The sequence below is a fragment of the Microbacterium sp. CIAB417 genome (genome assembly GCF_022788845.1).
Genome location: NZ_JAHZUT010000003.1, coordinates 680,326 through 737,336, shown reverse-complemented (window position 1 = coordinate 737,336; position 57,011 = coordinate 680,326). Strand labels below are relative to the sequence as shown.

Sequence of the window (57,011 nt, the reverse complement as noted above, 5' to 3'; positions counted from 1 at the left end):
TGACGACGGCGGCGGCGTCTACCGCTGTGACCATGCGGAAACCTTTGAACGGTCGGAGTCCTCCGTCCGCGTCCGGACGACGCCGCCGCGAGGCGGCCGCGTCGTCCGGAGCGATGGGGGACCGGTGGGTCGGGTCTTACTTGTGGAGCGGGGCGTAGCGGAACTTGAACGAGCCGTCGAGCACGGCGCCGTCCACGTCCTTGCCGACGACCGCGACCTGCGTGCCCTGCAGCAGCGGCAGCGTCGAAAGGTCCTTCGCCACGAGCTCCTGGATCTGCTCGATGTCCGACTGGCGCGCGGTCGCATCCGTCTCGGACGCCTGAGCCGTGATGAGCTCCTGCACCGCGCTGTTGTCGTAGTGGTTCACGAGGAAGTTGTCTGCGGTGAAGAACGGCGTCAGGTAGTTGTCCGCGTCGGAGTAGTCGGGGAACCAACCGAGCTGATACATCGGGTAGACGTCGGCGGTGCGGTCCTTGGAGTACTGCACCCACTCGGTCTGCGCGAGGTTGACGGTGAACAGGCCTCCCTCTTCCAGCTGCGACTTGACCGCGGCGTACTCGTCACCCGAAGAGGGGCCGTAGTGGTCGCCGTTGTACTGGAGGTTCAGCGTGACCGGAGTGGAGACGCCGGCGGCCTCGAGGGTGGCCTTCGCCTTGTCGAGGTCGGGCGCACCCGCGCCGTCGCCATAGAGCTCCTTGAGGGGCTCGGTTGCTCCGGTCAGGCCCTGCGGCACATAGGAGTACAGCGGGGTGTAGGTGCCCTTGTAGACGTCCTCGCTCAGCGCCTGGCGGTCGACGAGGTCGGCCATCGCCTGCCGCACCGCGAGCGACTTGGTCGGGTCGGCCTCGGGCGTCGCGGCACCGAACGGCATCGTGTCGAAGTTGAACACGATGTAGCGGATCTCGCCGCCCGGACCATCCACGACCTTGACCGCGTCGTTCTTCGACAGATCGTCCACGTCGGTGGCGGAGAGGCTGCGGAAGGCGACGTCGATGTTCCCGCCGGCCACGTCGAGCTTCAGGTTCGACGAATCGGCGTAGTACTTGACCGTGACGCTGCTGTTCTCTGCAGCACCGAGCGCGCCCTTGTAGTCGGGGTTCGGCTTGTAGGAGATCAGCTCGTTGATCTTGTACGAGTCGATGACGTACTGACCGCCGAAGGCGTTCCCGGCGACGATGTCGTCGTCGCTCGTGAGGGCGTCGGGCGAGAACACCTCTTCGTCGACGATGGGACCCGCGGGGCTGGAAAGGATCTGCTCCCACGTCTGGTCGTTGCCGTTCTTCAGGGTGAAGACGACGGTGGTGTCGTCGGGAGCTTCGACGGATGCGAGGTTGCCCAGGAGCGAGGAGGGGCCGTTCGGATCGGCGATCTTCAGCTGCCGGTCGAAGCTGAACTTCACATCCGACGAGGTGAGCTCGTGACCGTTCGCGAAGGTGAGGCCGTCCTTGAGCTTGACGGTGAACTCCGTCGGCGAGGTGAACTCGCCCGACTCGGCGATGTCCGGGGTCACATCCGCGGTGCCGTACTGGCTGTTGAAGAGGAAGGGGTAGACCTGGTTCATCACCGCGAACGAACCGTTGTCGTATGAGCCGGCCGGGTCGATGAAGGTGATCTTGTCGGTGGTGCCGACGATGAGGTCGCCGCCTTCACCGCCGCCGCTCGATTCGCCGCTGTCGCCGCTGGAGCAAGCGGCGAGCATCACGGCCGTGCCGGCAAGAGCGGCGAGTGCGAGCGCTGTGCGGCCGCGCCTGATGTGAACAAGAGACATAGTGGTATCCCTGCTGTGAATGGTCGCCGGGCGCACTTCGCCCAGCGCATGCAGGTCATTCTCACCTGATCGTGAGCGAACACCCAGCAACATGGCGATCTTTTAACGCACCCGAAACGCCTTCCGTGAGGCGTTGTCGGTCAACAGATCGCTCAGGTCGCAGCCTCGAGATCGTCGGTTCTGCCCGCGCCTAGACCACCGCAGAGGTCGTCGCAACCGCCCCGGCACGCGATGGGCCGGAGCGCATGGTGGATGCATGAGACGCATCACCTACGCGGGCGAGAACGTTCTGACCACCGACGACGTGGCGCGCGTGCTCGTGGAACTGACGGCGGAACTCGCCAAGCGTGGCGAAGCGGCTGCCGTGCGGGTCCCCATCGATCCTGAGGGCACCGCCGAACTCGTGGTCGGCCTCGGCAACGACGTGCTCTCGGTGCCCGTCGCGTGGGAGGGCGACGATCCGGACTTCGACGGCTCCGAGCTCGAGGCCCACCTCGCGCGGGTGCGCCCGACGCCCGAGCGGCATCTGCGAGCGGTCGAGGGCTACAGCGAGCCGGACGACGGATACGACCCCGACTACGACATCACCGAGGCCTGAGCTCACCGCATCCAGAGCAGCGGAAGCGTGGCGAGGCCCACCACAAGGGGAGCGGCCAGCGCACCCCACAGGATGAATCGTCCCCACGACACCTCGATGCCCTCGGATCGCAGCCGCTCGTGCCACAACAGCGTCGCCAGCGATGCCCATGGCGTGACGAGCGGACCGGCGTTGACGCCGATGAGCAGGGCCGCGAGATGGATGGGGGATGTGGCGACCGCCGGTTCGAGAGCCAGATAGGCGGGCAGGTTGTTGATGACGTTCGCACCGACGGTGCCCGCACCGGCGACCGCGAACACGGTCCACGGCTGGTCCGAGGCATTGAGGACGGCCGACACGGGATCGAGCAGGCCGGCTGCATCCGCCGCCGAGGCGACCAGGAGCAGACCGCTCGCGAAGACGAGGAGCTGCCACGGGATGAGCCGCAGCGAGAGCAGGCGTGGTGAGCGCCACGCGACGAATCCGACGAGCAGGACCGCCGCGAATGTGGCCGGGATCCAGGGCTCGAGGCCCGAGACCAACAGCGGCAGCATGACTGCGACGATCACTCCGGCCGCGATCAGCAGGGCCCTGTCGGCGACGTGTGGTGATCGGGCGGGGGAGAAACGCCCGCGCAGTTGACGACGGTCGCGCAGCCACAGCAGGGTGACGGTGACGAACACGGCGATCAGTGCGGAAGGTCCGAGCAGCCCGATGAACGCTCCCGTACCCCCCTCGAGATTGTGGGCGGCAAGCAGGTTCGTGAGATTCGACACCGGCAGAAACAGCGATGCCGTGTTGGCGAGCCACACCGTGGCGAACGCGAACGGCAGCGGCGGAAGCCCATTCGCCCTCGCGACGGCGACGACGACGGGGGTCAGGAGCACCGCCGTGGTGTCGAGCGAGAGGAAGGCGGTGGACACGAGCGCGAGCGCCACCACGAGAAGCCAGAGCAGAATGGTGCGCCCGCGCGAGAGGCGGGCCAGGAATGCACCCAGCACATCGAACAGACCGACACGGGTCGCGAGCTCCGCGACGACCGTGATCGCGGTGACGAAGCCGAGGACGGGGAGGATGCGTTCGGCCACCGCGACAGCCGCATCCACGGGGAGGATGCCGAAAAGGACCGCGGCGATGCCGACCAGCAGCAGCGCGCCGCCGATGAGAGCCAGCTTCACGACACCATCTTGCCGCCGCGCAAGCTCGATAGGATCGATTGAGACCCACTTCAGGAGCGTCCTTTGACTGATCTGACCCCGGCAGCCGTCGCCTACCCCGTAGACGGATTCGCCCTCTTCCCCGACCGCTCTGTCATCGCGTTGCGCGTGAACGGCGAACTGAAGGACCTCGCGACGACGGTCGCTGAGACCGACGTCGTCGAGCCGGTCACGATCTCCTCCGAGGACGGCCTGGCCATCCTCCGGCACTCCACCGCGCACGTGCTCGCCCAGGCGGTGCAGCGCATCAAGCCGCAGACCAACCTCGGTATCGGTCCGCCCGTGACCGACGGCTTCTACTACGACTTCGGCACCGACACTCCCTTCACCCCGGAGGACGTCAAGGCCATCAAGAAGGAGATGGAGCGGATCGTCCGCGAGAACCAGCGTTTCGTGCGCCGCGTCGTCACGGACGACGAGGCGCGGGCGGAACTCGCCGACGAACCTTTCAAGCTCGAGCTGATCGGGTTGAAGGGCGGCAAGAAGGAAGCGGCCGAGGGGGCATCGGTCGAGGTCGGTGCGGGCGAGCTGACGATCTACGACAACGTGAACCGCGATGGTGAGACGGTCTGGAAGGACCTCTGCCGCGGGCCCCACGTGCCGAGCACCCGCGTCATCGGCAATGGCTGGGATCTGCAGCGCATCGCCGGCGCTTACTGGCGCGGCAGCGAGAAGAACCCCCAGCTGCAGCGCATCTACGGCACCGCGTGGGCGACCAAGGACGACCTGCGTGCCTACCAGCACCGACTGGAGGAGGCGGCGAAGCGCGACCACCGCAAACTCGGCAAAGAACTCGACCTGTTCTCGTTCCCCGACGAGATCGGGTCCGGCCTCAGTGTCTGGCATCCCAAGGGCGGCATCGTCCGCGGCGAGATGGAGCAGCACGCGAGGCGTCGGCATGTGGAAGGCGGCTACACCTACGTCTACACGCCGCACATCTCCAAGGAAGACCTGTTCATCACCTCCAACCATCTGGTGACCTACCGGGAGGGCATGTTCCCGCCCATCACCATGGACGAGGAGCGTGACGCGGAGGGCAACGTCACCAAGGTCGGCCAGGAGTACTACCTCAAGCCGATGAACTGTCCGATGCACATCCTCATCTACAAGGAGCGCGGCCGCAGTTACCGCGACCTGCCGATGCGACTCGCGGAGAACGGCACCGTCTACCGCAACGAGCTCTCGGGTGCCCTGCACGGCCTCACGCGCGTGCGCGGGTTCACCCAGGACGACTCGCACCTGTTCGTCACCCCGGAGCAGCTCGAATCCGAGGCGACCCGAGTGCTGGAGTTCGTCATCTCGATGCTCCGCGACTTCGGCCTCGAGGACTTCGAGCTGGAGCTGTCGATGCGTGACGACGAGAAGTCGAAATGGATCGGCTCGGACGAGTTCTGGGAGTACTCGACGAATGCGCTGCGCAACGTCGCCATGGCGAGCGGTCTGAAGCTCACCGAAGTGCCGGGCGAGGCCGCGTTCTACGGGCCGAAGATCGACCTCAAGACCCGCGACGCGATCGGCCGCACGTGGCAGCTGTCGACCGTGCAGGTCGACCCGAACCTGCCCGAGCGCTTCGGTCTCGAGTACACGGGGCCCGACGGCGAGAAGCACCGCCCGATCATGATCCACCGGGCCCTGTTCGGTTCGATCGAGCGCTTCTTCGCCATCCTGCTGGAGCACTACGCAGGGGCTTTCCCTGTGTGGCTCTCGCCCGTGCAGGTCGTCGGCATCCCGGTCGCGGAGCAGTTCGCGGATTACCTGGACGGCATCGTCGACCGCCTCAAGGGATCGGGCGTCCGGGCCGAGGTCGACCACTCCGACGACCGGATGCAGAAGAAGATCCGCACGCACACGACGCAGAAGGTCCCGATCCAGCTGATCGCGGGGGAGCAGGACCGCAGTGCCGGCACCGTCTCGTTCCGCTTCCGTGACGGGACGCAGACCAACGGGATTCCCGTCGACGACGCGATCGCGATGATCCAGCGGGCGATCGCCGACAAGGTCCTCGTCAACACCGCGGAGGACCTCGCGTGACGACAGAGCCGGAGCAGACGGATGCGGCGCTGGTCGCCGCATCCGATCTGCCCGGCGTCCCGGATGAATTCCAGCGGTTGTGGACTCCGCACCGCATGGCGTACATCCAGGCCGGCCCCGAGCCGCACTCCGAGCAGTGCCCGTTCTGCGCGGCGCCGCACAAGAGCGACGAGGACGGACTCATCGTTCATCGCGGGGTCCGCGCCTACGTCCTGCTGAACCTGTTCCCGTACAACTCCGGCCATCTGCTGGTCTGCCCCTACCGCCACATCCCGACCTATGACCAGGCGGATGCCGAGGAAGTCGCCGAGATCGGTGCGCTCACCCAGACGGCGATGCGCGTGCTGCGCGAGACCTCCCGGTGCGACGGGTTCAACATCGGGATGAATCAGGGCGCCGTCGCCGGCGCCGGGGTGGCGGGGCATCTTCATCAGCACGTCGTTCCGCGATGGGCGACCGACGCGAACTTCTTCCCCATCATCGCGCGCACCAAAGCGCTGCCGCAGCTGCTCGGGGACGTGCGCCGCTCCCTCGCGGACGCCTGGCCGCTCTGAGCGTTCTCCACAAGCCCCCGGCACGGACCGGCCGCTGTCGATAGCGTGGCGGGCATCGTTCCACGAGCCCGGGGGTCTCTCATGCGCACACGTTCGGTCCGCCTCATCGCACCCATGCTGTTGCTGGCTCTGGTGCCGCTGGCGGGGTGCCAGTTCACTCCGCTGCCGGCATCCAGCGAACCGGGCGAGGCACTCTCTCCCTCGGGCGAGCCCACCCAGAACACCGACGAATCCGGCTCCGACGAGCTGATCGACGGTGATGTCTTCGCCGAGCGCGATGCCTTCTTCGAGGCTCAGCAACAGATCCCCGGCGACCCGATGCTGACGCCGAAGACGCCGGAGCAGCAGGAGTTCATCTCGCAGCAGCGGGCCTACACCGAGTCGCAGGGCGGCACGTGGTCACCGGAGATCGAGAGCATCACCCTGGCCCTCGCGCTGGACGCTTGCGAGACCTCGATCCTCAACGGGCATGACGTGGACGCGGATCTTTACGCCACGCACATCGCGACCTCGCCGCTGATCTCGGCCCTGGCGAACGGCGACCCGACCACCGAGCGCAATGTCGTCAGCATCATGGTGTTCGGAACCGGGTTCTTGTGCCCGGCCGACGCTCCGCAGTGGGAGAGCGCCTTCCGCGCATCCACGGGCGGCTGAGCAGGCTCAGCGCACCTGACGCACGGGGAACTGAAGGCGCGGGTGCGCGTAGGCGTCTTGCGACTCCACGAGCTGGAGCTCGCGCTCACCCGAGCGGTGCGTCGCCTCCAGCAGGTCGAACACGCTGGATGCGGTGCGCGCGAGGGCATCCGCGGCATCGCCGGTGCGCGTGTAGTGCGCGGTGAACAATGCCGCGGTCACATCGCCGGAACCGTTCGCCTTCATCGGCAGCAGCGGGGTCGTCACGATCCAGGCGCCCCGGGGCGTCACAGCCATCATCTCGATCGTTCCCTCCTCGCGGTCGGGGCGCTCGACGCTCGTGACCAGTACCGTCCCCGGTCCCATCGCGCGGGCGGCATCCGCCGAAGCGAGGGTCTCCTCGATCGTGTGCGGATCCGTGCCGGTGAGAAAGCCCAGTTCGAACTGATTGGGCGTGATGATGTCCGCCACCGGCACGACCTTCTCGCGCAGGAGCTCCGGGATGGCGGGGGCGACGAAACAGCCGGACTTGGCGTTGCCCATGACGGGGTCGCACGCGTACACGGCGTTCGGGTTGGCAGCCTTCACGCGCGCCACGGTCTCCACGATCACGTCGGCGATGCCCTCGGAGCCCTGGTATCCGGACAGGATGACGTCGATCTTGTCGAAGACCCCGCGCTCCTCGATACCCGTGATGACCTCGCGCACGTCGTCCGGCGCGATGAGCGGTCCTCGCCAAGCGCCGTATCCGGTGTGGTTCGAGAAGTTCACCGTGTACACCGGCAGCACCTCGACGCCGATGCGCTGGAGGGGGAACACCGCGGCGGAGTTGCCAACGTGACCGTAGGCGACGGCGGACTGGATCGAAAGTACCTTCACGGCGGAGTCATCCCATCTTCGAGGTGGCGGCGACCGCATCCACGGCCGCGGCGAGGTCGGCGATGAGCCGGTCGGCGTCATCGTCGGAGAGATCATGCACCGTCAGGCGCACATGGTGCGTCGCTCGTGCGTCGGCGAGGACGAACTCGTCGCCGGTGCGCGCGAGCCAGCCGCGTCGCATGAGCTGCTCGGCGACCGCGCGGGCCGACACGCCGAGCGGGACCCACAGGTTGAGACCGTCGCCGGGCTCGACGGCGAAGCCGTGCTCCCGCGCCCGTTCGGCGAACGCGCGGTTGCGGTCCGCGTAGTGCCGTCCCGTCGATCGGATGGCGCCGTGGACCGCGTCGTCGGCGAGGAGAGCGACGGCGAGTCGCTGCAGGAGGTGGCTGACCCAGGTGGTGCCGGGGCTGAGTCGGAGTGAGAGTCGGTCCGCCGTCTCGGGATCCGAGGCGGCGACGGCCAGACACATATCGGGTCCGAGGAACTTGGACACCGATCGCACGAGCGCCCAGCGCCGGTGGTCACCGCCGATGATCGAGTGGTACGGCTGCGCGGAGAGCAGCGAGAAGTGGTCGTCCTCGATGATCAGCACGTAGGGATGATTCTCCAGGACCGCGCGCAGCTCGGCGGCTCGGCGGGCGCTCAGACTCGCGCCGGTCGGATTCTGGGCGCGCGGCGTGCAGACGATCGCGCGAACGCCGGCAGCGAGCGCCGCGCGAAGCCCGTCCACGGTCATCCCCTCGGCGTCCACGGGAACCGGAACCGCGCGATAGCCGCCGAGACGCACGGTGTGGATGCTGGCGAGGAAGCAGGGGTCCTCGAGGGCGACGGCGTCGTCCCGGGTCAGCGCCTGCGCGAGCAGGCGCTCCACGGCATCGACCGCCCCGCTCGTGATCGTCAAGCGCACCGTCGACGGCGCGACGTCGGCGCTGACCCACTCTCGGGCCCACCCCTCGAGATCGGGGTCGATGACAGGCTCGCCGTAGAGGACGGGCCGGCGTGCGATCCGTGTGAGCGCGGGAACAGCATCCGGGATGCGGTCGGGATCGGGATTGCCGGTGCCCACGTCGCGGAGCACGGTGCCGGCGGCGAAGCCCTCTTGCGCGACAGGGGCGGGCTCGGCGACGAGCGTGCCGCCGCGCCCGCGGGTGACGACGGTGCCCGCCTGAGTGAGCAGCCGATACGCCGCCGCGACCGTGTTGCGGTTGACATCCAGCGACTCGGCGAGTGCGCGGACCGGCGGAAGCGACTGCCCTGGGGCGAGCTCGCCGCGCTCGACGAGCGCGCGGACGCTGTCGGCGATCTCCGCGGCGGAGGAGCCGCGGATCTCGGGACGCGTGTCAGACAGAGACATCGAGATCAGCCTACGCCGTAGGACATGCTATTTTCTGGCCTAGGACAAAACGTCGCGCGATGCGACGTCGACGAAGGAGCACCCGATGACCTATTCCCTCACCGGTTCCACGCGCGTCAAGCGCGGACTCGCCGAGATGCTGAAGGGTGGCGTGATCATGGACGTGGTCACCGCCGAGCAGGCCCGAATCGCGGAAGACGCGGGAGCCGTCGCCGTCATGGCCCTCGAGCGCGTCCCCGCCGACATCCGTGCGCAGGGCGGCGTTGCGCGGATGAGCGATCCCGATCTGATCGACGAGATCATCGCGGCGGTGTCGATCCCGGTCATGGCGAAGGCGCGGATCGGTCACGTCGTAGAGGCTCAGGTGCTGCAGGCGCTCGGTGTCGACTACGTCGACGAGTCCGAGGTGCTCTCGCCCGCGGACTACGTCAACCACATCGACAAGTGGGGCTTCACCGTTCCCTTCGTGTGCGGTGCGACGAACCTTGGTGAGGCTCTGCGGCGAATCACGGAGGGCGCGGCGATGATCCGGTCCAAGGGGGAGGCCGGCACGGGGGACGTGTCGGAGGCCACGAAGCACATCCGCACGATCCGCGGCGAGATCGCGGCTCTCGGCGCGAAGAGCGCCGACGAGCTGTACGTCGCGGCGAAGGAGCTGCAGGCTCCGTATGAACTCGTCGCCGAGGTCGCGCGCACCGGTACGCTGCCGGTCGTCCTGTTCACCGCGGGCGGCGTCGCGACGCCGGCGGATGCCGCCTTCATGATGCAGTTGGGAGCCGACGGCGTGTTCGTAGGCTCCGGGATCTTCAAGTCCGGCAATCCCGCCCAGCGGGCGGCGGCGATCGTGAAGGCGACCACCTTCTTCGACGACCCCGCCGTCATCGCCGAAGCCTCACGAGGACTCGGCGAGGCGATGGTCGGCATCAACGTCGCCGACCTGCCCGCTCCGCACCGCCTCGCCGACCGTGGCTGGTGACACCCCGCGTATCGGGGTCCTGGCACTCCAGGGCGACGTGCGCGAGCACGTGCGCATCCTCCGCCTCCTCGGCGCGGCGGTGCGCACGGTTCGCCGGCCCGCCGAGCTCGCCGAGGTGGACGGCCTGGTGATTCCGGGCGGCGAGTCGAGTGTGATCGACAAGCTGAGCCGGGCGTTCGGGATGCGCGACCCGCTGCGCCGGGCGATCGCCGAGGGGCTGCCGGTCTACGGGACGTGTGCGGGGCTCATCCTGCTCGCCGACGACGTGCTCGACGGTCTGCCGGGTCAGCAGAGCTTCGGCGGACTGGATGTGGCCGTGCGACGCAATGCGTTCGGCTCGCAGCTCGATTCGTTCGAGAGCGACCTGCACGTGGAGGCCTTCGGCGGACCTCCGGTGAAGGCCGTCTTCATCCGCGCCCCCGTGGTCGAACGCGTCGGCGCGGGTGTCGAGATCCTGGCGACGCTGGACGACGGACGTGTGGTGGCCGTGGAGCGGGGCAACCTGCTGGGGACGTCGTTCCACCCCGAGGTCTCGGACGAGACGCGGTTCCACCAACGTCTCCTCGAGCGGGTCCGCGCGCGGCTGAACTAAGATCGACGCTGGACTTTCCAGCCGCTGAACACGGGAGACTCATGTCCGGTCACTCCAAATGGGCCACCACCAAGCACAAGAAGGCCGTCGTCGACGCCCGCCGCGCGAAGTCGTGGGCGAAGCTCATCAAGAACATCGAGGTCGCCGCGAAGCTGGGCGGCGCCGATCTCGCGGGCAACCCGACGCTCTTCGATGCGGTGCTCAAGGCGAAGAAGACCTCGGTGCCCAAGGACAACATCGATCGCGCCATCAAGCGCGGAGCGGGCATCGGCGGCGAGTCGGTCGAGTACTCGTCGATCATGTACGAGGGCTACGGTCCCAACGGCGTGGCCCTCATGATCGAGTGTCTGACCGACAACAAGAACCGTGCCGCTGCAGAGGTCCGCACGGCCCTGTCGCGCAACGGCGGCACGCTCGCCGACCCCGGCTCGGTCGCCTACAACTTCACCCGTAAGGGCGTCATCGTCGTCGCCGAGGAGGGCACGAGCGAGGACGACGTCATGATGGCTGCCCTCGAGGCGGGCGCGGAGGAGATCGAGCCGCACGCGCAGGGCTTCGAGGTCATCACCGAGGCGTCCGACCTCGTGTCGGTGCGCACCGCGCTGACCGACGCGGGCATCGAGTACGAATCGGCCGATGTCGAGTTCGTCCCGAACCTCAAGGTCGAGGTCGACGCCGAGACGGCGCGGAAGGTGTTCCGCCTGATCGACGCCCTCGAGGACAGCGACGACGTGCAGAACGTGTTCAGCAACTTCGATCTGACGCCCGAGGTGCAGGCGGAGCTGGAGGCCGACGAGTAAGCGGGCATTGCGGGCGCGTCGGGGCCCCGGCTCGCCGCGAGGCACGTAGCGTGACGGGGTGGGTTCTTCTCTGCGTGTGCTCGGTGTCGACCCGGGCCTGACGCGCTGCGGCGTGGGCGTCGTGGACGTCGGGGCCGACCGTCGTGCGAGCCTGGTGCACGTCGGCGTCATCCGCTCGTCACCCGACCTGCCGGTCGCCGAACGCCTTCACCTCATCGCGCAGGGGCTCCGTGACGCCGTGCGGGAGCATCGCCCCGATGTGGTCGCCGTCGAGCGCGTGTTCGCGCAGCAGAACCGCAGCACCGTGATGGGGACGGCGCAAGCCAGCGGCATCGCGCTCCTCATCGCCGCCGAGCACGGTCTGCGTACGGCGACCCATACGCCCAGCGAGGTCAAAGCGGCGATCACCGGATACGGTTCGGCGGAGAAGCTGCAGGTCCAGACGATGGTGGCCCGGGTTCTCAGACTCGACGCGCTCCCGCAGCCCGCCGATGCCGCGGATGCGCTGGCGCTCGCGCTGTGTCACGCATGGCGCGGTGGCAGTGCCGGTTCAGCGGCGGTCACGGACGCGGCGCTCACACCGGCGCAGCGCGCGTGGCGGGCGGCAGAGAAGGCGCGCCGCTGAGCGTGTCGAATCGAACAAAGGTGCGAAGCGGGATAGGCTCGCACCCATGATCGCCTCGCTCCGCGGCACCGTCGCGCACGCATCCTCCGACGGCCTCGTCCTGGACGTCGCGGGGGTCGGCTACAGCGTCGCCGTCACGCCGGACGTCTCGCGTGCGGTACACCTGGGCGACGAGATCCTGCTGCACACGCACATGATCGTCCGCGAGGACGCCCTGTCGCTCGTCGGCTTTCGCACCCGAGAAGAGCTCGCGGTGTTCGCGGCGTTGATCGCGGTGTCCGGAGTGGGACCGAAGTCCGCGCTCGGTGTGCTGGCGGAGCTCAGCATCGACCAGATCGCCCAGGCGGTGGCCGACGAGGCCGACGGCCCCTTCCGCAAGGTCTCGGGGATCGGGCCCAAGACGGCGAAGCTCATCGTGGTGCAGCTCGCCGGCAAACTGGCGCCTCCGACCGCATCCACCACGGGCTCGACGGCTGCGTCCACCGATCTGGTGGCTCAGCTCGCGCAGGCGCTCGTGGGTCTGGGATGGTCCGAGCGTGTCGCCGCGGAGACGGCGGCGGTCGTGATCGCCGACGCACCCGACGAACGCACGGTCGCCGCCCTGCTGCGCCGTGCGCTGGCGGCACTGGGCCCGGCCCGTGGGGAGGTGCTGCGTGGATGAACTGAGGGATGCGGGTACCCCCGCAGACGAGAGCGAACTCGCGATCGAGGGCGCGCTGCGTCCGGAGTCGCTGGCCGACTTCGTCGGTCAGCAGAAGGTGCGCGGACAGCTGCAGCTCCTGCTCGACGCGGCGCGCATCCAACAGCGCCCGCCCGACCACATCCTGCTCTCCGGCCCTCCCGGGCTCGGCAAGACGACGCTCGCGATGATCGTCGCGCACGAGAGCGGCCGTGCGCTGCGGATGTCCAGCGGGCCCGCCATCCAGCACGCCGGCGATCTCGCGGCGCTCCTGTCGTCGTTGACGCCCGGCGAGGTGCTGTTCATCGACGAGATCCACCGGATGGCGCGCTCCGCGGAGGAGATGCTCTACCTCGCGATGGAGGACTTCCGCATCGACATCATGGTCGGCAAGGGCGCCGGCGCGACCAGCATCCCCCTCGATCTGGCGCCCTTCACCCTCGTGGGTGCCACCACGCGGTCCGGGTTGCTCCCCAATCCGCTGCGCGACCGCTTCGGTTTCACCGCGCACCTCGAGTACTACGAGCCCGAGGAGCTCGAACGGGTCATCGCCCGCTCGGCCACGATGCTCGGCGTCGATCTGCCGGCCACGGCGCGCTCCGAGATCGCCCGCCGCTCGCGCGGAACGCCGCGTATCGCGAACCGACTGCTGCGACGAGTGCGCGACTACCTCATCGTCTACGGCGATGGGGGATCGGGCGATCTCGCCAGCGTGGATGCGGCTCTCGAACTGTACGACGTCGATCCGATCGGTCTCGACCGGCTCGACCGGGCCGTGCTGGACGCGCTCATCCGTCGCTTCCGCGGCGGCCCCGTGGGCCTGAGCACCCTCGCCGTCGCGGTGGGTGAGGAGGCGGACACGATCGAGTCGGTCGTCGAGCCCTACCTGGTGCGGATCGGCTTCATGGGTCGCACGCCACGGGGGCGCGTGGCCACTCCCGAGGCCTACGGCCACCTGGGCGTGCCGCATCCGACCGGAGCCCTGCGGCTCGATGACCTATAATCGCTGAAGGCTTTCGCCGCAACTGACTCGACCAGCGCTGGACCCGGTTCGCGCTGCCCCGGAAAGGGCCCCTCCTCTTCATGGACTTCGCGACCTTCTTCGCCAACTACGGTCTGATCATCCTGCTGGTGATCCTCCTGATCTTCATGTTCTGGAGCTCGCGTCGCCGCATGCAGAAGGCGAAGGCCGAGCAGGAGCAGAAGGCCCGCCAGACCGTTCCCGGCGCCGAGGTGCTGCTGCAGGGCGGTCTGTACGGAACCATCGTCGCGTTCGACCCCGAGAACCTCGACCAGCCAGCACTCATCGAGATCGCCCCCGGCGTCGAGATCAAGGTGCACAGCCAGGCCATCCTCCGCGTCGTCGACCCCGCCGAGGGCGTCGTGACCGAGGACGAGTTCATCGAGGCCGAGGCGAGCGAGGCCGAGTACATCGCCGGCGTCGCCGACGGCGACATCACCTCGATCAGTGACGACCACAAGTACTCGTCGTCGAGCGACGAGGTCGACAACGACAAGAAGGACAAGCCCGAGGCCTGACACCTCCGTCCCTTCCTGCACGAGAAAGCTGATCGTCCGTGGCGACATCCACTCCCGTCCGTCACGCCTGGCGCGCCCTCATCGGGCTCCTTGCGGTGACCGCTGTGCTCTTCGGCGTCAACGCCCTGGGCGTCTACGTGTTCAAGACCTCCGCCGGGGCTCCCGCGAGCTCCTGGTCTCCGGAGCTCGCCCTGGACCTGCAGGGCGGCACGCAGATCATCCTGGCGGCGCAGACCGCCGACGGCGCCGCTCCGAGCGGTGAGCAGATGACCCAGGCCGTCACCATCATCCGCCAGCGCGTCGACGCCTCCGGCGTCGGCGAAGCGGATGTGACGACCGAGGGCGGACGCAACGTCGTCGTCCAGATCCCGGGTGAGGCCGACGAGGAGACGCGTCAGCGCATCCAGGACTCGGCCCAGTTGCAGCTGCGGCCCGTGCTCGTCGAATCGGGCGAGGTCAGCGGCAGCTTCATCGGTCAGGACGGCACGGCCACGCCGTATCCGACGCCCGATCCCTCGCTCGAGGCCACGCCCACTGCGTCGCCCACGAACGGCAGCGACATCGCGTGGATCACCCCCAAGCTGCAGGCGGAGTTCCAGGCATACGACTGCGCCAATCCCACGAACGATCCCGCGAACGCTCCCGACGGCGACCCCCTGATCACCTGTTCGACGGACGGCACGGCGAAGTACATCCTCGGCCCCGTCGAGATCAAGGGCGACGACGTCGCCGACGCCAGCTCGGGGGTCGTGCAGAACAACGGCCAGTGGGCGGTCAACCTCGTCTTCAACGCCGAGGGCACCGCGAAGTTCACCGAGATCAGCCAGCGGCTGTACCCCCTCCAGCGGCCGCTGAACCAGTTCGCGTTCGTGCTCGACGGCACCGTGCTGTCGGCCCCGTCGATGAACGGCATCATCACCGACGGCAAGCCGCAGATCACCGGTTCCTTCACGCAGGAGAGTGCGAAGACGCTGGCGGACCAGCTCAAGTACGGCGCTCTGCCGTTGAGCTTCACGGTGCAGAGCTCCGACACGATCTCGGCCACCCTCGGCTCTCAGCAGCTGATGATCGGCCTGATCGCCGGCCTCATCGGTCTGGCTCTCGTCGCGGTCTACTCGCTGACGGTCTACCGAGCGCTCGGCATGGTGATCATGGCGTCGCTCGTGGTCATGGGCGTGCTGACGTACATCACGCTCTGCATCCTGGCTTGGCGCATGGGGTACCGCCTGTCGCTGGCCGGTGTCGCGGGTGTGATCGTGTCCATCGGATTCACCGCGGACTCGTTCATCATCTACTTCGAGCGCATCAGGGATGAGCTGCGCGACGGCAAGTCGATCACCGCGGCGGTCGAGGACGGGTGGAGCCGCGCCAAGCGCACGATCTACATCTCGAAGTCGATCAACGTGCTGGCCGCCGTCGTGCTCTACATCCTCGCGGATGCGACGGTGAAGGGCTTCGCGTTCACGCTGGGCCTCACGACCGTCATTGACGTGCTCATCTTCATCCTGTTCACGCACCCCGTGATGCAGTTGCTGGCTCGCACCCGGTTCTTCGGCTCCGGCCACCCGCTCTCGGGACTGGATCCGACGGCGCTCGGCGCGGTCTATCGCGGTCGCGCGCAGTTCCGCGCCCCGGTGGCCCAGACGGGTCGCGTCGCGCGCTCCCGCGGCGAGGCAGAGCGCCGCCAGACCATCGCCGAGCGCAAGCGCGCCGCCCAGCAGGGGGATGCCGGTTCCACATCCGCGGACGAAACCGCGTCCCAGACGAAGGGCGGTCGCAGCTGATGCGCTCGATGTCCCAGGTCGGTAACGACCTCTACACCGGCAAGACCTCGTTCCCGTTCGTCGGCCGTCGCCGACTCTGGTTCCTCATCGGCGCCGTGCTCGTCATCGCCTCCGCGCTGGTACCGCTGTTTCGCCCGATCGAGTTCTCGATCGAGTTCACCGGCGGGTCCCAGTTCACGATCAACGAACTGACCAACCCCGACCAGGCCATCGCCACGAGTGCCGTACAGTCCGTCGTACCGAACGCCGAGACGCGCGTCACCACGGTGGGGGCGGACTCCGTCCGGGTGCAGACCGACCAGATGTCCAACGACGAGACGCAGCGCGTGTCCGAGGCGCTCGCGGAGGCCTACAACGTGCCCGCCGCAGACGTCACGTCGTCGTTCATCGGCCCGAGCTGGGGTGAGGGAGTGACGCGGCAGTCCCTGTGGGGCCTGGTGATCTTCCTCACGCTGACCTTCGTCATCCTGGCCCTGTACTTCCGCACCTGGAAGATGTCCGCGGCCGCCATCATCGGCGTCGTCGACGTGCTCGTCGTCACGGTCGGCATCTATGCGGTGTTCGGATTCCCGATCTCGCCGGCTGCCGTCATCGGATTCCTCACGATCCTCGCGTACTCGCTCTACGACATCACCGTCGTCTTCGACAAGATCAGAGAGAACACGCGGGATGACGGGGAGATCTCTGCCCGCACGTTCGGAGAGTCCGTGAACCTCGCGGTCAACCAGACCCTCATCCGCTCGATCAACACGACCGTGGTCGCCATTCTGCCGACCGGCGCGATCCTGTTCATCGGTGCCTTCTGGCTCGGTGCGCAGACCCTCACGGACATCTCGCTGTCGATCTTCGTGGGAACCATCGTCGCCGCGTACTCGACGCTGTTCCTCGCCGCGCCGCTGTACAGCCTTTTCCGCGAGGGAGAGGCGAAGGTCAAGGCGAGCGATGCGCGGGTGCGGTCGGCACGCGAGCGTGCCGTCGTCGAAGCCTGATCGGGTCGCACGCGCGTAAAATGATCCGACCGGGCGAAGGGTGGTGATCGAGGCATGGCCGAGACGCTTCCCGCGGGCGCCCAGAGTTCGTCGCTGCGCCGCCTGATCCCGCGGATCTTCTCGCGCGCCGCTCGTCGCGACGATGTCGACAAGCTCGTCCGCACGGTTCGGACGCACCATCCCAAGGGCGATCTCGCGATCGTCGAGCGTGCGTACGTGGTGGCGGCGCGGGCGCACGAGGGACAGAAGCGGCAGAGCGGCGAGCCCTACATCACGCATCCGCTCGCGGTGGCCCAGATCCTGGCCGATCTCGGACTGGGGCCGAAGGCTGTCGCCGCGGCTCTCCTGCACGACACGGTGGAGGACACCGGATACCGGCTCGACGAGCTGAGTGCCGAGTTCGGCGACGAGGTCGCGATGCTCGTCGACGGAGTCACGAAGCTCGACAAGGTCAAGTACGGCGAGAGCGCGCAGGCAGAGACCGTCCGCAAGATGATCGTGGCGATGTCTCGCGACATCCGCGTGCTCGTCATCAAGCTCGCGGACCGCCTGCACAACGCCCGCACGTGGGGTTTCGTGCCCCCCGAGAAGGCCTCGAAGAAGGCGACCGAGACCCTCGAGATCTACGCGCCCCTCGCGCATCGGCTCGGCATCCAGGCCATCAAGTCCGAACTCGAGGACCTCTCGTTCGCCGTGCTCCACCCGAAGCTCTACGTCGAGATCGACAGCCTCGTCAAGCAGCGCACGCCCCAGCGCGAGCAGTACCTGCAGAACGTCATCAACGCGGTCGAAGAGGATCTGCGCGAGCTGCGCATCCGCGGACGCGTGGCGGGCCGACCGAAGCAGCTGTACTCCGTCTACCAGAAGATGGTCGTTCGGGGGCGTGAGTTCGACGACATCTACGACCTGATCGGCATCCGGGTGATCGTCGCGACCGTCCGCGACTGCTACGCCGTGCTCGGCGCGCTCCACGCGCGGTGGACCCCGCTCCCGGGACGCTTCAAGGACTACATCGCCACGCCCAAGTTCAACCTGTACCAATCGCTGCACACGACGGTGATCGGCCCGAACGGGCGCACGGTCGAGATCCAGATCCGCACGAACGAGATGCACCAGCAGGCCGAGTTCGGTGTCGCGGCGCACTGGAAGTACAAGGAGCGCATGTCGGGCGCCAAGACCGACACAAAGGCCGTCGACGCCGACATGGCCTGGCTCGCCCACATCTCCGACTGGCAGGCCGAGACCGCCGATCCGGGCGAGTTCCTCGATTCGCTGCGGTTCGAGATCGGTGCGAAAGAGGTCTACGTCTTCACCCCCAAGGGGCGGGTGATCGGTCTGCCGGCGGGCGCGACGCCGGTGGACTTCGCGTACGCGGTGCACACCGAGATCGGGCACCGCACGATGGGCTCGAAGGTCAACGGCCGGCTCGTGCCTCTCGAGTCCGAGCTGCATTCGGGCGACGTCGTCGAGGTCTTCACCTCGAAGAATCCGGATGCAGGACCCAGCCAGGACTGGCTCGGGTTCGTCAAGAGCACCCGCGCGCGCAACAAGATCCGCGGCTGGTTCACCAAGGAACGCCGTGAAGAGGCCATCGAGCAGGGTCGCGAATCGATCGCGCGAGCCATGCGGCGCCAGAACCTGCCGCTGCAGCGCCTGATGAGCCAGGACTCGTTCACGCAGGTCGCGCAGCAGCTGCGCTACGAGGACGTGTCTGCGCTGTACGCAGCTGTCGGTGAGGGGCACGTCTCGACCCAGTCGGTGATCGAGAAGGTGACGGCGCTCGTTGCGGCGGACAACGACACCTCCACCGGCCCGATCGACATCCCCCACATCGGCCGCGGTCGTGCGCCGCGCGACGGCGATTCCGGAGTGCTCGTGCGCGGTGCGCCCGACATCCTCGTCAAACTCGCCAAGTGCTGCACCCCCGTGCCGGGCGACGAGATCGTCGGCTTCGTGACGCGGGGGAGCGGCGTCTCGGTGCACCGTGCGGACTGCACCAACGTCAAGTCGCTGGAGTCGGACCCCGAACGCATGATCGACGTTGAGTGGGCGCCGACGACGAAGAGCGTGTTCCTCGTTCAGATCCAGGTGGAGGCGCTCGATCGCTCGGGGCTGCTCAGCGACGTGACGCGGGTATTGAGCGAACACCACGTCAACATCCTCTCCGCGACGGTGTCCACGTCGAACGATCGTCTCGCTCTCAGCCGTTTCGTGTTCGAGATGGGCGACACGGTCCACCTCGACCGGGTGCTGAACGCGGTGCGCCGCATCGACGCCGTCTACGACGTCTACCGCGTCACCTCTTCCTGACGAGCCCCTCCAGCAGAGCGAGCGCGGCCAGGCGACGGGGCACGCGTCGTCTTGCCGCCAGCCACGCGATGGCCCCCTGGGCGGCGTGTGGTGCCCGCTCCGCGCACTGCCCGAGGAGGGCATGCCCCGTCTCGTCGGTGCCTCGCGCGAGATCGGCGATGGTGCGAGCGGGCGTGGTGACGGGAACGCCGCCGAGGCGGACCAGGTCTTCGCCGGGGATGCGCGGATCGCGGTAGATGAAGCGTCGGTCCACCGGCTCGTGCAGGCGGTGCGCACTGATGCGCTGCAGGTCGTGCCGGACGGGCACCTCGTCTATCAAGCCGTGGACCCAGGCCGCGCTGCGGTGGGTCGCCGCCATCCGCTCGCCGACGAGCGGGCGCAGGGATGCGGCCCGCATCGCCGCGGTCTCGATCGTGTCCGCGGGGACGAAGCCCTCGCCGAGTCCGACGAGATCCCCGTCGAGGCAGGCGGCCGTGAGCTCGGCTCGACTGAGCAGCTCGCTCGGGAAGTAGAGGAAACGGGAGCCCATCGCCTCAGTGTGCCGCGATCGCACGCGAAGCCGCGCGGGGCCCGTCCGATCTGTGGACAGGCCCCGCGCGTCGAGGTCGGGAGGAGGCGCGGTTAGCCGCCGATGGCGCGCAGCCACGCCTTGCGGGCCTCGAGGGACTCGCGTGCCGTCTTCGCAGCCTTCGTATCCTTGCGGGCTTCCGCGTCGGCCAGTTCGCTCTCGAGCTTCTCGATGGCATCGGTCAGCTGGCGGGTCATGTCGTTGGCGCGGGCAGTGGTCTCCGGCTCGTTGCGCTTCCACTCGGCGTCCTCGCGGCCGCGCACGTGCTGCTCGATCTTGCGGAGCTCGTCGTCGAGGGCGCGCTCGCGATCCCGCGGGAAGATGCGTCCGATCTCATCCCACTGACGCTGGATCTCGGTGAGGCGCTGACGTGCGGTGGTCAGGTTCTTCTCGTCGACGATCGGCTTCGCGGTCTCGAGCAGCGCCTGCTTGGCGACGATCCGCTCCTTGGACTCCTCGGCCTCGGCGGCCTCACGGCCCTGTCGCGCACCGTAGAGCGCATCACCGGCGGCCTTGAAGCGTGCCCAGAGCGCATCGTCGACGCGCTTGCCGGCGCGCCCCGCGGCCTTCCACTCGTCGAGGAGGTCGCGGTAGGGGGGGATGCCGTCCTCGCCACGCGGGGCAAGAGCCTCGGCGCGCTCCACGAGGCGCGTCTTGCGGTCCTTGGCGGCCTTGTGCACCTCGTCGAGCTCGGCGTAGAAGGCGCGACGATGACGCTCGAGCGTGCTGCGTGCGTCGCGGAAGCGCGTCCACAGCTGCTGCGACGCGGACTTCGGCAGGCGCGGGCCGTTCTGCTGCTGGCTCTGCCACTGATCGAACAGCTCCGAGAGCTCTGCGGTGACCTGCTTCCACTGCAGCGACTTCGGGTCGCGCGCCGCGAGTGCTTCGGCCCGCTCGACCAGCACAGTGCGCTGGGCGAGTGCCTCGTCGACAGCGGCCTTCGCCGCCTCCGCCTCGTGCGCGGTGGCTTCGGCGAGGGACGCGACCAGGGCGTCGAGCCGAGCGCGCAACGCCTCGAGGTCGCCGACGGCCGCAGCGTCCGTGACCTTCTCCCGCAGCGTGTTCGCCGTGTGCCGAAGGTCCGAAGCCGACGCGCCGCCGCGACGGTGACGCACCTCGAGGAGCGTCACCTCGCTGGCGAGGTCGGTGTATTTGCGGACGAAGTACGCCAACGCCTCATCCGGGGTCCCGTCGGGGTACTGCCCGACGACGCGCCAGTTCGCACCCTCGCGCACCGCAACGGTGCCGTCGGCATCCACCCGGCCCCAGGGCTCGTCAGCGGTCCCGGTGGTGTCGGGCTGGTCAGGGGTGTGGTCTGTCGCGGCAGTCACGGGGCACCTCGAGCGTCTCGCGTCGGCGGGGGAAATCGGATTCAGCCTAGTACGCCAGCTGGTCGGGCGCCGTGCAGGTCAGGACGTGGGCTCCGGTGTCGGCAGCGGGGTCGAGGGTGACGTGCTTCCCGAAGGCGTCGGTGCCGGCGTCTCCACGGTCGGGGAGATCGCGCCGGGTCCCAGCGTGTAGTAGGCGATCTGACCGCCGAGCACAGCGAGCACGAGTACTCCGCCGCCGATGCCCGCGATCAGGTTGTCGCGGCGGCGCCGTCGGATCTGGGCGTCGTGGAGGGCGCGGCGCGCCTGGTAGAGACGGGCGCGTTCGCGCTCGGCGCGCTGCTGTTTGCTTCCCGTTGCCACGGTTCCTCCTCGTCGGCCGGATCAGCCGATCTTATGCGGCGCCGACGGCGGTCATCAAAGCCGGCGTCGGCGGGCGCCGTTAGCCTGGGGGAGTGACCTCCTCCGGTGCCCTCTTCCAGGGCCAGACGCCTCTCGCCGTGCGGATGCGGCCGGTGTCGCTGGCCGAGGTCGCGGGCCAGGGACACCTCTTGAAGCCGGGCTCGCCGCTCGTCGCGCTGGCCGATCCCGAGCGCCAGACATCCGGAGCGGTCTCCGTCATCCTCTGGGGCCCGCCCGGCACCGGCAAGACCACCCTCGCGCAGGCGATCGCCCGCTCGTCGGGGCGTCGTTTCGTCGAGCTTTCCGCCATCACCGCGGGAGTGAAAGACGTGCGGGAGGTGATGCAGGAGGCACTGAACCAGCGCGATCTGTACGGTCAGTCCACCATCCTGTTCCTGGACGAGATCCATCGCTTCACCAAGGCGCAGCAGGATGCGCTGCTGCCCGGCGTCGAGAACGGGTGGGTCGTGCTCATCGCGGCGACGACGGAGAACCCGTCGTTCTCGGTGATCTCTCCGCTGTTGTCGCGTTCTCTTCTGCTGACGTTGAAGCCGCTGGGCGACGATGACCTGGGTGCCCTGGTGGACCGCGCGGTGAGCGATTCACGGGGATTGGGCGGGCGGATCGCGCTCGACGACGAGGCGAGGGATGCGCTCGTGCGCCTCGCATCCGGCGACGCCCGGCGCGCATTGACGGCGCTCGAGGCCGCGGCCGCCATGACCGACGGCGAGCAGTCGCCACGGATCACGGCAGCGCTCATCGCGCAGGCGGTCGATCGCGCTCTGCTGCGCTACGACCGCCAGGGCGACGAGCACTACGACGTGATCAGCGCATTCATCAAGTCGATCCGCGGGTCGGATGCGGATGCCGCGATCCACTACCTCGCGCGCATGATCGAGGCGGGGGAGGATCCCCGGTTCATCGCGCGGCGTCTGGTCATCTCCGCCGCGGAGGACATCGGCCTGGCCGACCCCCAGGCTCTGCAGATCGCGGTCGCCGCGGCGGATGCGGTGGCCTTCATCGGAATGCCCGAGGGGCGCATCCCCCTCGCGGAAGCGACGGTGTACCTGGCGACGACCGCCAAGTCGAACGCCGCCTACAACGCCATCAACGCCGCGATCGCCGATGTCAAAGCCGGCGGCTTCGGGCGGGTCCCGACGCACCTCCGCGACGCGCACTATCCGGGTGCCAAGCGTCTGGGGCACGGCAAGGGTTACATCTACCCCCACGACCTCGACGTCGGGGTGGCAACGCAGCAGTATCTGCCCGACGAGCTCCGCGGGCGGCGGTACTACCAGCCGACTCAGCGGGGCATCGAACGCGACATCGCCGCGCGCGTCGAGAAGATCCGCCGGATCCTCGAGGGGTGACTCGTTCGCGCGTCCAATAGCGCCGCACGGCCGTCTGATAACATGAATCGGCTCGAAACCGAGTTTTCGGGCATCCCCCTCCTTCTGCACCACCGTCCGACGCGCCCCGGCGTGCGCGTCATCGGGAGAAGTCGGGTGATACGCCCGTGAGCCGCGAAAGGCGCGGCCACGTCATCGGAAGGACATCTTCGTGACCACGAAGTCCCAGGACCGCCGCAAGGTCCGCCTGTCGCGCGCGCTCGGCGTCGCGCTGACCCCCAAGGCCGCCCGCTACCTCGAGAAGCGTCCCTACGCTCCCGGCGAGCACGGCCGAACGAAGCGCAAGGCCGACAGCGACTACGCCGTCCGTCTGCGTGAGAAGCAGCGTCTGCGCGAGCAGTACGGCATCCGCGAGAAGCAGCTGCGCATCGCGTTCAACGAGGCCCGTCGCACCGACGGCCTGACGGGTGAGAACCTCGTCGAGCTGCTCGAGATGCGTCTCGACGCCCTCGTGCTGCGCTCCGGCTTCGCCCGCACCACGGCGCAGGCGCGTCAGTTCGTCGTGCACCGCCACATCATGGTCGACGGCCAGATCGTGGACCGCCCGTCGTTCCGCGTGAAGCCCGGCCAGCTCATCCACGTCAAGGCCCGCTCCGAGGGCACCGAGCCGTTCCAGGTCGCGGCCGCCGGCGGTCACGCCGAGGTCCTGCCGAACGTCCCCGGATACCTCGAGGTCGAGCTCGACAAGCTCCAGGCGCGCCTGGTGCGTCGCCCCAAGCGCGCCGAGGTCCCCGTGACCTGTGACGTGCAGCTGGTCGTCGAGTACTACGCCGCGCGCTGAGTCGTTCGCGCACGAAGGGCGCCGGGGTCATCCCGGCGCCCTTCGTCGTCCACCCGTCGCCGGCATCCGTTCTCGCCTACGATGGAGGATGCTCGCGGCAGACGCGGACACGATGAGGAAGAGGTCACGGTGAGAAGTCTTCTGTGGTTCGCGGTCGGAACGACGGCCGGGTTCGTGCTCGCGCACCTCGTCAACAAGGATCCGCGCGGACACGAGGTGCTCGCCGAGATCGACGCCCGCATCACCGAGTTCACCGACCGCATCCAGGACGCCTACCGCGAGCAGCAGGCTCGGTTCGACACCGAGCCCGACGCCGCGGGCCCCGCCGCTGACGATCGCTGACCACCCGCGAACTCCGAACGGCCGCTCCGGCGGCCTTCCTGTCCTGCCCGAGGAAGACACCGCATGAAGACCGCCGAGATCGCCCAGCGTTACCTCGACTTTTTCGAGAAGAACGATCACACCATCGTTCCCTCCGCCTCTCTGGTCAGCGATGACCCGACGCTCTTGTTCACGGTCGCCGGCATGGTGCCGTTCGTCCCGTTCCTGAACGGCACCGTCCCGCCGCCGTTCCCGCGCGCCGCCGATGTGCAGAAGTGCATCCGGACCAACGACATCGAGGAAGTCGGTCACACGGCACGGCACGGCACGTTCTTCCAGATGCTGGGCAATTGGTCGTTCGGCGACTACTTCAAGGAAGGCGCCATCACCTACGCGTGGGATCTGCTCACGCGCTCCGAGGCCGACGGCGGGCTCGGTTTCCAGGAGAAGGACCTCTGGGTCACGGTCTACGAGACGGATGACGAGGCCGCCGACCTCTGGCGTCGCATCGCCGGCCTTCCCGAGCACCGCATCCAGCGACTCGGTCGCGAGGACAACTACTGGTCGACCGGGCAGCCGGGACCGGCGGGGCCCTGCTCCGAGATCTACTTCGACCGTGGCCCTGCCTACGGTCGCGACGGCGGCCCCGCCGTCGACGATTCGCGGTTCACGGAGATCTGGAACCTCGTGTTCATGCAGTACGCGATCACCAATGTGCGCTCGAAGATCGACTTCGACATCGTCGGTGAACTACCGAACAAGAACATCGACACGGGCATGGGACTCGAGCGCGTCGCCTTCATCAAGCAGGGCGTCGACAACATGTACGAGACCGACCAGGTGCGTCCCGTCCTCGACCGTGCCGTGGAGCTCTCGGGTCGCCCGTACGGCAAGGAGCACGAGGACGACGTGCGCTACCGCGTCATCGCGGACCACGTGCGCTCCTCTCTCATGCTGCTCTCCGACGGTGTGACGCCGTCGAACGAGGGACGCGGCTACATCCTCCGTCGCCTCATGCGCCGCTCGATCCGCGCGATGCGACTGCTGGGCGTCGACGGCGCGACCTTCCCGGAGCTCTTCGCCGCGTCCCGCGACGCGATGGCGGCGTCGTACCCCGTCGTGGCCGAGGACTGGGGTCGCATCTCGCAGTACGCCTTCGCGGAGGAGGAGACGTTCCTGCGTACCCTCGCGTCGGGGTCGTCCATCCTCGACCTCTCGATCGCCGAGACGAAGAAGACCGGCGGTTCGTCGATCTCCGGCGACCAGGCGTTCCTCCTGCACGACACCTACGGCTTCCCGATCGATCTCACGCTCGAGGTCGCCGAAGAGGCCGGGCTCAGCGTCGACCGCGACGCGTTCGACAGCCTGATGCAGGAGCAGCGCACCCGCGCGAAGGCCGACGCCAAGAGCCGTCGTCGCCAGCTCGCCGACCACAGCGTCTACCGCGACTTCCGGGCGCAGGGCGAGACCGTCTTCACCGGATACACCGATCTCGCGACCGAGTCGCGCGTCCTCGGCATCCTGCACGACGGCGTCTCGGTGGATCGAGCCCGTCAGGGGCAGGTCGTCGAGGTGATCCTGCCGGCCACGGCGCTGTACGCCGAGTCCGGCGGCCAGGTCGCCGACAAGGGCACCATCGTCGGATCGGGTTTCGAACTCGATGTGCTGGATGTGCAGAAGCCGGTGCCGGGACTCATCAGCCACACCGTCGAGGTGCTCACGGGTGAGGTCGGCGTGGGCGACGCCGCGACGACGGTCGTGGATGCGGCGAACCGCCGCGCCGCGCGACAGGCGCACTCCGCGACGCACCTCGTGCACGCGGCACTGCGCGACACTCTGGGAAGTTCCGCCACCCAGGCCGGTTCGCTGAACCGTGCGGGGTACATGCGCTTCGACTTCAACTGGAGCCAGGCCCTCTCGCCCGCCACGCGCAGCGAAATCGAGGAGATCGCCAACAACGCCGTGCGCGACAACCTCGAGGTGACGACCCGCGTGCTGCCCCTCGATGAAGCCAAGGAACTGGGCGCGATGGCGCTGTTCGGTGAGAAGTACGGGACCACCGTACGCATGGTCGACATCGGCGGACCGTGGTCGCGCGAGCTGTGCGGCGGTACGCACGTCTCCACCAGCGCGGAGGTAGGACTCATCAACCTCGTGGGGGAGTCCTCGGTGGGCGCGACTGCTCGACGCGTGGAGGCGCTCGTCGGACTCGACGCGTTCCGTGATCTCGCGGCCGAGCGAGCCATCGTCTCCCAGCTGACCTCGGACTTGAAGGTCCCGCGCGAGCAGATCCCCGCGAGGATCGCCGATCTCGCCGCGAGCCTGAAGGCGGCGGAGAAGAAGATCGCGGCATTCGAGGCGCAGGCTCTCGCGCAGCGCGCCCCTGAGCTCGCGACCCAGGCGCGTCGCGTGGGACAGGTCGGTGCCGTCGTCGCCTCGATCGGCGCCGTCGGATCTGCCGACGACCTGCGTACCGTGGCCCTGGCGGTGCGTGATCGTCTCGGTGAGGACGCGAGCGTCGTCGCGCTCGGTGCGACCGTAGGCGGCCGCCCGATCGTCATCGTCGCCACGAACGAGGCGGCGCGGCGCGCGGGCGTGAAGGCCGGAATGCTCGCCAAGGGGGCAGCGGGCGTGCTCGGCGGCGGCGGCGGCGGCCGCGACGACGTGGCTCAGGGCGGCGGTTCGGATGCGGCTGCACTGCCCGACGCTCTCGACGGGATCCTCCGATCGCTGGAGACCACGTCGGCGTGAGCGATTTCCGCAGGGGCATCAGGCTCGGCATCGACGTCGGGAAGGCCCGGGTCGGCGTCGCGCGCTGCGATCCCGACGGGCTGCTCGCGACACCGGTGGAGACCGTCGCGAGAGCGGAGGACTCGCCGCAGCGTGTGCTCGCCATCGCTCAGGAGGAGAACGCCACCGCGCTCTACGTCGGACTGCCCATCAGCCTGAACGGCAACGAGACGGCGTCGACGCAGGACGCCCGTGAGTTCGCGCGGGCCCTCGCGACCTCGGGGTCGCTCCCCGTGCGACTGGTCGACGAACGGCTGAGCACGGTGTCGGCGCATGCGGCGCTCCGGCGTTCAGGGCGTTCCCAGCGCTCATCGCGTGGGATAGTGGACCAGGTCGCCGCCGTGATCCTGTTGCAGAACGCGCTCGACGTCGAGAAGCAGACAGGGCGGGCGCCCGGCACTCCCGTCGACCCGGACCAGGAGACCGACTGATGTCCGACACTCCCTCTTCCCGCCGCGAGGCGCGCGAGGCCGCCGAACGCGAGCGTGCGAGCACGCCGCAGCCGGCGCGGTCCGCTCAGCCGACTCCCGCGGCATCCGAGCCGATCTTGCGGACGCCGGCCGAGCCCGCAGCGGCTCCGGCGGTGCGTCCCTCGTTGGACGATCTGTTCACCGGTGAAGCGACGACGGACGTCCTGGGTGCACCGCCGCCCCCGCCGGACAAGCGCCGCCGCCGCAAGGGCGGGTGGATCGCCCTCGCGATCGTGGTCGTGCTCGTGGGCGGTGTCGCCGCGGGCGGACTCTGGGTGTGGAACACCTACGAGGACAAAATCCGCGCCGTGCTCGGCTGGGAAGAGCCCACCGAGTTCGAAGCCGGACAAGCACACGGCGAGGCGACCATTACCGTCGTCAGCGGTGACGCCGGTCCCCAGGTCTCCCAGAAGATGTTCGACGCCGGGGTGACCCGCACGGCGAACTCGCTGTACAGCTACATGATCGACAACAACATCGCCTTCACCTTCCAGCCGGGAACGTACAAGCTGCAGCAGGAGATGACCTCGGCGGCGGCGCTGGAGGCGCTCGAAGATCCGGCCAACCGGATGGAGGGGCGTGTCGTGCTGCCCGAAGGGCTGACGGTCGATGTGTCCCTGCAGCGGATCGCCGACGGAGCCGGCGTGTCGCTCGACGATCTGACGGCGGCTGTCGCCGATCCCTCGGCCTACGGCGTCTCGGCGTCGAGTCTGGAAGGCTGGCTCTTCCCCGCGACCTACACGATCGAGCCCGGCACCAGTGCGACGGCGATCATCCAGATGATGGTCGATCGCACCATCCAGTCGCTCGACGCGGCCGGCGTCCCCGCCGACCAGCGGGAGCGCATCCTGACGATCGCGTCGATCATCCAGCGCGAGGCGCGCTACGAGGCTGATATGCAGAAGGTGTCGCGTGTCATCCTCAACCGTCTCGATCCCTCCAACCAGGAGACGTTCGGTCTGCTGCAGATGGACTCGACCGCGCAGTACGGCTACGGCGAGCTCCATGCGGGCTCGGTGAGCACCTCCGAACAGGCGCAGCACGATGACAATCCGTGGAACACGTACGTGCATCCCGGTCTGCCCGTCGGACCGATCTCGAACCCGGGGGATGTGGCGATCGATGCGGCCATGCACCCCGCTGACGGCCCGTGGCTCTATTTCGTCACGGTGAATCTGGACACCGGGGAGACGGTGTTCACGACGACGTACGCCGAGCACCAGAAGTACGTGAAGCAGTTCCAGCAGTGGTGCAGCGAGCACCCGGACTCGGGATGTTGAGCGGCACGCGTCTCGCCGTATGGGGCGATCCCATCGCCCACAGTCGTTCGCCGCTGCTGCACGCGGCCGCGTACGACGTGCTGGATGCGCGGTGGACATACGACAGGCGACGCGTCGACGAGACGGGGTTTCCTTCGGCGCTCTCGTCGCTCGACGCGTCGTGGCGGGGCCTTTCGCTCACGATGCCTCTCAAATCGGCGGCCTTCCGTGCGGCGGTCGCGCATGACGCGAGGGCGCGCTCGACCGGTGCCGTGAACACGCTGCTGCTCGGCCCGCGCGGTCCGCGCGGGTACAACACGGACGTCGGCGGCATCGTGGCCGCGCTCGGTGAGGCCGGAGTGGGTCAGGTGTCGTCGGCGCGGATCCTCGGAGCGGGAGCCACCGCCACATCCGCGCTGGTCGCACTGTCGGAGATGGGCGTCGCTTCCGTCGAGATCCTGGCCCGCCGTCCGGATGCGGCCGATGAACTCGTGGCCCGAGGTGCCGAGCTGGGGATGCGCACCACTGCTCGTTCTCTGGAAGGTCCGCATCGCGCCGTCGAGGTGACTGTGGCAACCCTTCCCGGGGACGCCGTCCTCCCTTCCGCGACGGTGTCCTCGTTGGCGGATGCGGGCGGCACCCTCATGGACGTCGTCTACGGCACCTGGCCGACGCCTCTGTCGGCGGCATGGTCCGACCGTGGTCTGACCGCGGTGTCCGGGCTTCCCATGCTGCTTCATCAGGCGCTCCGACAGGTGCGCGTGTTCGTGGGTGGGGAGCAGGACCAGCCGCTCGATGACGAAGCCCGGGTGCTGGCCGCAATGCGCCGGGCGCTCGTGGGAGAATAGACGAATGCTCCGCGTGCTCACGGCCGGCGAATCGCACGGCCCCGAACTCGTCGCCATCATGGAGGGTCTGCCTGCCGGCGTCCCCGTCTCCCGTGAGGCGATCCAAGCCGACCTCGCCCGCCGCAAGCTGGGCTACGGCCGCGGCTCGCGGATGAAGTTCGAGGAGGACGAGCTTTCGATCTCCTCGGGTGTGGTGCACGGATACTCCATCGGTAGCCCCCTCGCGCTGCGCGTGGGCAACACCGAGTGGCCGAAGTGGGTCGAGGTCATGAGCCCCGACCCCGTGGCCCTCACCGAGCGTTCGCGCGGTCGGGGGGCGGCTCTCACGCGGCCTCGCCCCGGTCACGCCGATCTCGTCGGAATGCAGAAGTACGGGTTCGACGAGGCGCGTCCGATCCTCGAGCGCGCCAGCGCCCGAGAGACCGCCGCACGCGTCGCCTTGGGCGCCATCGCGCGATCGTTCCTCAGCGAGCTCGGCATCCGCCTGGTGAGCCACACGCTCTCGATCGGGCCGGTGCGCGTGCCCGAGGGCGCGGCGCTTCCGACGCCGGACGACGTCGACACGTTGGATGCGGATCCGCTGCGCTGCTTCGATGCGACGACGTCCGAGGCCATGGTCGCCGAGGTCGACGCCGCGAAGAAGGACGGCGACACTCTGGGCGGCATCGTCGAGGTTCTCGCCTACGGCGTCCCGCCGGGGCTGGGCTCGCACGTGCAGTGGGATCGCCGTCTCGACGCCAAGCTGGCCCAAGCGCTCATGAGCATTCAGGCCATTAAGGGCGTGGAGGTCGGCGACGGCTTCGAGACCACCCGTCGACGCGGCTCAGCGGCGCACGACGAGTTGTTCGCGACGGACGGCGGCATCACGCGCGGCACCGACCGCGCCGGCGGAACCGAGGGCGGGATGTCCACCGGGACCGTACTGCGGGTGCGGGCGGGGATGAAGCCGATCGCGACCGTCCCTCATGCTCTGCGCACGATCGACGTCGCCACGGGCGAGACCGCTTCGGCGCACCACCAGCGTTCGGACGTGTGCGCCGTCCCCGCGGCCGGCGTCGTCGCCGAAGCCATGGTCGCCATCGTGCTCGCCGATGTCGTGCTGGAGAAGTTCGGCGGCGACAACATCGTCGAGACCCGTCGCAATCTGCAGTCCTACCTGGCGGCGATCCCGGACACCTTGCGCACGGCAGACGCCAGCGATCCCGATCTGGATCGATGACGGCGCCCGCCGACTCGGCGATCGTGCTCGTCGGCCCCATGGGTGCCGGCAAGACCAGCATCGGCAAGCGCGTCGCGAAAGCGCTGGAGGTCGGCTTCGTCGACACCGACGCCACGGTGGTGCGGTCACACGGTGCGATCTCGGACATCTTCGCCACGCACGGTGAAGCACGCTTCCGAGAGCTCGAGCGTGATGCCGTCGCGCAGGCGCTGGCACGCGGTGGCGTGGTGTCGCTCGGCGGTGGTTCCGTCCTCGACCCTGCGACACGTGTCGATCTGCGGGCACACCGCGTCGCGCTGCTGACGGTGTCGCCCTCGGTCGTCGCCGGTCGGATCGGCGGTGGGCACCGTCCGTTGCTCGCGGACGAGGGCGAGGATGCGGTGGCGCGCTGGCGCCGCATCCTCGAGGAACGAATGCCGCTGTACACCGAAGTCGCCGACGCGACCTTCGACACCTCACACGGGCCGCTCTCCGACGTCGTCGAGAAGATCGCGGCATGGGCGCGCACAGCCGTACCGAAGGGACAATCATGACCGAGACGACCGAGATCACCGTCGCCGGTGACAACGGGTACACGATCCACCTCGGGCGCGGCATCCTGGATCGGGTGGGCGAGGCGCTGGCGGCTTCGGTGCGCAAGGTGCTCGTGGTCCACCCGCCGACGCTGGCCGCGGCTGCGACCACGCTCCGCGAACGACTCATGTCCGACGGTGGACGCGAGGTGCTGCTGGCGGAGATTCCCGACGCCGAGCAGGGAAAGCGCGTCGAGGTGGCGGCCTTCTGCTGGCAGGTCATGGGGCAGGCGGATTTCACTCGGACGGATGCGGTCGTCGGATTCGGTGGCGGCGCGGTGACCGATCTGGCGGGCTTCGTGGCCGCGACCTGGCTGCGCGGCATCCAGGTCGTGCAGGTTCCGACGACCGTTCTCGGGATGGTCGACGCGGCCGTCGGGGGCAAGACGGGCATCAACACCGCCGAAGGCAAGAATCTCGTCGGCGCGTTCTGGGCTCCGCAGGCCGTCGTGTGCGATCTCTCGATGCTGGACGGTCTGTCCCAGAATGAGGCGACCGCCGGCTTCGCCGAGGTGGTCAAGGCGGGGTTCATCTGGGCTCCGGAGATCCTCGACCGCATCGAAGCGGAGCCGCAGTCGATCGTGGACCCCTCATCCGCGTCCTTCCGACGCTGTCTCGAGCTCGCGATCGACATGAAGGCCCGCGTCGTGGGCGAGGACTTCCGCGAGGCGGGGCTGCGGGAGATCCTCAACTACGGCCACACACTCGGGCACGCGATCGAACACGCGGAGCGCTACCGCTGGCGTCACGGCGCCGCGATCTCCATCGGCATGGTCTACGCCGCCGAGCTGTCGCGCTTGGCGGGACGACTGTCGGATGCGGCTGCGGCGCGCCATCGCGACATCCTGGAGTCCCTCGGGCTCCCCACGAGCTATCGCGCCGGCGCGTGGCCGCAGCTGTTGGCGACGATGCAGCGCGACAAGAAGTCGCGCGGCGGGATGCTGAGGTTCATCGTGCTGGACGACATCGCTCGCCCCACGGTCTTGCAGGCCCCCGACGAGTCGCTCTTGTTCGCGGCGTACCAGGAGGTCGCCGACTGATGGCGTCTCGTTCGATTCGTCCTGCTGGTAGCGTGCGAACGTGACCACCGCACGTCGTCTGCTGCTCGTCAACGGCCCGAACCTGAACCTGCTCGGTGCGCGTGAACCCGGGATCTACGGCACGGCGACGCTGGCCGACGTCGAGCGCATCGCGTCGGAGGCGGCGGCCGCGCACGGCTTCGAACTGCGAGCGGTACAGAGCAATCACGAGGGCGTGCTGCTCGATGAGATCCATGCCGCGCGCCGGGACTGCGCGGGGATCGTGATCAACCCGGGCGGGCTCACCCACACCTCGGTGGTCCTGCGCGATGCGCTGAGCGCCGTCTCCCTACCGGTCGCGGAGGTGCACATCTCGGATGTCATGGCTCGCGAGGAGTTCCGACACCACTCCTACGTCCGCGACGTCGCGATCGTTCACGTGATCGGCGAGGGCGTGCAGGGCTATGCCACGGCGGTGGACCGCCTCATCCGGGTGATCGCCGGCCAGGCCGACGGCTGAGAACTCGTTCCGGCGCGTCGGGAATGAGTCTGCTCATTTGTGAGTTGACTCATTCGTGTCGAGCGATGAGGGGCGCCGTGAGCGCGGGAAGCAGCTGAAACGGGAGCGGATCTCCGCGGCCGCGCGTGAGCTGTTCGATGAGTTCGGCTACGCCCGGGTCACGACGCAACAGGTCGCGGATCGCGCGGATGTCGCGGTGGGAACGGTCTTCCGTTACGCGGCGACGAAGGCGGAGCTTCTCCTCATGGTGCGCAACGAGGAAGTGCGCCAAGCGGTCCGCCGCGGATTGGAAGCGGCCCGAGCCGTTCCGGATGCGGCCGAGGCGGTCCGCGCTGCCCTGAGCCCGCTGTTCGACACCGCGGCGCAGCGCGCGGCGGATGCAGCCGTGTACCAGCGGGAGCTCATGTTCGGCGATCCGGACGACCCCCACCGCGCCGACGGGCTGTCGGTGGTCGCTGAGCTGGAGGACGGCATCGCGCGGATCCTCACCGGCGGTCAGGCGAGCGCCGCAGCCCGCAGCGCGGCCCGCGCGATCTTCGCCTGCGCGCATATCGTGCTCGTCCGACCTCGGGGCGAAGAGGGCTTCGACACCACCGACCTGCCCACGCAGATCGCGCAGATCGTCGCCGGCTACCGTGCCGGCGCGGGTGAGACCGCGGTCGACCCGACCGCGAAGTGAGCGACGGGGGACCCCCGTCAGAAAGAAGAGATCATGACCGACATCACGACTGTCGCCGTTCTCGGAACGGGTGTTCTGGGTTCGCAGATCGCGTTCCAGAGCGCCTACAGCGGATTCCCCGTCGTCGCGTACGACATCAGCGAAGAGGCGCTGGCCTCTGCGCGCGAGCGCTTCGAGCGCCTCGCGGCCACCTATCGCGCCGAGGTGCCCGGAGCTGCCGAGGGTACGCGCGTCGACGACGCGCTGGCGCGCCTGAGACTGACCACCAGTCTCGCCGACGCGGCGAAGGCCGACCTCGTCATCGAGGCCGTTCCGGAGGTGCTCGATCTGAAGCGCGAGGTGTACTCGCGCCTGTCCGAGCTCGCGGGCGAGAACACGATCTTCGCGACCAATTCGTCCACACTCCTGCCGTCTGACATCGTCGACTTCACAGGTCGCCCCGATCGGTTCCTCGCGCTGCACTTCGCGAACCGGGTGTGGAAGTTCAACACCGGCGAGGTGATGGGAACCGCGCACACGGCTCCGGAGGTGTTCGACGCGGTGATGCGGTTCGCTGAGGCCATCGGCATGGTGCCCATCGCCATCCGCAAGGAGAAGGCAGGCTATGTGCTCAACTCGCTCCTGGTCCCGCTGCTGAACGCCGGTATGGGACTGGCCGCAGGCGGGTACGCCTCGGTCGCCGACATCGACAAGACGTGGCGCATCGCCACCGGCGCCCCGATGGGGCCGCTGCAGATGCTGGACGTCATCGGTCTGAACACGCCGTACAACATCCTCACGCACTCGAGCACGGGGGATCAGGCGCTGGCCGCCTGGCTGAAGGAGAACTACATCGACCAGGGCAAGCTGGGTGTCGCGACCGGCGAAGGCTTCTACCGCTACGCGTGACGCACACGCCGGCCCCGCCGTTGCTCCACCGCGTGCCCGGCGGGACCGGCGACCATCCCGTAAGATAGGACGCTGGGCCATCGGTTGTCACGACGCGCCCGCAGATCTCACGACGAACGGAACCTCCACCCTCATGGCATCTACCGCAGACATCAAGAACGGCGTCGTCCTCAGCATCGACGGACAGCTGTGGAACGTCGTGGAGTTCCAGCACGTCAAGCCCGGCAAGGGCGGCGCGTTCGTCCGCACGAAACTGAAGAGCGTCATGACCGGCAAGGTCGTCGACAAGACGTTCAACGCCGGCGCCAAGGTCGACATCCAGAACGTCGATCGTCGCGACTTCACCTACCTCTACAACGATGGTGAGGGCTTCGTCTTCATGGACGTCGCCGACTACGACCAGATCACGGTGGGTGCGGCGACGGTCGGCGACGCGGCGAACTACCTGCTCGAGAACCAGCAGGTGCAGATCGCGCTCCACGACGGCAACCCGCTCTACATCGAGCTGCCCGCCTCCGTCGTTCTCGAGATCACCTACACCGAGCCGGGTCTCCAGGGCGACCGCTCGTCCGCCGGAACGAAGCCGGCAACGGTGGAGACCGGTCACGAGATCCAGGTGCCGCTCTTTGTCGAGACGGGCACCAAGGTCAAGGTCGACACGCGCACGGGCGACTACCTCGGCCGCGTCAGCTGACGGGTGAGCGCTCGTAGCAAGGCGCGTAAGCGCGCCCTCGACATCCTTTTCCAGGCCGACGTCCGCGGCGAGGACCCCGCGGCGATCCTCGCCGCAGAGGCCTCCCGCGCGGCGGGCGAACCCGACCGTCAGAGCTCTTGGCTGTACGCGCGTGACATCGTCGATGGTGTCATCGACCACCGCGACGAGATCGACGAGCAGATCGTCACACACGCGCGCGATTGGAAGATCGAGCGGATGCCGGCCGTCGACCGCGCCGTCCTGCGCATCGGCGTCTGGGAAGCCGTCTTCAACGATGAGGTTCCCGTCGCCGTCGCCATCGACGAGGCCGTGGAGCTGGCGAAGGAATACTCGACCGACGAGGCGGGGGCCTTCGTGCACGGCGTGCTCGCGCGCATCGCCCGCTCCGCCTGACGCACGAGCCGCAGGCCTGATCCGGGAGCGCGGGCCCCGGCGGTGCGGACGGGACACACAGCCGCGGCTGCCTAGACTCGACAGCGGAAAGGACTCTTCTATGCGCATCACGGGTCTCGGCCACGCGGGCATGTTCATCGAGACGGCAGGCGGCAGCATCCTCTGCGACCCCGTCATCGGCCCCTCGTTCTTCGGGTCGTGGTTCCCGTTCCCCGACAACCGCGGGCTCGACTGGGAGCGTTTCGGGAAGGCGGACTTCCTTTACATCTCGCACCGTCACCGCGATCACTTCGACCCCCGCCTGCTTCGGCGGTACGTGCGCTCCGACATCCCCGTGCTGCTTCCCGACTATCCGACGGATGACCTCGAGCAGGACCTGCGAGCCCTCGGCTACGAGAACATCGTCTATACGCAGGCCGGCGTTCCGCTCCAGTACGGCGAGCTGTCCGTCATGGTCACGCCGTTGCGGGCGCCCAGTGACGGCCCCATCGGAGACTCGTCGTTGAGCGTGGACGATGGATCAGCCTCCGTCCTGAACCAGAACGACTCGCATCCGCTCGATCTCGAGAAGCTGCTCTCGTTCTCGAAGCCGGATGCGTACTTCACGCAGGTCTCCGGAGCCATCTGGTGGCCGATGGTCTATGACCTGCCGCAGGATGCGAAGCAGAACTTCGCGAAGCTCAAGCGCGACGCGCAGAACAAGCGCGCGATGTACTACATCGAGAAGGTCGACGCCGAGCATGTGTTCCCGATGGCCGGTCCGCCGATGTTCCTGCGCGAGGAGCTGTTCCGCTACAACGGTCTCGGTCTCGAGAACGACTCGATCTTCACCGACCAGAGCGAGTTCCTCGCGCACATGGCTGAGCATCGCCCCGAACAGAAGGGCTATCTGTTCGTACCCGGGACGCAGGTCGATCTGAACCACGGCGCGATCGAGGTCACGCAGACCCTGTACACCGAAGCCGAGATCGAGCGTATGTTCGCCGACAAGTGGGCCTACCTCGCCGAGCAGCGCGACAGCCGTCAGCAGGAGATCCGCGACGAGGAGGCGAGCCGGGCCGAGGTGCTGCCGCCGGCCGAGATGCTCACCGCCATCAAGGAGTGGTGGGAGCCACTGCTGCGCCGCGCCCGCACGATCCGTAACGGGGTGGGGGGAAACGTCCGGTTCCGCATCGGCGAACTGGACATGGTGGTGGACTTCCCGAAGGCGAAGGTCCGCGAGTACGCGGGGGAGGAGTGCATCTACTGGTACACGATCCCGGCCGACCTCGTCTCCACCAACATCGCAGACCACGAGATCGACTGGTCCAACTCGATCTTCCTGTCGATGCAGTTCGAGGTCGGACGCAGCGGCAAGTTCAACGAGTTCCTCACCACGTTCCTCAAGTGCCTCTCGCGCGATCGCATCGAGTACGTCGAGAACTGGTACGCCGAGCAGTCCGACCAGACCGAGGACGCCCAGTTGGGCGACTGGGTCGTGCAGCGCCGCTGCCCCCACCTGCGCGCGGACCTCACGAAGACCGGCAAGATCGAGGACGGCGTGCTGACGTGCAGTCTGCACGACTGGAAGTGGGACCTCGCGAGCGGACGCTGCCTGACGACGCAGGGACACCCCATCCGCGCGTCGCGCGAGACCGCCGAGATCCCCTCCGGCGTCTGAACCGCCGTCGCGTCGCCTGTCCCGGCTCCGCGAGCGGGGACAGGCGACGCGCGGGAGATCAGGCCTGGTCGGCGGTGTACTGGCGGGCGCGACCCCGGACGCCTGCGAAGTGGTACGGCCACGGAGACTGGGCCGGCACGACAACGTCCTGACGGCTCCCCAGGTGTGCCGCGGCATGCAGCGCGCGGTAGGCAGGCACATCCACGCGCGTGCGTGCGTCGAGCAGCTCCGCGGTCTCTACCGCGCGCGTGTGCTCACGGTAACCGGGCTGGACCACGCCCGCGAAGAACTCGCTGACGCTGCCGGAGCCGTAGCTGAACATGCCCACGCGCTTGCCGGTGAGATCGTCGTCGCCGTCGAGAAGAGCGGCGAGTCCGAAGTACAGCGACGCCGTGTACGAATTGCCGATGCGTCGGTTGTAGAGCGTGGAGCGCAGGTACCGGTCCTCTGCGAGCTCCGTGCCCAGGTGCTCGGCGAGACGGCGATGCGCCTTGGCCGCCATCCGTGTGAAGGGCTGGTGGTGGGTGAAGACGTCGATCTCGGCGGCGTCCACCCCGCCGTGGGCACGGTAGTCGTCCCACGCGCCGACGAAGCCGTCGAGGTATGCGTCGATGGACAGCTTGCCGTCGACGACGGCGGTCACGCTGTCGTTCGGCCGCCAGAAGTCGTCGACGTGAGCGGTGTGCAGTCCCGTCGCCGGCTCAATGCTCAACAGGGCGGGATCCGCGGTGACGAGCATCGCGACCGCGCCGGCGCCCTGCGTGGGTTCGGCGGCCGAGTCGAGCTCGTAGCGGGCGATGTCGCTCGCGATGACGAGCACCTTGGATCCCGGCTCGCGGGCGACCAGCCCTGCGGCCGCCTGCAATGCGGCGGTGGCGGAGTAGCAGGCCTGCTTGAGCTCGATGACGCGGCTCGTGGAGGGCAGCCCCAGTAGATCGTGCACCCAGACACCGGCGGACTTGGACTGGTCGACGCCAGACTCGGTGGCGAAGAAGACCGTGCGGATGCCGTCGACGCCGTGCCGGTCGATGATGCGCCGGGCGGCCGTCGCACCCATCGTGACGATGTCCTCATCCGGACCGGGGACGCTCATCTGGTCTTGGCCGAGTCCGATGTGGAACTTGCCGGGGTCGACGCCTGTCGCCGCCGCCAGGTCGTCGAGCTCCAGTACGTGGCCGGCGGTCGCGACTGCCAGGTCATGGATTCCGATCAGGGGCGCGGTCATCGCGTGGCCTTTCCGTTGCGCTCCAGCTGGAGGTGGGAGGTCATGAGTTCTCCGGGATTGGTCTGGGCGGCCAGCAGCGAGAGTTCGCCGCAGAGCACCGTGGCCGCCACCAGACCGGCGAGGCGCCGAGCGTTCTCACCGGGCTCACGATCCTCACGGCATCCGAGGCGGGTGAGCGCCTCCTCGACCTGGGGGAGGTCCTTACCGTTGCCGACCGTGCCCACGATGAGGGTGGGCAGCGTGCACGAGAAGTACAGATCGCCGTCGCCGCGGACCTCGGCCCACGTGATCCCCTGTGACCCTTCCACGATGTTCGCGGCGTCCTGGCCGGTCGCGAGGAAGATCGCGAGCAGCATGTTCGCGTAGTGGGCGTTCGCCGAGCGCAGAGCGCCCGCCATCGTGGACCCGACGAGGTTCTTGCGGGTGTTCAGCTCGACGATCCGCGCTGCACTGGAGCGCAGCTGCGACTCCACGAGCTCCGCGGGGATGAGGATGTCGGCGACGACATTGCGACCGCGGCCCAGGATGCCGTTGACGGCGGTCGCCTTCTTGTCAGAGCAGTAGTTGCCGGAGATCGATCCGTACTCCAGCTCGGGATGCCACTGCAGGATCTGCGTCATGAGCGACTCGGCGGCCAGCGTCACCATGTTGTGCCCGGAGGCGTCACCGGTCGACAGAGCGAAGCGTACGAAGAGCAGGTTGCCGACGACCTCGGTGTCGACATCGAGCAGTCGAGCATGCCGGCTCTGCGCGGCCACCGTCGCCGCGAGCTCGGCGAAGCGGCCCCGGATGTCGCGTCCGGCGCGGACGGCGGTCGCAGCATCGACGGCGGTGAACAGGGAGGAGCGCGTCATCCGCTCGTCCACGACCGTCACCCGGATACCGTCGTCGACCAAGCGCGACACGCGCGCGCCGCGCCCGACCGAGGGCCAGAGCGGGCTCTCGTAAGTGGCGAGGGGAACCTCCTGCTCGCCCACGACATCGCCGCTCAGGCGTAGCGGACCCACCCAGCGTGTGGGTACGGGCGTGAACTCACCGGTCATTCCGGCTCCTTCCAGGTGCGCCGAGCGCATCGGAGCGATGCGCCAGCGAGGTGATGTCGATCGCGCGTGCCCGCGCGAACTCGGCGGTCGCGCCGCCGATGATCAGGTCCGTTCGGATCAGGTCCGTGCTCGTGCGCGCCCCGAGAACGGTCATGACGGACCGCAGCTGCGTCTTCCACGCGTCGAGCGCCGTGGACAGAGCATCCGCGCCGCCGTCGAGCACCATCCGCAGGAAGGTGCCGGAGACACCGACGGCGCCTGCTCCGAGGGCGAGGCCCCGAATGACGTCCAGGGGAGTGCGCACGCCCCCCGAGGCAAGCAGCGGCGGGGCATCGGCGGGTGCGTCGAGCAGACTCTCGACGGCGCTCTGCCCCCATCCGGCCAGGTATCCGAAATCGGCGTCCGTCCGCCGTGCGTTCTCGATCTGCACGAAGTCGGTTCCGCCGCGCCCCGCGACGTCCGCCGCAGAGACACCGATCTCTCCGAGGACGGAGAGCGTGCGCCGGCTGAGGCCGAAGCCGACCTCCTTGACGATGACGGGGACGTCCACGGCGGCGACGATGCGCTCCAGAGAGGCGATCCAGTGCCCGAACGAACGCCCGCCCTCGGGCATCACGATCTCCTGCACGGCGTTCACGTGGATCTGCAGCGCATCGGCGTCGATGAGGGCGACGGCCCGTCGGGCATCGTCCGCGGATCGTTCGATTCCGATGTTGGCGAACAGGAGTCCGTCCGGGTTCTGTTCGCGCAGGACGCGGAATGTGGGGGCGGCATCCGGGTCGTCGAGTGCGACGCTCATCGAGCCGGACGCGATCGGCACGCCCGCCGCGGCGGCCGCGGCGGCGAGAGCGCGGTTGATCTCGCCCGTGCGGCTACTGCCACCGGTCATCGCGTTGATGTAGAAGGGCGCGGGCCACTGCAGCCCCGCCACCTCCGTGGCCAGCGTCACGTCGGCGGCGTCGATGCCCGACAGCGCGTGATGGAGGAGGCGGACGTCGTCGAAGGCATTTCCGGCGACGAGCGGATGCTGGGCGGCAGCGAGCCGGACGTGATCGTCTTTGCGGTCCGCGGCGCTCACGGCGCACCCCCCTCGGCGGGAGACACCGACAGGGTCAGGTGCCGGATGTCGCGTTCCTCCCAATCGCGGAGCATACCGGCGATGTCGGCATCTTCCGGAGCCAGCACGATGCCGCAGTCCCCGCCGCCGGCGCCCGACGATTTCGCGGCAGCCCCGGCAGATTCGGCGGTGTCACAGAGTGCCGCGAGCGCATCCGTCTCGATGGCCACGCCGGCGCTTCGCCCCAGCCGACGCAGCAGGCGGCGCGCCCGACGGACGGCGTCGAGTGTGGCGGTGTCGTCGCCCTCGTCCAGGGCGCGTGCCAGCTCCGTCACGCACGCGCGTGAGTCGAGCAGGAACGCGGGGTAGTCCATGGCGCCGGATCCGTCGCGCACCGCGTCGACGAGTCGCGCGGTGGATGCGGGACGACCCGTCCACCCGACGAGGAAGCGGAGGGAGGCGGGCGGCGTGAGGCGGGCGATGTCCATCGGCTCCCACCCGGGAGATGCCAGCAGGTCGGCGACCGATGCGCCCTCGTCGAGTGACTGTCGTAGCACTCGCCGGTCGGGGGAGCGATAGGAGATCCAACCGCCGAACGCACTCGCGGCCAGGTCGCCGCCGGACGCCTGCGGTGCGACCTGGACGGTGGCCAGCAGCGCGAGACGGTACGCGTCGCGACGGGAGAGTCCGAATCCGTAGAACTCGTCGATGGCGCGAATCGTCGCGATCGTGACCGCTGCGGAGGATCCGAGGCCGAACTTGCGGCCGGACGCGTCGTCCAGCCCGCTGTCGATGCGGAGGTCGTAGTAGTGCGCGGCCAGCCCGCGCTCGGTGCGCAGACGTTCGGCGAGGGTGATCGCTGCGAGCACGTACTCATAGGGATGATGCTCGGTGTCGATCGTGAGACCGTCGCTCGTACGACCCCAGACCAGGGGAGTCCGGCCGAACTCGGGCGAGTGGATGCTTCCCGAGCGTGCACTGGGGGTCAGGCGGACCGTCAGGTAGCGATCGACGGCGACGAGCACCGCGGGCTCTCCGGGTGTCACGACCGCGTACTCGCCCGCGATGAAGAGCTTGCCCGGCGAACGGACGACGATCGGGGCGGTCATTCGACGGACCGCCCGCCGACCACCAGCCCCGGCCCGGGCAGCGCCACGACCGTCTCGGCGAGGGCGCCGAGCTCACCCGCGACGGCTTCCGCGTCGGCGGCGTGGCAGAGCGCGACGACGTTCGGGCCCGCGTCCGCGGTCGCATACGCCTCCAGACCCGCGTCGCGCAGCGCCGCCACGCGATCGAACAACGCGATGCTCGTCGGAGAGAGGTAACGGATGGAGGGCGCCGCAGCCTGGATCACGGCGTGCATCCGCAGCGCGTTGTTCTCGGTGAGACGTCCGAGCTGGGCGACGTCGCCCTCGACACAGGCACGCCGTGCCTCCTCGAGCGTCAGGGCGGTCGAGGTGATCCACGCGGGGTAGAAGGGAGACGTAGCGGCGGTGCGATGCATCGCCTCCCTGCTCGAGATCTGCTTCTCTGCGCTGTCCACGATGGCGACGACCATGGCAAGCTCCGCCGGTGCCGGCAGCGGTTCGGCGTACGACTGCTCATCGTCGCCGGCGTGCCAGAGGGCGAAGCCGCCGAAGATCGAACGGGCGGCGGAGCCCGAGCCGCGGCGGGCGAGCCTGCTCAGCTCCCGTGCGCTCAGCTGCAGTCCGTAGGCGGATGCGGCCGCCCCCGCGAGCGCGGCGAAGCCGGCGGCGGAGGAGGCGAGGCCCGCGGCGGAGGGCACGGTGTTGTGCGACTCCACGCGGGCCCGCATCCCGGTGCCGGCGAGGCCGCGCACGAGATCGAGGAACCGCGCGGTGCGCTCGGCGGGGACGCCGGACTGCTCTCGGCCGTTCAACACGAAGACGTCGGCTTCGAGAGAGTCGTCCACGACGACCGTGGTGGTCGTGGGGAACACCCCGAGGGTCATCGACAGGCTGCCCGTCGCCGGCAGGTTGAGCGCGGTGTCCTGCTTGCCCCAGTACTTCACCAGGGCGATGTTCGGATGCGCGATCGCGCGAGCCTCGGTCATGTCGTCGCCTCCACCGTGGTGGTCCAGGTCGCGGCCGCTCCCGCGGCACGCAGGGCACCGGCGACCTCGGCAGCGCTCTCGTCGTCTCGGGTGAGCACGAGAATGCAGCCGCCGCGCCCTCCGCCGGTCAGTTTGGCGCCCCAGGCGCCGTGTGCGCGCGCCGTCGTCGCGAGCTCGTCGAGCGCCGGATCGCCCACCCCCAGGAGGTCGAGCGCCACGTGGCCGCGGTCCATGACGGCGCCGAGGCTTCGCGCATCGCCCGCGGCGAGGTGTGCGCGGGCATCGCGGGTGAGTTCGCCCAGTTCGTTGAGGAGAGCGGTCGTGCCCGCCGGGTCTTCATCGCGACGTGCACGCACGCCGGCGACCGCTTCCCGTGTGCGGCCGGCGACTCCGGTGTCGGCGATCACGAACGTCAGAGGGGCGGCCACGACAACGGGCGATACGGCACCGCCCTCGAACCAGATCGGTGCGGCGGAGCGCACGGCGTGCGCGTCGAGTCCACTCGGTGCCACATGCGCGACGCGCTCGGCCCGCTGGATCATCTCGTGCTCCTCAGCGGCATCCAAGACGATCCCGTAGGCCGCGGCCACGGCCCGAATGACGGCCGCGGCCACGGCGGCAGAGGATCCGACGCCGCGTTCCGCAGGCAGGTTGCTCTCGATGCGCAGGTCGATCGAATCGCCGGTGGCGCCGACCACCTCGAGCGCCGCGGCGGCCGCCATCGCCGTCGGCCCCAGGCGTGGGGGCGCCGCAGCGAGCGGACCGTCGTAGAGGGCGCTGTGCAGGAGGCTCGGACCACTGGAGCGGCGGACGTCCGCGCGTACCTGGAGGGTGGAGAGCGGGATGGCCAGGGCCGGCCGCTCGTAGACGACGGCGTGCTCGCCGAGGAGGATCGCCTTGCCGGATGCCCGTCCGCTCGCGGCGGCAGTGGGGGTCGGCGTCGCCGGCGCGTCGGATGGGCGCGCGGGACGGGCAGAAGAACTGGTCATAGGAACGCACGCGAGCCTAACAGCGTCCGCGCCGCCGAGCGCGGAGGGGACTCTCTGGGATAGTCTGTCTGCAAACCACAGCAACCTTTAACACCGTCCTGTGAGGCGGAGAAGGGAGCGGCGGATGAGCACGCGCACCGTGCTGCATGAGGCCGACATCGCCAGAGCCCTGACTCGGATCTCCCACGAGATCCTGGAGTCCAACCGCGGTCCGGAGGGATTGGTGATCCTCGGCATCCCCACCCGAGGAGTGCCGCTGGCACGCCGCATCGGCGCCCTGGTCTCCGACTTCGGCGGCGCACCGGTACCCGTGGGGGCTCTCGACGTCACGATGTACCGCGACGATCTCGCGAGCAACCCCACCCGGGCCCCGCATCGCACCGACATCCCCGCGGAAGGCATCGACGCACGCACCGTGGTCCTCGTCGACGACGTGCTCTTCTCGGGGCGGAGCATCCGCGCCGCCCTCGACGCGCTCCAGGACATCGGACGCCCCGCCGCCGTGCGGTTGGCGGCCCTGATCGATCGGGGGCATCGCGAACTTCCGATCCGCCCCGACTTCGTCGGCAAGAACCTCCCGAGCGCGCGCGACGAGCGCGTCAACGTCCGTCTGGCCGAGACCGACGGCGTCGAGGAGGTGACGATCGAGTCATGAGGAACCTCCTGGACACCCGCACGCTCGGCCGCGAGCAGGCACTGCGCATCCTCGACGTCGCTGAAGACATGGCCGACACGCAGCAGCGCGAGATCAAGAAGCTGCCGACGCTGCGGGGAAAGACGGTCGTGAACCTCTTCTTCGAGGACTCCACCCGCACGCGGATCTCGTTCGAGGCGGCGGCGAAGCGCCTGTCCGCCGATGTCATCAACTTCTCCGCCAAGGGCTCGAGCGTGTCGAAGGGGGAGTCTCTCCAGGACACCGCCCAGACGTTGCAGGCCATGGGAGCGGACGCGGTCGTCATCCGGCACGGCGCCTCCGGCGCGCCGCGCACGCTCGCCACCAGCGGCTGGATCACCGCGGGCGTGGTCAACGCCGGCGACGGCACGCACGAGCATCCGACGCAGGCGCTGCTGGATGCGTTTACGCTGCGTAAGCGTCTGTTCGGCCCGGACAGCCGGGGGCGCGACCTCTCCGGTGTGTCGGTCACGATCGTCGGCGACATCCTGCACTCGCGCGTCGCGCGCTCCAACGTGTGGCTGCTGCACACATTGGGCGCACGGATCACGCTCGTCGGGCCGCCGACCCTCATCCCGCAGGATGTGTCGGCGTGGCCCGCCACGGTCGAGTACGACCTCGACCGTGCGATCGCCGGAGGTCCGGATGCGCTCATGATGCTGCGCATCCAGCTCGAGCGGATGAACGCGGCGTACTTCCCGACGGAGCGCGAGTACGCGCGAGCGTGGGGCCTCGATGGCGAGCGTCTCGACGCCCTGCCGGCCGATAGCATTGTGATGCACCCGGGGCCGATGAACCGCGGTCTGGAGATCTCCGCTGCGGCGGCGGACTCGCCGCGCTCCACGGTGCTCGAGCAGGTCACCAACGGCGTATCCGTGCGGATGGCCGTGCTGTACCTGCTGCTTGCGGGCGAACGTCCCGCCTCCGAGAAAGAAGGTGCGTCATGAGCGGAACGTATGTGATCCGCGGTGTGCGACCGGTCGGTGCCGCTGCGCTCGACCTCGTCGTCGCGGACGGCCTCATCCAGGAGATGGGCAGCGGCCTCAGCCGCGCCGGGGCCCAGGTCATCGACGCCGACGGCCTCATCGCCCTCCCCGGTCTGGTCGATCTGCACACGCACCTGCGCGAGCCCGGCTACGAGGCGTCGGAGACCATCCTCACCGGCTCCCGGGCCGGCGCCGCGGGCGGGTACACCGCGCTGTTCGCCATGCCGAACACATCGCCCGTCGCCGACACCGCCGGAGTCGTCGAACAAGAGCTCGCGCTCGGCGAGGCCGCGGGCTTCGTCGACGTGCAGCCCATCGGCGCGGTCACGGTCGGGCAGAAGGGCGAACGCCTGGCGGAGCTGGGCGCGATGGCGCACTCCCGTGCGCGGGTTCGCGTGTTCAGCGACGACGGCTTCTGCGTCTTCGATCCGCTCATCATGCGTCGAGCCCTCGAGTACGTGAAGGCTTTCGACGGGGTGATCGCGCAGCACGCGCAGGATCCGCGGCTGACCGAGGGCGCCCAGATGAACGAGGGCGCCGTCTCCGCTGAGCTGGGCCTCACCGGGTGGCCCGCGGTGGCGGAGGAGTCGATCATCGCGCGCGACGTCCTGCTCGCCGAGCACGTCGGTTCCCGCCTGCACGTGTGCCACCTCTCCACGGCCGGCAGCGTCGACATCATCCGCTGGGCGAAGAAGCGGGGGATCGCGGTCACCGCCGAGGTCACCCCGCACCATCTCCTGCTGACGGAGGAGCTCGTGCGCGGCTACGACGCGCGGTTCAAGGTGAACCCGCCGTTGCGGCGGGACGAAGACGTTGAGGCGGTCCGGGAGGGCCTCGCCGACGGCACGATCGACATCGTCGCGACGGATCACGCGCCGCATCCCGCCGAGGCGAAAGCCTGCGAGTGGCAGGCAGCAGCCAACGGCATGGTCGGACTCGAAAGCGCCCTGCGCGTCGTGCACCACGCGATGGTCGAGACCGGACTGCTCGACTGGACGGATGTCGCACGGGTCATGAGCAGCACCCCCGCGGCCATCGGCCGTCTGGCGGGTCACGGTCGCCCCCTCGCCGTCGGCGAGCCCGCCCACCTGGCGCTGTACGACGACAGCGTTCGCGGGACGTTCGCGATCGACGATCTGCGTGGACGCAGCACCAACTCCCCCTATCTCGGGCGCGAGCTGCCGGGGTCGACCCGGTGGACGTTCCGCGCCGGCACCGCGACCGTACGGGAGGGTGTCGTTGTGGATGCGGCGGAGGTGCACGCATGAGCAGGGAGGGCGCGCTGCTGGTGATGCTCGCCGTCGCCCTGCTGTTGATCGGGCTCATGCTCTGGGGCTGGCTGCGACGAGTGCGACGAGACAGCGGCCTTGCCGCGCCGCTCGGTTCGCCGCCCGCCGACGCAGAGGTGCGTGCACGCTTCGCCGGCCTGTATGTCGCGACGACCGCGCACGAGACCGCCCTGGAACGCCTCGCCGTTCGGGGACTCGGATTCCGCGCCAAGGCCGACCTTCTCGTCACCGACGCCGGTGTGGCGCTTCTGGCCCACGGCGGCGAGCCGGTGTTCATCGACAGAATGCGCCTCGTGTCCGCTCAACAGGCCACGGTCACGATCGACCGCGTGGTCGAGCGGGACGGGCTCGCCCGTCTCAGCTGGCGCATCGACGACGACACGCTCGTCGACTCCTACTTCCGCCCGCAGGACGCCTCGGCTCGCGCGGTCGCCGCCGCCCTCGACGCGATCCTGCCCCACCCCACCTCGACGGGAACCGACGTATGACTCTCTTCCGCACCGGACCGGCCGTCCTCGTCCTCGAAGACGGCACCCGCCACTCCGGCCGCGCCTACGGCGCCACCGGCACCACCCTCGGCGAGGTCGTCTTCGCCACCGGGATGACCGGCTACCAGGAGACCCTCACCGACCCCTCCTACGCGGGACAGATCGTCCTGCAGACCGCGCCCCACATCGGCAACACCGGTGTCAACGACGAGGACACCGAGTCGCGGCGCATCTGGGTCGCCGGCTACATCGTGCGCGACCCCTCGCGCGTCGTGTCCAACTGGCGTGCCGAGGAGTCGCTCGACGACGCGCTCACGAACGACGGGATCGTCGGCATCAGCGGGATCGACACCCGGGCCGTCACGCGCCACATCCGCTCCGCCGGCAGCATGCGCGGCGGGATCTTCTCGGGTGACGCCGCATCCATGGACCCCGAGGAGCAGCTGCGCATCGTGCGCGAGGCGCCGGCGATGGCTGGGCAGAACCTCTCCGCCTCGGTGTCCGTCTCCGAGACCGAGGTCACGCCTGCGACCGCGGAACGGATCGGCAACCTCGCCGTGCTCGACCTCGGTGTGAAGCAGGCGACGATCGACAACCTCGCCGCCCGCGGATTCGACGTGCACGTGCTGCCGCAGACCGCCACGATCGATGAGATCCGCGCGATCGAGCCCGTCGCGGTGTTCTACTCCAACGGCCCGGGCGACCCGGCCGCATCCGCCGATCACGTGGAGCTGCTGCGCGCGGTGCTCGATGACCGCCTGCCGTTCTTCGGCATCTGCTTCGGCAATCAGCTGCTGGGACGAGCGCTGGGCTACGGCACCTACAAGCTGCCGTTCGGCCACCGCGGCATCAACCAGCCCGTCATGGACCGCACGACAGGCCGCGTGGAGATCACCGCTCACAACCACGGGTTCGCGGTCGACGCGCCCCTGGACGGCGTGAGCGACAGCCCCAACGGCTACGGTCGCGTCGAGGTCAGCCACGTCGGTCTGAACGATCAGGTCGTGGAGGGCCTGCGCGCCCTCGACATCCCCGCGTTCAGCGTGCAGTACCACCCGGAGGCCGCTGCGGGCCCGCACGATGCGAACTACCTCTTCGACCGGTTCCGGGACATGGTCATCGCCGAGCAGAGCAAGAAGGACACCAAGTAATGCCCAAGCGCGACGACATCCGCTCCGTCCTCGTCATCGGCTCCGGCCCGATCGTCATCGGTCAGGCGTGCGAGTTCGACTACTCGGGCACCCAGGCGTGCCGCGTGCTGCGCGCCGAGGGCGTTCGGGTGATCCTGGTCAACTCCAACCCGGCCACGATCATGACTGACCCCGACTTCGCCGATGCGACCTACATCGAGCCCATCAACTGGCGAGTCATCGAGACCATCATCGCCAAGGAGCGCCCCGACGCGATCCTGCCGACGCTCGGTGGCCAGACCGCGCTCAACGCGGCGATCGACCTGCACAAGAACGGTGTGCTGGAGAAGTACGGCATCGAGCTCATCGGCGCCAACTTCGAGGCCATCAACAAGGGCGAGGACCGCCAGATCTTCAAGGAGCTGGTGATCGAGGCCGGTGCGGATGTGGCCGGCTCCGTCATCTGTCACTCCATGGACGAACTGCTCGCCGGGGCCGAGAAGCTGGGATACCCGCTCGTGGTGCGTCCCTCGTTCACGATGGGCGGACTCGGCTCCGGCTTCGCGTACGACGAGGCCGACCTCCGCCGCATCGGCGGCGCGGGGCTGCATGACTCGCCCACGAACGAGGTGCTCCTGGAGGAGTCCATCCTCGGGTGGAAGGAGTACGAGCTCGAGCTCATGCGCGACACCGCCGACAACACGGTGGTCGTCTGCTCGATCGAGAACGTCGACCCCGTCGGCGTGCACACGGGAGACTCGATCACGGTCGCCCCGGCTCTCACGCTCACCGACCGCGAGTATCAGAAGCTGCGCGACATCGGCATCGAGATCATCCGTCGCGTGGGCGTCGACACCGGCGGCTGCAACATCCAGTTCGCCGTCGACCCCGTGACCGGGCGCATCATCGTGATCGAGATGAACCCGCGCGTGTCGCGCTCGTCGGCGCTGGCTTCCAAGGCCACGGGCTTCCCGATCGCCAAGATCGCGGCCAAGCTCGCCATCGGCTACCGCCTCGACGAGATCCCGAACGACATCACAAAGGTGACCCCGGCGAGCTTCGAGCCGACGCTGGACTACGTCGTCGTCAAGGTGCCCCGCTTCAACTTCGAGAAGTTCCCCGCCGCGGACACGACCCTCACGACCACCATGAAGTCGGTCGGCGAGGCGATGGCGATCGGCCGCAACTACGCGACGGCTCTCCAGAAAGCGCTGCGCTCGCTCGAGAAGCGCGGCTCCAGCTTCCACTGGGGCGAGGAGCAGCGCTCTGTCGAGGAGCTGCTGGAGATCGCCAAGACCCCGACCGACGGCCGCATCGTCGTCCTGCAGCAGGCCATGCGCAAGGGCGCCACGATCGAGCAGGCCTTCGAGGCGACGGCGATCGACCCCTGGTTCCTCGACCAGATCGCCCTCATCAACGAGGTGGCCGAGTTCGTGCACGCAGCCGGCGAGCTCGACGCCGAGGTCCTGCGGGTCGCGAAGGAGCACGGCTTCAGCGACGTTCAGATCGCCGAGCTCCGCGGGATCGGCGAAGCCGAGGTGCGCGGCATCCGCCACGCATTGGGCCTCCGGCCCGTCTACAAGACTGTCGACACGTGCGCGGGGGAGTTCCCCGCGCTCACGCCGTACCACTACTCGAGCTACGACGCCGAGACGGAGGCGTCGCCCTCGGAGCGCACCAAGGTCGTCATCATCGGCTCCGGCCCCAACCGCATCGGTCAGGGCGTCGAGTTCGACTACTCGTGCGTGCACGCGAGCTTCGCACTCTCGGACGCGGGCTACGAGACGGTCATGATCAACTGCAACCCCGAGACGGTCTCGACCGACTACGACACGAGCGACCGCCTGTACTTCGAACCTCTCACGCTCGAAGACGTGCTCGAGGTGCTGCACGCCGAGAGCGCCTCGGGCGAGATCCTCGGCGTCATCTGCCAGCTCGGTGGACAGACGCCCCTGGGCCTCGCGAAGGGCATCGAGGCGGCGGGCTACCGCATCCTGGGCACGAGCCCCGCCGCGATCGATCTGGCCGAAGAGCGCGAACTGTTCTCGCGCCTGCTGGACGACGCGGGCCTGGTCGCTCCCCGGAGCGGCACGGCGATCGACGTCGACGGCGCGGTGAGCGTGGCCGAGGAGATCGGATACCCGGTGCTCGTGCGTCCGAGCTTCGTGCTCGGCGGCCGCGGCATGGAGATCGTCTACTCGACGGAGGCGCTGCGCGACTACTTCGTCCGCATCGCCGACGCGGCCATCATCGGTCCAGGGCTCCCGCTTCTCGTCGACCGGTTCCTCGACGACGCGATCGAGCTCGACGTCGACGCCCTGTTCGACGGTGACGAGCTCTACATCGGCGGTGTGATGGAGCACCTCGAGGAGGCCGGCATCCACTCCGGCGACTCGTCCTGCACCCTCCCGCCGGTGTCGTTGGGCCGCACCGACGTGGATCGCGTCCGCGAGGCGACGCTCGCCATCGCGCAGGGCGTGGGTGTGCGGGGACTGCTCAATGTGCAGTTCGCCATCAGTGCGGGCGTGCTCTACGTGATCGAGGCGAACCCGCGTGCAAGCCGCACGGTTCCCTTCGTGTCGAAGGCGCTCGGCATCCCTCTGGCGAAGGCCGCGAGCCGCATCATGGCCGGCAGCTCGATCGCCGAGCTGAAGGCCGAAGGCATGCTGCCCGAACAGGACGGTTCCCGTGTCCCGCTCGACGCGCCGGTCGCGGTCAAGGAGGCGGTACTGCCCTTCAAGCGGTTCCGGACGAAGGACGGTCAGACCGTCGACTCCGTGCTCGGCCCGGAGATGCGCTCGACCGGTGAGGTCATGGGCTTCGACCGCGACTTCCCGACGGCCTTCGCGAAGAGTCAGCAGGCCGCCTACGGCGGGATGCCCCTGTCGGGCACGGTATTCATCTCTGTCGCCGACGCGGACAAGCGCGCGGTCATCCTTCCTGCGCACCGCCTCCAGGAGCTCGGCTACGAGCTTGTGGCGACGGAGGGCACGGCGGAGATCCTCGCGCGTAACGGCATCGCCGTGCGCACGGTCAACAAGTACTCGGCCACGCAGGAGACGGGGGAGACGAACATCGTCGACCTCATCAACGCGGGTGAGATCGACATGATCGTCAACACGCCCAGCGGTGGCCTGGCCCGGGCGGACGGCTATGAGATCCGCGCGGCCGCGGTGGCCGCGGACAAGGCGTTGTTCACGACGATGGCCGTCCTCGGCGCTGCCGTGAGCGCGCTTCCGGTGCTGCGAGAAGGCTTCGACGTGAAGAGCCTGCAGGAGTACGCGGTGGAGCGGGCGGCGCGCGCGTGAGCGCATCTGGCTTCGGAACGCGGCTGCAGGCCGCGCTCGACGAGTACGGGCAGCTGTGCGTGGGGATCGACCCCCACGCACAGCTGCTGCGTGCCTGGGGTCTCGGCGACGATGCCGCAGGCGTGCGCGAGTTCGGGCTGCGCGTCGTGGATGCGGCCGCCGGGCGGGTCGGAGTCGTGAAGCCGCAGGTCGCCTTCTACGAGCGTTTCGGATCGGCGGGCTACGCCGCTCTCGAGGACGTTCTCGCGGCGGCGCGGGATGCGGGTCTGCTGGTGATCGCCGACGCGAAGCGCGGCGACATCGGCACCACGATGGACGGCTACGCGGCGGCATGGCTCGAGCCGGGTGCGCCCTTGGAAGCCGACGCCCTCACCCTGAGCCCGTATCTCGGACCTGAGTCCCTGCACGAGACGATCACGCGCGCGATCCGGGCGGACAAGGGCGTGTTCGTCCTCGCTGCCACGAGCAACCGCGAGGCCGCCGCGGTGCAGACCGCCATCACGGTGGATGCGTCCGCCGGTGACGACGAGCCGCTCGCTGCCCGCGTCGCACGCGAGGTGGGCTCCTACAACGTGGGAAGCGCGGGGGCCCTCGGCCCCGCGGGCGTCGTCGTCGGGGCGACGCTGCAACGTGCATCGTTCGGACTCACCGACACGGTGCTGGCCGGAACACCGATCCTGGCACCGGGTTTCGGCGCGCAGGGCGCCGAGCCGTCCGACCTGGGCGCGCTCTTCGGCTACGTGGCGTCGCAGGTGGTCGCGAGCGAGAGCAGAAGCATCCTCTCGGCAGGCCCCGCCGGTCTCGCCGCCCGCATCGACGCCAGACGCGCGCTCTACTCGGAGGTTCGCCATGGTTGACAGCCGAACACCCCCCGAGGTGGACCGCGCCGCCGCGTCACGCCGGGCCGTCGAAGCCCGCCGCGCCCGTGCGTCGCTCAAGCGCGACCTCTCCACGCGCGTGATCAGCGGTCAGGAGGTGCTGCGACGGGCCTTGGCCGATCCCGCATCCGCCGCCGGGACCCTGCGCGTTCCGGAGTTCCTCACCTCGCTCCCCGCCATCGGAGAGGGAAAGCGCGACCGCATCCTCGCCGAGCTCGGCATTTCGCCCGTCAAGCGCCTCGGCGGACTCGGGGTGCGCCAGCGCGCCGCGCTGCAGGAGTGGCTCGACGGGCGGCTCCCGGAGCCGCAGCCCCGAGCCGCCCGCAGCCGTCTGCTGGTCCTCGCCGGGCCCACCGCCGTCGGCAAGGGCACCGTCGCCGCCCACATCCAGGAGCACTATCCGGAGATCCTTCTCTCGGTCTCTGCGACGACGCGTCCGCCGCGTCCCGGTGAGGTCGACGGCACGCACTACTTCTTCGTGGACGACGCCGCCTTCGATGAGCTCGTCGCGCGCGGCGAACTGCTGGAGTGGGCGACCGTGCACAACAAGTACCGTTACGGCACGCCGCGCGGCCCGATCGAGCGAGCGCTGGCAGACGGTCGCACGGTTCTGCTGGAGATCGATCTGCAAGGCGCGAGGCAGGTGCGCGCGGCGGCCCCCGATGCGGCACTCGTGTTCCTGCTCCCGCCCAGCTGGGACGAGCTCGTGCAACGTCTGGTCGGACGCGGCACGGAGGACGCCGAGGAGCGCGCACGACGCCTACGCACCGCGCGGGTGGAATTGGCGGCCCAGGGCGAGTTCGACTACCGGGTCGTGAACGCAGAAGTCGCCGAGGCGGCACGCGAGGTCGTAGAATTGACGAAGGCTTCCGCGCGTCCGTCGTGATGCGTCGTCGTCGAACGACTCTCCGCCGACATCCCCGAACCAGGAGGTACCGCCATGGCTGGGACCAACCAGGGCATCATCGAGCCCCCCATCGACAGCCTTCTCGACAAGGTCGACTCGAAGTACCAGCTCGTGATCTACGCATCCAAGCGGGCGCGTCAGATCAACGACTACTACTCGGACCTGCACGAGGGCAACCTCTTCGACAACGTGGGCCCGCTCGTGGATTCCACGATCGAGGACAAGCCGCTGACGATCGCGCTGCACGAGATCAACGAGGACAAGCTGCGGCTGCGTCACGCCGAGTGATCTGATCACGTCGACGCTCCCCCCGGCACTTCGGTGTCCGGGGGGAGCGTCACAGTGGGGGAGTTCCTCACGTCTCGAGTGGGAGTTGCGATGACCGAGCTGCGTCTGTTCACGTCCGAGTCCGTCACCGAAGGGCATCCGGACAAGATCTGCGACCAGATCTCCGACAGCATCCTCGACGCGATCATCGCGGAGGATCCGACGGGACGCGTCGCCGTCGAAACCCTCGTGACGACCGGGCTCGTGCACGTCGCCGGCGAAGTCTCGACGCGCGCCTACGTCGAGATCCCCGCGATCGTCCGCGACGTCGTGAACCGCATCGGATACACCTCCAGCGACACCGGGTTCGACGGCGACTCGTGCGGCGTCTCGGTCTCGATCGGCGCGCAGTCCTCGGACATCGCGGCAGGCGTCAACCAGGCGTTCGAGCAGCGCGAGGGTCGATCGGTCGATCCCCGAGACGAACAGGGCGCCGGCGACCAGGGCATCATGTTCGGCTTCGCCACGACCGAGACCGAGCAGCTCATGCCCATGGCGGCGTGGACCGCGCACCGCATGGCCGAGCGCCTGGCCGCCGTCCGCAGGTCCGGCACCCTGGATTTCCTGCGTCCCGACGGCAAGACACAGGTCACCCTCGGCTACGACGGCCACACCCCGAAGACCGTGGAGTCGGTCGTGCTCTCCACGCAGCATCATCCCGACATCAGCCAGGACGAGCTACGCGAGCTGGTGCGCCGAGAGGTGATCGACCCCGTCCTCGCGGACACCGGACTCGACACGCCCGACGTGCAGTACTACATCAACCCCGCGGGCCCCTTCGTGACCGGTGGCCCCAAGGGCGATGCCGGCCTGACCGGGCGCAAGATCATCATCGACACCTACGGGGGCGCGGCACGCCACGGTGGCGGCGCCTTCAGCGGCAAGGATCCGTCCAAGGTCGACCGCTCCGCCGCGTACGCCATGAGATGGGTCGCGAAGAACGCGGTCGCGGCGGGTCTCGCGGAGCGCCTCGAAGTACAGGTCGCGTACGCGATCGGCAAGGCGAGCCCGGTCGGCCTCTACGTCGAGAGCTTCGGCACGGGACATGTGAGCGACGAGACGATCACGGCGGCCATCCTCGACGTCTTCGATCTGCGTCCCAAGGCCATCATCGACCAGCTGGATCTGCTGCGTCCCATCTATTCGGCGACGGCCGCGTACGGTCACTTCGGTCGCGAGCTGCCCACCTTCACCTGGGAGCGGCTGGACCGCGTCGACGAGTTGCGTGCCGCAGCCGGGCTCTGAGATGACCGGGGCATCCGGCCCCGCTCGGCCCGTCGCGCGCGTACTGCTGGACTCGCCGCTGCCGCAGCTCGACCGCCTGTTCGACTACGCGATCCCGCCGGAGTTCGACGAGTCCGCCATGCCCGGCGTGCGCGTACGCGTACCGCTGCGCACCGCGGGACGCGTCGTGGACGGGTTCCTGGTCGAACGCGGCGAGGAGACGGACCACGAGCGTCCGCTCTCGGAGCTCGACAGCGTCGTCTCGCCCATGCCCGTGCTGCCGCCCACCCTCTACAACCTGGCGCGTCGCGTCGCAGACCGTGCGGCCGGGTCCGCTTCCGATGTCCTCCGCCTCGCCGTGCCGAAACGGATGGTGCGCGCCGAGAAGGCGTGGCTCCACTCGCCGGAACCGGTCGTCGAGGCGCCGCACGCCGACGCCGTGCGGACCGCCGAAGAAGTGCTCGCAGCGTTCCCGCACCTGGCGGAGGGCATCCGAGCCGGTGAACGCCTCGCCGTGGACGCGACGCCGCGCGTCGCAGAACTCGCGGAGGGCACCACGGTGGGATCCTGGGCGGTGCTCATCGCCGCCGCGGCCACCATCACCCTCGCCGCGGGACGCAGCGTCGTCATCGTGGTTCCCGACCACCGCGATCAGGACCAGGTGATGACCGCGCTCGCGGGGCGCGTGCCGCCGAACGCACTCGTGCAGTCGGACGCGCGGCAGAGCGGGCCGTCGCGTTACGGCGCCTATCTGCGCACCCTCGCTGCAGCCCCCTGCATCGTCGTCGGCAATCGATCCGCCGTCTACGCACCCACGGCAAACACGGGGCTGGTCGTGATCTGGGACGACGGCGATCCGTTGCTCGCGGAGCCGCTCAGCCCGGGTGTGCACGCCCGGGACGTGGCGCTGCTGCGGCAGGAGAGCGAGCAGAGCGCCTTGCTCGTGCTCGGTCACACGCGCACCACGGATGTCGAGCGGCTCGTTCAGATCGGCTGGTTCCGCCACCTCCCGGCGGCGCGTCGTGTCACACCGCGCGTGATCCTGACCGCGACATCGGATGCGGTCGCGCAGGCCCGCATCCCCTCCTCGGCGTTCCAGGCCGTGCGCGACGCGCTGACGGAGGGTCCGGTGCTGGTCCAGGTCGCGCGCCCCGGATACGCACCCGTGGTGGTCTGCTCCTCGTGTCGCGCGCCGGCGCGCTGCCTGCACTGCTCCGGTCCCCTCCGCGTGCGCAGGCAGGGTCGGCCGCCCGAATGCGCCTGGTGCGGGCGGGGGATCGCCGGCTGGCAGTGCGCCGTGTGCGAGGGCCAGCACCTCCGGCTCGCATCGTCGGGAAGCGAACGCACCGCGGACGAGCTCGGTCGGGCGTTCCCGGGAACCCGAGTGATCGTGGCCGACGGCGACCACCCCGTCGCGCGCGTCGAGCATCGGCCCGCTCTGGTCATCGCCACCCGTGGGGCCGAACCGATCGCGGACGGCGGGTACCGTGCCGTGCTGCTGCTGGACGGCGACCGGATGCTGCTCGCCGAGGATCTGCGCATCGGCGAGGCGTGTCTGCGGTGGTGGTCCAACGCCGCAGCGTTGGCCGCGCCCGGCGCACCCGTCTTGCTCACCGGGGTCGCAGGGCCCCTCGCCCGTGCGCTGGCGACATGGACGCAGCCCGCCCATGCCCGCGCGGAGCTCGCCGACCGTGCGGTGCTGCATCTGCCGCCGGCGGTGCGGGTGGCCGTGGTGGAGGGGGAGCCCCGAACCCTCCACGACGCCCTCGCGCAGTTGCGCGCCGAGGTGCCCTCGCTGGATCCGGAGGCGGTCCTCGGGCCATCCGAGATCCTCGGGGAGGACCCGCCGCGCTCGCGAGCCCTCGTGCGTTTCGACTACGGCCACGGGAAGGCGGTGACGGGCTCGCTGCGGGCCGCGGTGATCGCCGACGCCGTCCGTGCACGCCGCGCACGCGGCCGCGGTCCCGCACGGAGCCGGAATACACTCAGAGTTCGGGTGGACGTGCCCGATCCCGAGCTGTGAGGAACCCGATGCGTCTTGTCTTCGCAGGAACGCCCGATCCTGCCGTCGCCTCGCTGCGCGCGTTGGCCGGCACCGATCACGAGATCGCCTGCGTCGTCACCCGCCGTGACGCTCCCGTCGGACGCAAACGCGTCCTCACAGCGTCGCCTGTCGCCGCAGCGGCCGCCGAGCTCGGCATCGACGTGCTCAAGACCGATCGTCTGGACGCGGAGGCGACCGAGCACATCTCTGCCCTCGCTCCG

Annotated in this window: 56 protein-coding genes (2 of these 56 only partly in view); 42 read left to right on the top strand and 14 right to left on the bottom strand. The window is 69.0% G+C overall.

Annotated features, from left to right (window positions below):
• Positions 1-34: the beginning of an ABC transporter permease gene (locus KYX17_RS15905; protein WP_243227914.1), read on the bottom strand. Its footprint begins 1,040 nt before the window's first position; 34 of the gene's 1,074 nt are visible here — the first part of the coding sequence; it begins with the start codon at positions 32-34; the stop codon falls past the left edge of the window.
• A gap of 102 nt (positions 35-136) precedes the next feature.
• Positions 137-1,768 (bottom strand): ABC transporter substrate-binding protein, encoded by a 1,632-nt coding sequence (locus KYX17_RS15900; RefSeq protein ID WP_243227913.1) that lies wholly within the window; start codon positions 1,766-1,768, stop codon positions 137-139.
• A 256-nt stretch (positions 1,769-2,024) separates the two neighbouring features.
• Between KYX17_RS15900 and KYX17_RS15895 the strand changes: the two genes are divergently transcribed.
• Complete coding sequence (locus tag KYX17_RS15895) at positions 2,025-2,366, top strand: hypothetical protein (RefSeq protein ID WP_243227912.1); 342 nt, start codon at positions 2,025-2,027, stop codon at positions 2,364-2,366.
• A 2-nt stretch (positions 2,367-2,368) separates the two neighbouring features.
• Here KYX17_RS15895 and KYX17_RS15890 read toward each other — a convergent pair whose 3' ends face one another.
• Positions 2,369-3,523: an SLC13 family permease gene (locus tag KYX17_RS15890; protein ID WP_243227911.1), complete on the bottom strand. Its 1,155-nt coding sequence runs from the start codon at positions 3,521-3,523 to the stop codon at positions 2,369-2,371.
• 63 nt (positions 3,524-3,586) lie between these two features.
• On the opposite strand from KYX17_RS15890, the gene thrS reads away from it, so the two are divergent.
• The 3 genes from thrS (at position 3,587) to KYX17_RS15875 (ending at position 6,801) form a co-directional block, all read left to right on the top strand.
• Positions 3,587-5,593, top strand: a complete 2,007-nt coding sequence (gene thrS, locus KYX17_RS15885; protein WP_243227910.1) for a threonine--tRNA ligase — start codon at positions 3,587-3,589, stop codon at positions 5,591-5,593.
• Complete coding sequence (locus KYX17_RS15880) at positions 5,590-6,147, top strand: HIT domain-containing protein (RefSeq protein WP_243227909.1); 558 nt, start codon at positions 5,590-5,592, stop codon at positions 6,145-6,147. Before thrS ends, KYX17_RS15880 begins: the two co-directional genes overlap by 4 nt.
• Before the next feature lie 81 nt (positions 6,148-6,228).
• Entirely contained in the window at positions 6,229-6,801 is a 573-nt protein-coding gene (locus KYX17_RS15875; protein WP_243227908.1) for a hypothetical protein, read from the top strand.
• 6 nt (positions 6,802-6,807) lie between these two features.
• Here the strand turns inward: KYX17_RS15875 and pdxY are convergent, their stop codons facing one another.
• Both pdxY and KYX17_RS15865 read right to left on the bottom strand, forming a co-directional pair.
• Positions 6,808-7,659: a pyridoxal kinase PdxY gene (pdxY, locus tag KYX17_RS15870; RefSeq protein ID WP_243227907.1), complete on the bottom strand. Its 852-nt coding sequence runs from the start codon at positions 7,657-7,659 to the stop codon at positions 6,808-6,810.
• A 7-nt stretch (positions 7,660-7,666) separates the two neighbouring features.
• Complete coding sequence (locus KYX17_RS15865; protein WP_243227906.1) at positions 7,667-9,013, bottom strand: aminotransferase class I/II-fold pyridoxal phosphate-dependent enzyme; 1,347 nt, start codon at positions 9,011-9,013, stop codon at positions 7,667-7,669.
• Positions 9,014-9,098: 85 nt separating this feature from the next.
• Here KYX17_RS15865 and pdxS point away from each other — a divergent pair, with 85 nt between their 5' ends.
• The 10 genes from pdxS to KYX17_RS15815 all read left to right on the top strand — a co-directional run bounded on the left by pdxS (position 9,099) and on the right by KYX17_RS15815 (position 19,307).
• Positions 9,099-9,989, top strand: a complete 891-nt coding sequence (gene pdxS / locus KYX17_RS15860; protein ID WP_243227905.1) for a pyridoxal 5'-phosphate synthase lyase subunit PdxS — start codon at positions 9,099-9,101, stop codon at positions 9,987-9,989.
• Positions 9,979-10,581, top strand: a complete 603-nt coding sequence (gene pdxT, locus KYX17_RS15855; protein ID WP_243227904.1) for a pyridoxal 5'-phosphate synthase glutaminase subunit PdxT — start codon at positions 9,979-9,981, stop codon at positions 10,579-10,581. The genes pdxS and pdxT overlap by 11 nt, the downstream gene beginning before the upstream one ends.
• A gap of 41 nt (positions 10,582-10,622) precedes the next feature.
• Complete coding sequence (locus KYX17_RS15850) at positions 10,623-11,381, top strand: YebC/PmpR family DNA-binding transcriptional regulator (protein WP_243227903.1); 759 nt, start codon at positions 10,623-10,625, stop codon at positions 11,379-11,381.
• Between the two features lie 58 nt (positions 11,382-11,439).
• On the top strand, positions 11,440-12,006 hold the full coding sequence (ruvC, locus tag KYX17_RS15845; protein WP_243227902.1) for a crossover junction endodeoxyribonuclease RuvC: 567 nt from the start codon (positions 11,440-11,442) through the stop codon (positions 12,004-12,006).
• Between the two features lie 46 nt (positions 12,007-12,052).
• On the top strand, positions 12,053-12,667 hold the full coding sequence (gene ruvA, locus KYX17_RS15840) for a Holliday junction branch migration protein RuvA (RefSeq protein ID WP_243227901.1): 615 nt from the start codon (positions 12,053-12,055) through the stop codon (positions 12,665-12,667).
• Positions 12,660-13,688, top strand: a complete 1,029-nt coding sequence (gene ruvB, locus KYX17_RS15835; protein WP_243227900.1) for a Holliday junction branch migration DNA helicase RuvB — start codon at positions 12,660-12,662, stop codon at positions 13,686-13,688. Before ruvA ends, ruvB begins: the two co-directional genes overlap by 8 nt.
• A gap of 80 nt (positions 13,689-13,768) precedes the next feature.
• The gene (gene yajC, locus KYX17_RS15830; protein WP_243227899.1) at positions 13,769-14,224 is read left to right on the top strand and encodes a preprotein translocase subunit YajC; all 456 of its coding nucleotides are present in this window, start codon (positions 13,769-13,771) and stop codon (positions 14,222-14,224) included.
• 38 nt (positions 14,225-14,262) lie between these two features.
• Entirely contained in the window at positions 14,263-16,008 is a 1,746-nt protein-coding gene (gene secD, locus KYX17_RS15825; protein WP_243227898.1) for a protein translocase subunit SecD, read from the top strand.
• Positions 16,008-16,997 carry a protein translocase subunit SecF gene (gene secF, locus KYX17_RS15820; RefSeq protein WP_243227897.1) on the top strand — a complete coding sequence of 330 codons (990 nt, stop codon included), beginning with the start codon at positions 16,008-16,010 and terminating at the stop codon, positions 16,995-16,997. The genes secD and secF overlap by 1 nt, the downstream gene beginning before the upstream one ends.
• 54 nt (positions 16,998-17,051) lie before the next feature.
• The gene (locus KYX17_RS15815; RefSeq protein WP_243227896.1) at positions 17,052-19,307 is read left to right on the top strand and encodes a bifunctional (p)ppGpp synthetase/guanosine-3',5'-bis(diphosphate) 3'-pyrophosphohydrolase; all 2,256 of its coding nucleotides are present in this window, start codon (positions 17,052-17,054) and stop codon (positions 19,305-19,307) included.
• On the opposite strand, the gene KYX17_RS15810 is transcribed toward KYX17_RS15815, so the two are convergent.
• The 3 genes from KYX17_RS15810 to KYX17_RS15800 all read right to left on the bottom strand — a co-directional run bounded on the left by KYX17_RS15810 (position 19,294) and on the right by KYX17_RS15800 (position 21,566).
• Positions 19,294-19,836 (bottom strand): type IV toxin-antitoxin system AbiEi family antitoxin, encoded by a 543-nt coding sequence (locus tag KYX17_RS15810; RefSeq protein WP_243227895.1) that lies wholly within the window; start codon positions 19,834-19,836, stop codon positions 19,294-19,296. The genes KYX17_RS15815 and KYX17_RS15810 overlap by 14 nt on opposite strands.
• A 92-nt stretch (positions 19,837-19,928) precedes the next feature.
• Entirely contained in the window at positions 19,929-21,206 is a 1,278-nt protein-coding gene (locus KYX17_RS15805; protein WP_243227894.1) for a DUF349 domain-containing protein, read from the bottom strand.
• Between the two features lie 78 nt (positions 21,207-21,284).
• Positions 21,285-21,566, bottom strand: a complete 282-nt coding sequence (locus KYX17_RS15800) for a dioxygenase (RefSeq protein WP_243227893.1) — start codon at positions 21,564-21,566, stop codon at positions 21,285-21,287.
• A gap of 92 nt (positions 21,567-21,658) precedes the next feature.
• Here KYX17_RS15800 and KYX17_RS15795 point away from each other — a divergent pair, with 92 nt between their 5' ends.
• The 16 genes from KYX17_RS15795 to KYX17_RS15720 all read left to right on the top strand — a co-directional run bounded on the left by KYX17_RS15795 (position 21,659) and on the right by KYX17_RS15720 (position 37,148).
• The gene (locus KYX17_RS15795; RefSeq protein ID WP_243227892.1) at positions 21,659-22,975 is read left to right on the top strand and encodes a replication-associated recombination protein A; all 1,317 of its coding nucleotides are present in this window, start codon (positions 21,659-21,661) and stop codon (positions 22,973-22,975) included.
• A gap of 190 nt (positions 22,976-23,165) precedes the next feature.
• Positions 23,166-23,795 (top strand): 30S ribosomal protein S4, encoded by a 630-nt coding sequence (gene rpsD, locus KYX17_RS15790; protein ID WP_243227891.1) that lies wholly within the window; start codon positions 23,166-23,168, stop codon positions 23,793-23,795.
• Positions 23,796-23,924: 129 nt separating this feature from the next.
• Positions 23,925-24,137, top strand: coding sequence for a hypothetical protein (locus tag KYX17_RS15785; protein ID WP_243227890.1), 213 nt, complete (start codon positions 23,925-23,927; stop codon positions 24,135-24,137).
• 63 nt (positions 24,138-24,200) lie between these two features.
• Positions 24,201-26,867: an alanine--tRNA ligase gene (alaS, locus tag KYX17_RS15780; protein ID WP_243227889.1), complete on the top strand. Its 2,667-nt coding sequence runs from the start codon at positions 24,201-24,203 to the stop codon at positions 26,865-26,867.
• Positions 26,864-27,337, top strand: coding sequence for a Holliday junction resolvase RuvX (gene ruvX, locus KYX17_RS15775; RefSeq protein ID WP_243227888.1), 474 nt, complete (start codon positions 26,864-26,866; stop codon positions 27,335-27,337). Before alaS ends, ruvX begins: the two co-directional genes overlap by 4 nt.
• Positions 27,337-28,656, top strand: coding sequence for an endolytic transglycosylase MltG (gene mltG, locus KYX17_RS15770; RefSeq protein ID WP_243227887.1), 1,320 nt, complete (start codon positions 27,337-27,339; stop codon positions 28,654-28,656). The genes ruvX and mltG overlap by 1 nt, the downstream gene beginning before the upstream one ends.
• A complete protein-coding gene (locus tag KYX17_RS15765; protein WP_308220902.1) occupies positions 28,623-29,483 on the top strand; it encodes a shikimate dehydrogenase in 861 nt (286 codons plus the stop codon). Before mltG ends, KYX17_RS15765 begins: the two co-directional genes overlap by 34 nt.
• Before the next feature lie 4 nt (positions 29,484-29,487).
• Positions 29,488-30,702 (top strand): chorismate synthase, encoded by a 1,215-nt coding sequence (gene aroC / locus KYX17_RS15760; protein ID WP_243227886.1) that lies wholly within the window; start codon positions 29,488-29,490, stop codon positions 30,700-30,702.
• Positions 30,699-31,235 carry a shikimate kinase gene (locus KYX17_RS15755; protein WP_243227885.1) on the top strand — a complete coding sequence of 179 codons (537 nt, stop codon included), beginning with the start codon at positions 30,699-30,701 and terminating at the stop codon, positions 31,233-31,235. The genes aroC and KYX17_RS15755 overlap by 4 nt, the downstream gene beginning before the upstream one ends.
• Positions 31,232-32,314, top strand: coding sequence for a 3-dehydroquinate synthase (gene aroB / locus KYX17_RS15750; RefSeq protein ID WP_243227884.1), 1,083 nt, complete (start codon positions 31,232-31,234; stop codon positions 32,312-32,314). The genes KYX17_RS15755 and aroB overlap by 4 nt, the downstream gene beginning before the upstream one ends.
• 40 nt (positions 32,315-32,354) lie before the next feature.
• Positions 32,355-32,813: a type II 3-dehydroquinate dehydratase gene (gene aroQ, locus KYX17_RS15745; RefSeq protein WP_243227883.1), complete on the top strand. Its 459-nt coding sequence runs from the start codon at positions 32,355-32,357 to the stop codon at positions 32,811-32,813.
• Between the two features lie 55 nt (positions 32,814-32,868).
• On the top strand, positions 32,869-33,492 hold the full coding sequence (locus KYX17_RS15740) for a TetR/AcrR family transcriptional regulator (protein WP_243227882.1): 624 nt from the start codon (positions 32,869-32,871) through the stop codon (positions 33,490-33,492).
• 33 nt (positions 33,493-33,525) lie between these two features.
• The gene (locus KYX17_RS15735; protein ID WP_243227881.1) at positions 33,526-34,380 is read left to right on the top strand and encodes a 3-hydroxyacyl-CoA dehydrogenase; all 855 of its coding nucleotides are present in this window, start codon (positions 33,526-33,528) and stop codon (positions 34,378-34,380) included.
• Positions 34,381-34,513: 133 nt separating this feature from the next.
• Positions 34,514-35,074, top strand: a complete 561-nt coding sequence (gene efp, locus KYX17_RS15730; RefSeq protein ID WP_137416962.1) for an elongation factor P — start codon at positions 34,514-34,516, stop codon at positions 35,072-35,074.
• A gap of 3 nt (positions 35,075-35,077) precedes the next feature.
• Positions 35,078-35,488: a transcription antitermination factor NusB gene (gene nusB, locus KYX17_RS15725; protein WP_243227880.1), complete on the top strand. Its 411-nt coding sequence runs from the start codon at positions 35,078-35,080 to the stop codon at positions 35,486-35,488.
• 100 nt (positions 35,489-35,588) lie between these two features.
• Positions 35,589-37,148 carry a Rieske 2Fe-2S domain-containing protein gene (locus KYX17_RS15720; RefSeq protein WP_243227879.1) on the top strand — a complete coding sequence of 520 codons (1,560 nt, stop codon included), beginning with the start codon at positions 35,589-35,591 and terminating at the stop codon, positions 37,146-37,148.
• 58 nt (positions 37,149-37,206) lie between these two features.
• On the opposite strand, the gene KYX17_RS15715 is transcribed toward KYX17_RS15720, so the two are convergent.
• From KYX17_RS15715 to mvk, 6 genes are read right to left on the bottom strand one after another with little or no spacing between them, the layout of a single operon-like run.
• Positions 37,207-38,373, bottom strand: coding sequence for a hydroxymethylglutaryl-CoA synthase (locus tag KYX17_RS15715; RefSeq protein WP_243227878.1), 1,167 nt, complete (start codon positions 38,371-38,373; stop codon positions 37,207-37,209).
• The gene (locus KYX17_RS15710) at positions 38,370-39,416 is read right to left on the bottom strand and encodes a hydroxymethylglutaryl-CoA reductase (protein ID WP_243227877.1); all 1,047 of its coding nucleotides are present in this window, start codon (positions 39,414-39,416) and stop codon (positions 38,370-38,372) included. The genes KYX17_RS15715 and KYX17_RS15710 overlap by 4 nt, the downstream gene beginning before the upstream one ends.
• The gene (gene fni / locus KYX17_RS15705; protein WP_243227876.1) at positions 39,406-40,494 is read right to left on the bottom strand and encodes a type 2 isopentenyl-diphosphate Delta-isomerase; all 1,089 of its coding nucleotides are present in this window, start codon (positions 40,492-40,494) and stop codon (positions 39,406-39,408) included. Before fni ends, KYX17_RS15710 begins: the two co-directional genes overlap by 11 nt.
• Positions 40,491-41,582: a phosphomevalonate kinase gene (locus tag KYX17_RS15700; RefSeq protein WP_243227875.1), complete on the bottom strand. Its 1,092-nt coding sequence runs from the start codon at positions 41,580-41,582 to the stop codon at positions 40,491-40,493. The genes fni and KYX17_RS15700 overlap by 4 nt, the downstream gene beginning before the upstream one ends.
• Complete coding sequence (gene mvaD, locus KYX17_RS15695) at positions 41,579-42,547, bottom strand: diphosphomevalonate decarboxylase (protein WP_243227874.1); 969 nt, start codon at positions 42,545-42,547, stop codon at positions 41,579-41,581. The genes KYX17_RS15700 and mvaD overlap by 4 nt, the downstream gene beginning before the upstream one ends.
• Positions 42,544-43,536, bottom strand: coding sequence for a mevalonate kinase (gene mvk, locus KYX17_RS15690; RefSeq protein ID WP_243227873.1), 993 nt, complete (start codon positions 43,534-43,536; stop codon positions 42,544-42,546). The genes mvaD and mvk overlap by 4 nt, the downstream gene beginning before the upstream one ends.
• A gap of 124 nt (positions 43,537-43,660) precedes the next feature.
• Here mvk and pyrR point away from each other — a divergent pair, with 124 nt between their 5' ends.
• From pyrR to fmt, 12 genes are all read left to right on the top strand, one after another.
• Complete coding sequence (pyrR, locus tag KYX17_RS15685; protein ID WP_243227872.1) at positions 43,661-44,191, top strand: bifunctional pyr operon transcriptional regulator/uracil phosphoribosyltransferase PyrR; 531 nt, start codon at positions 43,661-43,663, stop codon at positions 44,189-44,191.
• On the top strand, positions 44,188-45,156 hold the full coding sequence (locus tag KYX17_RS15680) for an aspartate carbamoyltransferase catalytic subunit (RefSeq protein ID WP_243227871.1): 969 nt from the start codon (positions 44,188-44,190) through the stop codon (positions 45,154-45,156). Before pyrR ends, KYX17_RS15680 begins: the two co-directional genes overlap by 4 nt.
• Positions 45,153-46,463, top strand: a complete 1,311-nt coding sequence (locus KYX17_RS15675) for a dihydroorotase (RefSeq protein ID WP_243227870.1) — start codon at positions 45,153-45,155, stop codon at positions 46,461-46,463. Before KYX17_RS15680 ends, KYX17_RS15675 begins: the two co-directional genes overlap by 4 nt.
• Entirely contained in the window at positions 46,460-46,972 is a 513-nt protein-coding gene (locus KYX17_RS15670; RefSeq protein ID WP_243227869.1) for a hypothetical protein, read from the top strand. The genes KYX17_RS15675 and KYX17_RS15670 overlap by 4 nt, the downstream gene beginning before the upstream one ends.
• The gene (gene carA, locus KYX17_RS15665) at positions 46,969-48,123 is read left to right on the top strand and encodes a glutamine-hydrolyzing carbamoyl-phosphate synthase small subunit (RefSeq protein WP_243227868.1); all 1,155 of its coding nucleotides are present in this window, start codon (positions 46,969-46,971) and stop codon (positions 48,121-48,123) included. Before KYX17_RS15670 ends, carA begins: the two co-directional genes overlap by 4 nt.
• The gene (gene carB / locus KYX17_RS15660) at positions 48,123-51,410 is read left to right on the top strand and encodes a carbamoyl-phosphate synthase large subunit (protein WP_243227867.1); all 3,288 of its coding nucleotides are present in this window, start codon (positions 48,123-48,125) and stop codon (positions 51,408-51,410) included. The genes carA and carB overlap by 1 nt, the downstream gene beginning before the upstream one ends.
• A complete protein-coding gene (pyrF, locus tag KYX17_RS15655; protein ID WP_243227866.1) occupies positions 51,407-52,267 on the top strand; it encodes an orotidine-5'-phosphate decarboxylase in 861 nt (286 codons plus the stop codon). The genes carB and pyrF overlap by 4 nt, the downstream gene beginning before the upstream one ends.
• The gene (gene gmk, locus KYX17_RS15650; protein ID WP_243227865.1) at positions 52,260-53,174 is read left to right on the top strand and encodes a guanylate kinase; all 915 of its coding nucleotides are present in this window, start codon (positions 52,260-52,262) and stop codon (positions 53,172-53,174) included. Before pyrF ends, gmk begins: the two co-directional genes overlap by 8 nt.
• A 54-nt stretch (positions 53,175-53,228) precedes the next feature.
• Positions 53,229-53,483 (top strand): DNA-directed RNA polymerase subunit omega, encoded by a 255-nt coding sequence (rpoZ, locus tag KYX17_RS15645; protein WP_137416980.1) that lies wholly within the window; start codon positions 53,229-53,231, stop codon positions 53,481-53,483.
• Between the two features lie 90 nt (positions 53,484-53,573).
• Entirely contained in the window at positions 53,574-54,767 is a 1,194-nt protein-coding gene (gene metK, locus KYX17_RS15640; protein WP_243227864.1) for a methionine adenosyltransferase, read from the top strand.
• Between the two features lies 1 nt (position 54,768).
• Positions 54,769-56,769 (top strand): primosomal protein N', encoded by a 2,001-nt coding sequence (locus KYX17_RS15635; RefSeq protein ID WP_243227863.1) that lies wholly within the window; start codon positions 54,769-54,771, stop codon positions 56,767-56,769.
• A gap of 8 nt (positions 56,770-56,777) precedes the next feature.
• Positions 56,778-57,011 carry the 5' end (the start) of a methionyl-tRNA formyltransferase gene (fmt, locus tag KYX17_RS15630; RefSeq protein ID WP_243227862.1) on the top strand. It continues 687 nt past the right edge of the window, so 234 of the gene's 921 nt are visible here — the first part of the coding sequence; its start codon is at positions 56,778-56,780; the stop codon falls past the right edge of the window.

What these genes read in the sequence shown, in the direction of transcription:
- KYX17_RS15900 (WP_243227913.1), bottom strand. Translation starts at nt 1,768, where the DNA reads ATGTCTCTTGTTCACATCAGGCGCGGCCGCACAGCGCTCGCACTCGCC.
- KYX17_RS15895 (WP_243227912.1), top strand. Translation starts at nt 2,025, where the DNA reads ATGAGACGCATCACCTACGCGGGCGAGAACGTTCTGACCACCGACGAC.
- KYX17_RS15875 (WP_243227908.1), top strand. Translation starts at nt 6,229, where the DNA reads ATGCGCACACGTTCGGTCCGCCTCATCGCACCCATGCTGTTGCTGGCT.
- KYX17_RS15865 (WP_243227906.1), bottom strand. Translation starts at nt 9,013, where the DNA reads ATGTCTCTGTCTGACACGCGTCCCGAGATCCGCGGCTCCTCCGCCGCG.
- pdxS (WP_243227905.1), top strand. Translation starts at nt 9,099, where the DNA reads ATGACCTATTCCCTCACCGGTTCCACGCGCGTCAAGCGCGGACTCGCC.
- KYX17_RS15850 (WP_243227903.1), top strand. Translation starts at nt 10,623, where the DNA reads ATGTCCGGTCACTCCAAATGGGCCACCACCAAGCACAAGAAGGCCGTC.
- ruvA (WP_243227901.1), top strand. Translation starts at nt 12,053, where the DNA reads ATGATCGCCTCGCTCCGCGGCACCGTCGCGCACGCATCCTCCGACGGC.
- yajC (WP_243227899.1), top strand. Translation starts at nt 13,769, where the DNA reads ATGGACTTCGCGACCTTCTTCGCCAACTACGGTCTGATCATCCTGCTG.
- secF (WP_243227897.1), top strand. Translation starts at nt 16,008, where the DNA reads ATGCGCTCGATGTCCCAGGTCGGTAACGACCTCTACACCGGCAAGACC.
- KYX17_RS15815 (WP_243227896.1), top strand. Translation starts at nt 17,052, where the DNA reads ATGGCCGAGACGCTTCCCGCGGGCGCCCAGAGTTCGTCGCTGCGCCGC.
- KYX17_RS15810 (WP_243227895.1), bottom strand. Translation starts at nt 19,836, where the DNA reads ATGGGCTCCCGTTTCCTCTACTTCCCGAGCGAGCTGCTCAGTCGAGCC.
- alaS (WP_243227889.1), top strand. Translation starts at nt 24,201, where the DNA reads ATGAAGACCGCCGAGATCGCCCAGCGTTACCTCGACTTTTTCGAGAAG.
- mltG (WP_243227887.1), top strand. Translation starts at nt 27,337, where the DNA reads ATGTCCGACACTCCCTCTTCCCGCCGCGAGGCGCGCGAGGCCGCCGAA.
- aroC (WP_243227886.1), top strand. Translation starts at nt 29,488, where the DNA reads ATGCTCCGCGTGCTCACGGCCGGCGAATCGCACGGCCCCGAACTCGTC.
- KYX17_RS15755 (WP_243227885.1), top strand. Translation starts at nt 30,699, where the DNA reads ATGACGGCGCCCGCCGACTCGGCGATCGTGCTCGTCGGCCCCATGGGT.
- aroB (WP_243227884.1), top strand. Translation starts at nt 31,232, where the DNA reads ATGACCGAGACGACCGAGATCACCGTCGCCGGTGACAACGGGTACACG.
- KYX17_RS15735 (WP_243227881.1), top strand. Translation starts at nt 33,526, where the DNA reads ATGACCGACATCACGACTGTCGCCGTTCTCGGAACGGGTGTTCTGGGT.
- efp (WP_137416962.1), top strand. Translation starts at nt 34,514, where the DNA reads ATGGCATCTACCGCAGACATCAAGAACGGCGTCGTCCTCAGCATCGAC.
- KYX17_RS15720 (WP_243227879.1), top strand. Translation starts at nt 35,589, where the DNA reads ATGCGCATCACGGGTCTCGGCCACGCGGGCATGTTCATCGAGACGGCA.
- KYX17_RS15715 (WP_243227878.1), bottom strand. Translation starts at nt 38,373, where the DNA reads ATGACCGCGCCCCTGATCGGAATCCATGACCTGGCAGTCGCGACCGCC.
- KYX17_RS15710 (WP_243227877.1), bottom strand. Translation starts at nt 39,416, where the DNA reads ATGACCGGTGAGTTCACGCCCGTACCCACACGCTGGGTGGGTCCGCTA.
- KYX17_RS15700 (WP_243227875.1), bottom strand. Translation starts at nt 41,582, where the DNA reads ATGACCGCCCCGATCGTCGTCCGTTCGCCGGGCAAGCTCTTCATCGCG.
- mvaD (WP_243227874.1), bottom strand. Translation starts at nt 42,547, where the DNA reads ATGACCGAGGCTCGCGCGATCGCGCATCCGAACATCGCCCTGGTGAAG.
- mvk (WP_243227873.1), bottom strand. Translation starts at nt 43,536, where the DNA reads ATGACCAGTTCTTCTGCCCGTCCCGCGCGCCCATCCGACGCGCCGGCG.
- pyrR (WP_243227872.1), top strand. Translation starts at nt 43,661, where the DNA reads ATGAGCACGCGCACCGTGCTGCATGAGGCCGACATCGCCAGAGCCCTG.
- KYX17_RS15680 (WP_243227871.1), top strand. Translation starts at nt 44,188, where the DNA reads ATGAGGAACCTCCTGGACACCCGCACGCTCGGCCGCGAGCAGGCACTG.
- KYX17_RS15675 (WP_243227870.1), top strand. Translation starts at nt 45,153, where the DNA reads ATGAGCGGAACGTATGTGATCCGCGGTGTGCGACCGGTCGGTGCCGCT.
- KYX17_RS15670 (WP_243227869.1), top strand. Translation starts at nt 46,460, where the DNA reads ATGAGCAGGGAGGGCGCGCTGCTGGTGATGCTCGCCGTCGCCCTGCTG.
- carA (WP_243227868.1), top strand. Translation starts at nt 46,969, where the DNA reads ATGACTCTCTTCCGCACCGGACCGGCCGTCCTCGTCCTCGAAGACGGC.
- carB (WP_243227867.1), top strand. Translation starts at nt 48,123, where the DNA reads ATGCCCAAGCGCGACGACATCCGCTCCGTCCTCGTCATCGGCTCCGGC.
- gmk (WP_243227865.1), top strand. Translation starts at nt 52,260, where the DNA reads ATGGTTGACAGCCGAACACCCCCCGAGGTGGACCGCGCCGCCGCGTCA.
- rpoZ (WP_137416980.1), top strand. Translation starts at nt 53,229, where the DNA reads ATGGCTGGGACCAACCAGGGCATCATCGAGCCCCCCATCGACAGCCTT.
- metK (WP_243227864.1), top strand. Translation starts at nt 53,574, where the DNA reads ATGACCGAGCTGCGTCTGTTCACGTCCGAGTCCGTCACCGAAGGGCAT.
- KYX17_RS15635 (WP_243227863.1), top strand. Translation starts at nt 54,769, where the DNA reads ATGACCGGGGCATCCGGCCCCGCTCGGCCCGTCGCGCGCGTACTGCTG.